At 54.9% G+C, this 57671-nt stretch carries 52 protein-coding genes and 1 riboswitch (1 of these 53 running past the window's edge); of the genes, 28 read left to right on the forward strand and 24 right to left on the reverse strand.

The genetic code is table 11. The features are described from left to right. Nucleotides 1–118: 118 nt before the first annotated feature. Complete coding sequence (locus tag PVA01S_RS18655; RefSeq protein ID WP_127608834.1) at nt 119–2878, reverse strand: WIAG-tail domain; 2760 nt, start codon at nt 2876–2878, stop codon at nt 119–121. Between the two features lie 296 nt (nt 2879–3174). On the opposite strand from PVA01S_RS18655, the gene PVA01S_RS18660 reads away from it, so the two are divergent. After that, a complete protein-coding gene (locus PVA01S_RS18660; protein ID WP_054796941.1) occupies nt 3175–4401 on the forward strand; it encodes an aminopeptidase in 1227 nt (408 codons plus the stop codon). A gap of 65 nt (nt 4402–4466) precedes the next feature. On the opposite strand, the gene PVA01S_RS18665 is transcribed toward PVA01S_RS18660, so the two are convergent. Continuing rightward, nucleotides 4467–5036 carry a DNA-3-methyladenine glycosylase I gene (locus tag PVA01S_RS18665; protein ID WP_054796936.1) on the reverse strand — a complete coding sequence of 190 codons (570 nt, stop codon included), beginning with the start codon at nt 5034–5036 and terminating at the stop codon, nt 4467–4469. A 181-nt stretch (nt 5037–5217) separates the two neighbouring features. On the opposite strand from PVA01S_RS18665, the gene PVA01S_RS18670 reads away from it, so the two are divergent. The 3 genes from PVA01S_RS18670 (at nt 5218) to PVA01S_RS18680 (ending at nt 7466) form a co-directional block, all read left to right on the forward strand. After that, nucleotides 5218–5967 carry an EcsC family protein gene (locus PVA01S_RS18670; RefSeq protein ID WP_127608873.1) on the forward strand — a complete coding sequence of 250 codons (750 nt, stop codon included), beginning with the start codon at nt 5218–5220 and terminating at the stop codon, nt 5965–5967. Between the two features lie 212 nt (nt 5968–6179). Next, nucleotides 6180–6635, forward strand: coding sequence for a MarR family winged helix-turn-helix transcriptional regulator (locus PVA01S_RS18675; protein ID WP_054796937.1), 456 nt, complete (start codon nt 6180–6182; stop codon nt 6633–6635). A 60-nt stretch (nt 6636–6695) separates the two neighbouring features. Beyond that, the gene (locus PVA01S_RS18680; RefSeq protein WP_127608835.1) at nt 6696–7466 is read left to right on the forward strand and encodes a pirin family protein; all 771 of its coding nucleotides are present in this window, start codon (nt 6696–6698) and stop codon (nt 7464–7466) included. Between the two features lie 130 nt (nt 7467–7596). Here the strand turns inward: PVA01S_RS18680 and tenA are convergent, their stop codons facing one another. From tenA to PVA01S_RS18700, 4 genes are read right to left on the reverse strand one after another with little or no spacing between them, the layout of a single operon-like run. Then, nucleotides 7597–8262: a thiaminase II gene (tenA, locus tag PVA01S_RS18685; RefSeq protein WP_054798334.1), complete on the reverse strand. Its 666-nt coding sequence runs from the start codon at nt 8260–8262 to the stop codon at nt 7597–7599. 56 nt (nt 8263–8318) lie between these two features. Beyond that, nucleotides 8319–9113, reverse strand: coding sequence for an energy-coupling factor transporter transmembrane component T family protein (locus PVA01S_RS18690; protein WP_127608836.1), 795 nt, complete (start codon nt 9111–9113; stop codon nt 8319–8321). Between the two features lie 6 nt (nt 9114–9119). Next, on the reverse strand, nt 9120–10655 hold the full coding sequence (locus tag PVA01S_RS18695) for an ABC transporter ATP-binding protein (protein WP_127608837.1): 1536 nt from the start codon (nt 10653–10655) through the stop codon (nt 9120–9122). A 3-nt stretch (nt 10656–10658) separates the two neighbouring features. Beyond that, entirely contained in the window at nt 10659–11243 is a 585-nt protein-coding gene (locus PVA01S_RS18700) for an ECF transporter S component (protein WP_127608838.1), read from the reverse strand. A gap of 138 nt (nt 11244–11381) precedes the next feature. After that, nucleotides 11382–11487: riboswitch (TPP riboswitch) on the reverse strand. A gap of 259 nt (nt 11488–11746) precedes the next feature. Here PVA01S_RS18700 and PVA01S_RS18705 point away from each other — a divergent pair. The 5 genes from PVA01S_RS18705 (at nt 11747) to PVA01S_RS18725 (ending at nt 16857) form a co-directional block, all read left to right on the forward strand. Continuing rightward, nucleotides 11747–11959 carry a hypothetical protein gene (locus PVA01S_RS18705; RefSeq protein WP_054798337.1) on the forward strand — a complete coding sequence of 71 codons (213 nt, stop codon included), beginning with the start codon at nt 11747–11749 and terminating at the stop codon, nt 11957–11959. Nucleotides 11960–12117: 158 nt separating this feature from the next. Beyond that, complete coding sequence (asd, locus tag PVA01S_RS18710; protein WP_127608839.1) at nt 12118–12918, forward strand: archaetidylserine decarboxylase; 801 nt, start codon at nt 12118–12120, stop codon at nt 12916–12918. Between the two features lie 72 nt (nt 12919–12990). Continuing rightward, entirely contained in the window at nt 12991–14250 is a 1260-nt protein-coding gene (locus tag PVA01S_RS18715) for an MFS transporter (protein ID WP_127608840.1), read from the forward strand. Nucleotides 14251–14497: 247 nt separating this feature from the next. After that, nucleotides 14498–15442 (forward strand): glutaminase A, encoded by a 945-nt coding sequence (gene glsA, locus PVA01S_RS18720; protein WP_127608841.1) that lies wholly within the window; start codon nt 14498–14500, stop codon nt 15440–15442. Nucleotides 15443–15549: 107 nt separating this feature from the next. After that, nucleotides 15550–16857: an aminotransferase class I/II-fold pyridoxal phosphate-dependent enzyme gene (locus PVA01S_RS18725; RefSeq protein WP_127608842.1), complete on the forward strand. Its 1308-nt coding sequence runs from the start codon at nt 15550–15552 to the stop codon at nt 16855–16857. A gap of 200 nt (nt 16858–17057) precedes the next feature. Here PVA01S_RS18725 and PVA01S_RS26750 read toward each other — a convergent pair whose 3' ends face one another. From PVA01S_RS26750 to PVA01S_RS18735, 3 genes are all read right to left on the reverse strand, one after another. Beyond that, on the reverse strand, nt 17058–17213 hold the full coding sequence (locus PVA01S_RS26750; RefSeq protein WP_164751890.1) for a hypothetical protein: 156 nt from the start codon (nt 17211–17213) through the stop codon (nt 17058–17060). Between the two features lie 16 nt (nt 17214–17229). Then, nucleotides 17230–18483, reverse strand: a complete 1254-nt coding sequence (gene ilvA / locus PVA01S_RS18730) for a threonine ammonia-lyase IlvA (RefSeq protein ID WP_372814393.1) — start codon at nt 18481–18483, stop codon at nt 17230–17232. 170 nt (nt 18484–18653) lie between these two features. Beyond that, on the reverse strand, nt 18654–19892 hold the full coding sequence (locus PVA01S_RS18735; protein ID WP_127608844.1) for an S-layer homology domain-containing protein: 1239 nt from the start codon (nt 19890–19892) through the stop codon (nt 18654–18656). A 188-nt stretch (nt 19893–20080) separates the two neighbouring features. Here PVA01S_RS18735 and PVA01S_RS18740 point away from each other — a divergent pair, with 188 nt between their 5' ends. The 5 genes from PVA01S_RS18740 to PVA01S_RS18760 all read left to right on the forward strand — a co-directional run bounded on the left by PVA01S_RS18740 (nt 20081) and on the right by PVA01S_RS18760 (nt 25571). After that, the gene (locus PVA01S_RS18740) at nt 20081–21709 is read left to right on the forward strand and encodes an FAD-dependent oxidoreductase (RefSeq protein ID WP_127608845.1); all 1629 of its coding nucleotides are present in this window, start codon (nt 20081–20083) and stop codon (nt 21707–21709) included. Nucleotides 21710–21866: 157 nt separating this feature from the next. Continuing rightward, nucleotides 21867–22901, forward strand: coding sequence for a transposase (locus PVA01S_RS18745; protein ID WP_127608846.1), 1035 nt, complete (start codon nt 21867–21869; stop codon nt 22899–22901). Between the two features lie 67 nt (nt 22902–22968). After that, nucleotides 22969–23460 (forward strand): hypothetical protein, encoded by a 492-nt coding sequence (locus tag PVA01S_RS18750; RefSeq protein ID WP_164751891.1) that lies wholly within the window; start codon nt 22969–22971, stop codon nt 23458–23460. 105 nt (nt 23461–23565) lie between these two features. Further along, complete coding sequence (locus PVA01S_RS18755) at nt 23566–23991, forward strand: MarR family winged helix-turn-helix transcriptional regulator (RefSeq protein ID WP_127608848.1); 426 nt, start codon at nt 23566–23568, stop codon at nt 23989–23991. Nucleotides 23992–24122: 131 nt separating this feature from the next. Further along, nucleotides 24123–25571, forward strand: a complete 1449-nt coding sequence (locus PVA01S_RS18760; RefSeq protein ID WP_164751892.1) for a DHA2 family efflux MFS transporter permease subunit — start codon at nt 24123–24125, stop codon at nt 25569–25571. A gap of 207 nt (nt 25572–25778) precedes the next feature. Here PVA01S_RS18760 and PVA01S_RS18765 read toward each other — a convergent pair whose 3' ends face one another. Beyond that, complete coding sequence (locus tag PVA01S_RS18765) at nt 25779–26318, reverse strand: hypothetical protein (RefSeq protein ID WP_127608850.1); 540 nt, start codon at nt 26316–26318, stop codon at nt 25779–25781. A gap of 177 nt (nt 26319–26495) precedes the next feature. Continuing rightward, nucleotides 26496–28073 (reverse strand): DEAD/DEAH box helicase, encoded by a 1578-nt coding sequence (locus PVA01S_RS18770; protein ID WP_127608851.1) that lies wholly within the window; start codon nt 28071–28073, stop codon nt 26496–26498. A gap of 143 nt (nt 28074–28216) precedes the next feature. Between PVA01S_RS18770 and PVA01S_RS18775 the strand changes: the two genes are divergently transcribed. Then, nucleotides 28217–28870: an MOSC domain-containing protein gene (locus tag PVA01S_RS18775; protein ID WP_127608852.1), complete on the forward strand. Its 654-nt coding sequence runs from the start codon at nt 28217–28219 to the stop codon at nt 28868–28870. Between the two features lie 7 nt (nt 28871–28877). Here PVA01S_RS18775 and PVA01S_RS18780 read toward each other — a convergent pair whose 3' ends face one another. After that, nucleotides 28878–29735, reverse strand: a complete 858-nt coding sequence (locus PVA01S_RS18780; RefSeq protein WP_127608874.1) for an alpha/beta hydrolase family protein — start codon at nt 29733–29735, stop codon at nt 28878–28880. An 86-nt stretch (nt 29736–29821) separates the two neighbouring features. Here PVA01S_RS18780 and PVA01S_RS18785 point away from each other — a divergent pair, with 86 nt between their 5' ends. Then, nucleotides 29822–30082: a DUF2573 family protein gene (locus PVA01S_RS18785; RefSeq protein ID WP_054798626.1), complete on the forward strand. Its 261-nt coding sequence runs from the start codon at nt 29822–29824 to the stop codon at nt 30080–30082. A 7-nt stretch (nt 30083–30089) separates the two neighbouring features. Here the strand turns inward: PVA01S_RS18785 and PVA01S_RS18790 are convergent, their stop codons facing one another. The 3 genes from PVA01S_RS18790 to PVA01S_RS18800 form a co-directional block, all read right to left on the reverse strand. Further along, the gene (locus PVA01S_RS18790) at nt 30090–30866 is read right to left on the reverse strand and encodes an SDR family NAD(P)-dependent oxidoreductase (protein WP_127608853.1); all 777 of its coding nucleotides are present in this window, start codon (nt 30864–30866) and stop codon (nt 30090–30092) included. Nucleotides 30867–31000: 134 nt separating this feature from the next. Continuing rightward, nucleotides 31001–31459 (reverse strand): chemotaxis protein CheX, encoded by a 459-nt coding sequence (locus PVA01S_RS18795; RefSeq protein WP_054798625.1) that lies wholly within the window; start codon nt 31457–31459, stop codon nt 31001–31003. A 331-nt stretch (nt 31460–31790) separates the two neighbouring features. Continuing rightward, the gene (locus PVA01S_RS18800) at nt 31791–32234 is read right to left on the reverse strand and encodes an NUDIX hydrolase (protein WP_127608854.1); all 444 of its coding nucleotides are present in this window, start codon (nt 32232–32234) and stop codon (nt 31791–31793) included. A gap of 897 nt (nt 32235–33131) precedes the next feature. Here PVA01S_RS18800 and PVA01S_RS18805 point away from each other — a divergent pair. After that, entirely contained in the window at nt 33132–34016 is an 885-nt protein-coding gene (locus tag PVA01S_RS18805) for a transposase (protein ID WP_127608855.1), read from the forward strand. A gap of 814 nt (nt 34017–34830) precedes the next feature. Here PVA01S_RS18805 and PVA01S_RS18810 read toward each other — a convergent pair. Beyond that, nucleotides 34831–35322, reverse strand: a complete 492-nt coding sequence (locus PVA01S_RS18810) for a cysteine dioxygenase (protein WP_054798465.1) — start codon at nt 35320–35322, stop codon at nt 34831–34833. 208 nt (nt 35323–35530) lie between these two features. Here PVA01S_RS18810 and PVA01S_RS18815 point away from each other — a divergent pair, with 208 nt between their 5' ends. The 5 genes from PVA01S_RS18815 to PVA01S_RS18835 all read left to right on the forward strand — a co-directional run bounded on the left by PVA01S_RS18815 (nt 35531) and on the right by PVA01S_RS18835 (nt 41004). Next, a complete protein-coding gene (locus PVA01S_RS18815; RefSeq protein ID WP_127608857.1) occupies nt 35531–36223 on the forward strand; it encodes a response regulator transcription factor in 693 nt (230 codons plus the stop codon). Then, nucleotides 36216–37922: a sensor histidine kinase gene (locus PVA01S_RS18820; protein ID WP_127608858.1), complete on the forward strand. Its 1707-nt coding sequence runs from the start codon at nt 36216–36218 to the stop codon at nt 37920–37922. The genes PVA01S_RS18815 and PVA01S_RS18820 overlap by 8 nt, the downstream gene beginning before the upstream one ends. 41 nt (nt 37923–37963) lie before the next feature. Continuing rightward, complete coding sequence (locus PVA01S_RS18825; protein ID WP_127608859.1) at nt 37964–38758, forward strand: HAD-IIA family hydrolase; 795 nt, start codon at nt 37964–37966, stop codon at nt 38756–38758. Nucleotides 38759–38902: 144 nt separating this feature from the next. Next, nucleotides 38903–39337 (forward strand): MarR family winged helix-turn-helix transcriptional regulator, encoded by a 435-nt coding sequence (locus tag PVA01S_RS18830; protein WP_127608860.1) that lies wholly within the window; start codon nt 38903–38905, stop codon nt 39335–39337. A 44-nt stretch (nt 39338–39381) separates the two neighbouring features. Next, nucleotides 39382–41004, forward strand: a complete 1623-nt coding sequence (locus PVA01S_RS18835; protein ID WP_174817599.1) for an MDR family MFS transporter — start codon at nt 39382–39384, stop codon at nt 41002–41004. Nucleotides 41005–41092: 88 nt separating this feature from the next. On the opposite strand, the gene PVA01S_RS18840 is transcribed toward PVA01S_RS18835, so the two are convergent. Together PVA01S_RS18840 and PVA01S_RS18845 are read right to left on the reverse strand one after the other, a co-directional pair. Continuing rightward, nucleotides 41093–41656, reverse strand: a complete 564-nt coding sequence (locus PVA01S_RS18840) for a PadR family transcriptional regulator (protein ID WP_127608862.1) — start codon at nt 41654–41656, stop codon at nt 41093–41095. A gap of 16 nt (nt 41657–41672) precedes the next feature. Next, complete coding sequence (locus PVA01S_RS18845) at nt 41673–43235, reverse strand: MDR family MFS transporter (RefSeq protein ID WP_127608863.1); 1563 nt, start codon at nt 43233–43235, stop codon at nt 41673–41675. 155 nt (nt 43236–43390) lie between these two features. Between PVA01S_RS18845 and PVA01S_RS18850 the strand changes: the two genes are divergently transcribed. Both PVA01S_RS18850 and PVA01S_RS18855 read left to right on the forward strand, forming a co-directional pair. After that, entirely contained in the window at nt 43391–44293 is a 903-nt protein-coding gene (locus PVA01S_RS18850) for a LysR family transcriptional regulator (RefSeq protein ID WP_054798468.1), read from the forward strand. Nucleotides 44294–44301: 8 nt separating this feature from the next. Beyond that, a complete protein-coding gene (locus tag PVA01S_RS18855) occupies nt 44302–45108 on the forward strand; it encodes a histidinol-phosphatase (protein ID WP_127608864.1) in 807 nt (268 codons plus the stop codon). A gap of 183 nt (nt 45109–45291) precedes the next feature. Here the strand turns inward: PVA01S_RS18855 and PVA01S_RS18860 are convergent, their stop codons facing one another. Beyond that, nucleotides 45292–45810, reverse strand: a complete 519-nt coding sequence (locus PVA01S_RS18860; RefSeq protein ID WP_127608865.1) for a hypothetical protein — start codon at nt 45808–45810, stop codon at nt 45292–45294. A 177-nt stretch (nt 45811–45987) separates the two neighbouring features. Here PVA01S_RS18860 and PVA01S_RS18865 point away from each other — a divergent pair, with 177 nt between their 5' ends. From PVA01S_RS18865 to PVA01S_RS18875, 3 genes are all read left to right on the forward strand, one after another. Further along, on the forward strand, nt 45988–49791 hold the full coding sequence (locus PVA01S_RS18865) for a response regulator (RefSeq protein ID WP_127608866.1): 3804 nt from the start codon (nt 45988–45990) through the stop codon (nt 49789–49791). A gap of 105 nt (nt 49792–49896) precedes the next feature. Next, entirely contained in the window at nt 49897–50589 is a 693-nt protein-coding gene (locus tag PVA01S_RS18870) for a response regulator transcription factor (protein WP_127608867.1), read from the forward strand. Between the two features lie 162 nt (nt 50590–50751). Beyond that, complete coding sequence (locus tag PVA01S_RS18875) at nt 50752–52302, forward strand: putative bifunctional diguanylate cyclase/phosphodiesterase (protein ID WP_127608868.1); 1551 nt, start codon at nt 50752–50754, stop codon at nt 52300–52302. Between the two features lie 156 nt (nt 52303–52458). Here the strand turns inward: PVA01S_RS18875 and cyoD are convergent, their stop codons facing one another. From cyoD to PVA01S_RS18900, 5 genes are all read right to left on the reverse strand, one after another. Next, nucleotides 52459–52815 (reverse strand): cytochrome o ubiquinol oxidase subunit IV, encoded by a 357-nt coding sequence (cyoD, locus tag PVA01S_RS18880; RefSeq protein ID WP_054798395.1) that lies wholly within the window; start codon nt 52813–52815, stop codon nt 52459–52461. A gap of 1 nt (nt 52816) precedes the next feature. Beyond that, complete coding sequence (gene cyoC / locus PVA01S_RS18885; RefSeq protein WP_054798396.1) at nt 52817–53446, reverse strand: cytochrome o ubiquinol oxidase subunit III; 630 nt, start codon at nt 53444–53446, stop codon at nt 52817–52819. Beyond that, nucleotides 53446–55425, reverse strand: coding sequence for a cbb3-type cytochrome c oxidase subunit I (locus PVA01S_RS18890; protein WP_127608869.1), 1980 nt, complete (start codon nt 55423–55425; stop codon nt 53446–53448). The genes cyoC and PVA01S_RS18890 overlap by 1 nt, the downstream gene beginning before the upstream one ends. 24 nt (nt 55426–55449) lie before the next feature. Further along, nucleotides 55450–56433, reverse strand: coding sequence for a ubiquinol oxidase subunit II (gene cyoA / locus PVA01S_RS18895; RefSeq protein WP_127608870.1), 984 nt, complete (start codon nt 56431–56433; stop codon nt 55450–55452). Nucleotides 56434–56699: 266 nt separating this feature from the next. Continuing rightward, nucleotides 56700–56960: a hypothetical protein gene (locus tag PVA01S_RS18900; protein WP_054798397.1), complete on the reverse strand. Its 261-nt coding sequence runs from the start codon at nt 56958–56960 to the stop codon at nt 56700–56702. 225 nt (nt 56961–57185) lie between these two features. Between PVA01S_RS18900 and PVA01S_RS18905 the strand changes: the two genes are divergently transcribed. Next, nucleotides 57186–57671, forward strand: the 5' portion of a protein-coding gene (locus PVA01S_RS18905; protein ID WP_230876325.1) for a decaprenyl-phosphate phosphoribosyltransferase. The gene runs 426 nt beyond the window's last position; only the first 486 of its 912 coding nucleotides appear in the window; its start codon is at nt 57186–57188; its stop codon lies off the right edge, out of view.

A 57671-nucleotide genomic window follows, 5' to 3' on the forward strand; every position in this document is an offset into this window, starting at 1 on the left:
TAACCCAGGACGGTCCTTTCTTCATGTCTCGCCGCATATGGCGAACCAGGCGTCGCCTGATCGTTCGACCTTATGCCGGCACGGCGCTTCGAAGATGCCGCGGGGGGCCAGTGCCGCCTTATTCGCTCAGGGGGCCGATCGCAATCCAGTTCACGATCCCTTGAATATCGGCCGCCGATTTCAAACGAACGAGCTCGAGGATCGCGCAATCAGCCAGCTTTTCTTTCACAACGGCAAAGGCATCCGAGTGGCTTGACGTGGCTACGAGCACGTAGTTAGCGTCAGCGAACGGTTGATCGAACGTGACAAGCAGTTCGACTTTCTCCTCTTCCGTGTACAGGTTGAACAGGCTTAATCCGAATTGCTGCACAACGGTTTGCCCCGCTATCGCTTGCACCGGACGCAGGTAGGACCGCGGGGAAGCTGCTTCGCTTTCGGTCACCATCCCGCTTTCCGGCGATAGCGCATGCAGCCGGAGCTTGTTCTCAGCCTCTTGCCGAGCGCTCTGGTCCTCTGCGACGGACTCGATCGTAAACGCTTCGGCCATCTCCGCAACCGGTTCGATGTACGAAGCATCGATGAACGTTTCCGCAGCCGAGTTCCCGGGAAGGATGACCGCTGCCTTCGTCTCCGTCTCGGCCGCTTCTAATTCGGCCTCCGGCGTTGCTTTAAGCTCCAGCTCGGCTTCAGCGGCCTCTTTAAGCTGCCTTGCCGCTTCGCTCGCCGAAAATCCGTTCAACAGCGTTTGGAGCGACGTGTCCAAATGAAGCATCGAAATCGTACCGGGGATCAAGTGGTACCCCGATAAGGTTTCCTGCATAATGTGCAGGCCGTCTATGGAATCGACGCTTACATGATCCGTCGATACCGCCCCGGCCGCCAGCTTTTCCGCCGTCACCGCACCCCTTTCAAGCGCCGAGCTGTTCACGGCGTTTGCGCTCAGCTTCTCCGACGTGACGCTGCCATCGGCCAGACGGTCGGTCGTGACGCTCCCGTCCGCCAGCTTTTGCGAGGTGACGCTGCCATCCGCCAGCCGATCCGTCGTCACCGATTCCGCGGCAAGCTGCTCTGTGCCGATCGCCCCCGGCGCCAGATGCGCGCCGCGCACCGCCCCTTCCGCCAGGTTTACGCCGGTCACCGCACCCTCCGCCAGCTTTTCCGTCGTCACCGCGCCGTCATTCAGCTTCTCGCGCGTCACCGCACCGGTAACCAGCTGCTGGGTGCGAACGGAGGCTTTGCTCAAGTGCACGTGATGAATCGCGCCCGGGGAAACGTGTTCCGCTTGCACCGCTTCCCGGCTAAGCTTCTCCGACGTGACGCTCCCTTGCCCCAGCTTCGCCGAGGTGATCGCCAAATTCGTCAGCTTATCGGTCGACACCGCCTCGCTGGAAATTTTTGAAGTCGTGACGCTGTGGTTGCCGAGATGGCCGTTCAATACCGCGCCGTCATGCAGATGCTGCGAACGCACTGCGCCGATTCCCAGCTTGTCGGACGTGACCGCGCCGTCTTTCAGCTTCTCCGTCGTGAGCGAGCTCTCCTGCACATGCTCGGTACCGACCGCCTTCGGCGCAAGCTGTCCCGCCTGCACCGCCTGATCGGCCAAATGCTGCGTATCGACCGTACCGGCCGATACATGCTCGGCCTTGACGGCCCCTCTCCCCAGCTTCCGCGAGCTGACAGCTCCTTCCGCCAGCTTCGCCTCGGTCACGGCTCCTTCCGTCAACTGCGGCGTGCCGACGCTCGACGATGCCATCTTGTCGACGGTGATAGCGCGATCGGCCAAGTGACGGCTCACGATGACGCCCGGCTCCACGTGCCTCCCTTCGATAGAGCCGTCCTGTACGTGCAAGCCTTGCACCGCGCCTTTGACCAGCTTCGCGGAAGTGACCGTGCCGTCCTTCAGATGAGCGGTATGAACCGCTTCATCAACCAAGTGAATCGCTTCGATCTGTTTCGAAGCGACGTTGACGCCGCGAATAAGACCGGATGTCAAATGCTCGTTCAAGACGGCCCTCGGCTTCAATTGTTCCGCGCCGATACTCCAAGGCGCCATTTTCTCCTCCGTCACGGAACCGTCAGCCAGCTTATCGGTGCCTATCTCGCCGTCCACCAGCTTGGCCGCCGTCACGGACAAATCGCGCAGCTTCTCAGTGGTAACCGCGCCGTCCGAAAGCTTGGAAGTGTTGACGGCGCCGTTTGCCAAATTGCCCGAGAGAATCGCGCCGCTTTTGATTTTATCCGAGGTAATCGATTGATTTTGCAGCAGCTCTCCGGTAATGGCCTCATCCGCCAAATGATACGTATGGATCGATTGTTCGGCGATTTTGATCGCATCGATCGTTTTATCGGCCAGTTTCTCGGACGTGATGCTGTTATCGAGCAGCTTGCTGCCTGTGATCGCCCGGTCCTGAATTTTATCGGTCGTTATCGAATTCGTCGCCAAATGCTCCTGCGTCACCGCACCCCAAGCCAGCTTTTGCTGGTTTATGCTGCGGTCCGCCAGCTTGGAGGTATCGACGGCGTAGTCCGCCAACGTATCCTTGCCCAGGCTGCCTCGTTTAATTTTGCTTCCGTCAATCGCATAGCGCGCAATTTTCTCCGAGGTGACGGCTTCATCAGCCAAATCGTCCGTGTATACAGAAGCTTCCGCCTCAAGAGTCACATTCGAGGTCGATGCCCGCAACGAGCTCTCATCCGACGAGGAAATATTCGGTTCTTCCTTTGTAAGATTCGCGGCGGACGTCCAGCTCATCGCATCTCCGTCGTTCTGCTTCTCCCGATCCTCATTCAACCAGCGTAATTCGTCATATAACGAATCGACCCGCTTTTGAGGGGGCTTTATTACATTGCCGGAATTCCGGCGGTTCACCTTTTTCATCCGGGATCCTCCTACTATGCCTTGTTCCTGCAGTACATCGCTGATGATGGTTAAGCAATCACTGCTAACATATGCATGCCCCTATACGGTGGTCATTCGCCCTGTGAAAAATAGGCGGTCGCGTACCAGCGCAGCGGTACGCCGGGATTCTACGCAGCGCCAGGTTCAAGCGATTCGCCTCATCCAGTTGTAATTCCGCGCTGAAATCCGCATAATGAGGGGGAACGACGGAACGTCACTTGCGGCCGTTAGCCGTCCCGTTCGAAGTTAACCAAGCGAAAGGATGATGGAAGGTGATTTCGCTGCAAACCGCCATCGAACGATATGCCGGGTTGGCTGTGCAGGTGGGCATTAACGTGCAGCCGGGCCAGACGCTGGTCGTTCACGCGCCGCTGTACAACGCCGATTTTGTTCGATTGATCGCGAAGAAAGCTTATGAGGCAGGCGCCAAACACGTGCATGTGGAATGGGACGACGACGAGCTGAAACGAATGAAATATTTGCTGGCGCCGGATGAGGCGTTTCATGAATATCCGCAGTGGAAGGCAAACGGGTACCTGGAAATGGCGGAGGCGGACGCCGCATTCTTAACGGTGTACTCGCCGACGCCCGACTTATTGAAGGACGTCAAGCCCGAGCGGCTGTCCGCTGCCAGCAAGGCGTACGGCTCGGCCATGCGCGAATACCGCGCTCTGATGCAAGCCGGTAAGATCAGCTGGGCGATTGTGTCGGCGCCTTCGCCGGGATGGGCGCAGAAAGTATTCCCGGGCTCCGGCGAGGAAGAGGCCATCCGCAAGCTGTGGGAATATCTCGTTCAGGCGGCGCGGGCCGACCGGGACGATCCGGTGCAAGCTTGGCACGACCATCTGCTGCAGTTGAAGGGGCATGCGGACCGCATGAACGCCAAGCGGTACGCGCGGTTGAAATACAAGGCTCCCGGAACCGAGTTGACGATCGATTTGCCCCCTGAGCACCAATGGGTGGCGGGAGGCATTCGCAATGCGAAAGGCACATTCTTCGTCCCTAACATTCCGACCGAAGAATTGTTCACCCTGCCGCACCGTGACCGCGTGAACGGCACCGTGGCGAGCACGAAGCCGCTGAACTGGAACGGCCAGTTGATCGACAAGTTCAGCATCACGTTCGAGAACGGCGTTGCCGTGGCCTGCACCGCGGAAACCGGGCTGGACACGCTGCAGCGTCTCATCGCGACGGATGCAGGCGCCGCACGGCTCGGCGAGGTGGCGCTCGTGCCGCAGCATTCGCCGATCGCAAGTATGAACGTGTTGTTCTACAACACGGGGCTCGACGAGAACGCTTCGTGCCACTTGGCGTTCGGCAACGCCTATCCGCTCTGCGTGCAGAACGGCACATCCATGAATCCCGAAGAGCTCGAGGGGCTCGGGGCAAACCTGAGCCTGCTGCATGTCGACTTCATGATCGGCTCGGACGAGCTCGACATCGACGGCATCACCGCAGACGGCGTGACCGAACCTGTTTTTCGCCGCGGCAATTGGGCGTAATATCCAAAAACCCTGACGACAGAAAGCTCCACCAGGGTCTTTGGCCAGATGTGCGGTAGGCTTGCTCAACCTTCCATCGATTCCTTATACCGGTAACAATCGGTCGTATGATCCATCACCATGCCGGTGGCCTGCATATACGCGTAACAGATCGTCGAGCCGACGAACGAAAAGCCGCGCTTCTTCAAATCTTTGCTCATCGCATCCGACTCCGGTGTGCTCGCCGGCACCTCGCGCAGCGACGCCCACCGGTTCCGTTTCGGCGCGCCGCCCACGAAGCGCCAGATGTACGCGTCGAAGCTGCCGAATTCCTGCTGTACCCGCAAGAACGCCTTGGCGTTCGTGACGGCGGAGCGGATTTTCAGCCGGTTCCGGATCAAGCCGGGATCGGCGAGCAGCTCCGACAGTTTCGCCTCGTCGTAATTTGCGACGACGGACGGCTCGAACCCGTCGAACGCTTCGACGTAACGGGCTCTTTTGCGCAGCACGGTGTACCAGCTTAAGCCCGCCTGCGCGCCTTCCAACACCAGCATCTCGAACAGCTTGCGATCGTCGTGAACGGGGACGCCCCATTCGTGGTCGTGATAGTTTATATATAACGGATCTTCATTCACCCATTCGCAGCGGTGTGTCATCTCTCCAACCTCCTGTATCCTCGCGGTTATTCCTACCTGTTATAGAACGTACGTTCCCGTATCATACCACAATTTCAGCCCGGAGCAAATATGCCTTTTGTTTCCGGTCCGCATACTTTTTCTTTGCCATGCGTATCAACTATGGAGAACCCAGTATACGATTCGGTAGGTGAAGATCATGATGAACGGCAAATATACCGTGTACGAGCAGCAAACCGCCAAAGCGCTGATCCGTTGGGAGAAGGAGCTGCTGAAGACGCCCGGCCTCTTCGAAAAAACGTCCAAAGCGGTGCAAACCCGGATTAACCAGGTGATTCCCGAGAAAGTGCATACGGCCATTACCGCCGCCGTCAAAGGCATCGTACGATCCGCCCTCTTCACGATGGACTATATCCCGAAGAACGAGCCGCTGGCCGCCGCTTCTCTTGCCGAACGGGATCACAAGGCGGCGGAACTGCTCGCTTTCTACAAAAAGCTGGCCGCGGCCGAGGGCGCCGGCACCGGAGCGGGCGGACTGCTGCTCGGTTTGGCCGATTTTCCGATCCTGATCGGCATTAAGATGAAGTTTCTGTTCGAGCTGGCCCACGTATACGGACATTCCACGCTCGACTACCGGGAGCGGTTGTACATCCTGCACATCTTTCAGCTCGCCTTCTCCAGCCAGGCGATCAAGCCGGCCCTGCTTCGCACGCTTGCCGAATGGCCCGAGACGTCGAAATCGCTGCCGCCGGCCGATTCCTTCGAATCGCACATCGACTGGAGGCAGCTGCAGCAAGAATACCGCGATACGATCGATTTCCGTAAAATGCTGCAGCTCGTCCCCGGCATCGGCGCCGTCGTCGGCGCCTGGGCCAATTACGGCCTGCTCGAGGAACTCGGCCAAACCGGCATGAACGTGTACCGGATGCGCTGGCTGGCTGCGCGGTCTTAGCCGGGACCGGACGCCCGGAGGAGCCGCCGCGGCGCGAATCGGAAGGCGGCGGCTCGCTTTCCCCGCCAAGCCTTCCAGCCGGGCGCTGCCTCGAGGGCAGGCAGGAAGGTTCGTTCGTGGCCGGGCTGGCTGCAGCTTGACTTTTACATGCCATTGAATTATCTTAATATTAAGATTATTGCTTCCTTCAAATTGCAGAAAGGACGATACTTATGCCGAATGAACGCGATGAATCTTTACACTTATTTGTCGTCCTCTCCCGGGCTTGCGAATGGGTCACGGCGCACGCGCATCGGGACATCCGGCGGCATGGGCTGAATCCGACGGAATACGGCGTGCTTGAGCTGCTGTACCACAAGGGACCGCAGCCGCTGCAGCAGATCGGCGAGAAAATATTGATGACCAGCGGCAACATCACCTACGTCATCGATAAGCTGGAGCAGAAACAGCTTGTCGTCCGCAAGCCTTGTCCCGAAGACCGGCGGGTCAGTTTTGCCGAGATTACGGAACGAGGGGTTGCCTTCCTGAACGATGCCTTCCCTGCGCACCAGCAGGTCGTTGCGAATGCGGTGGCCGGACTCACATCGGAAGAGAAGCGGCAAGCGATCGCGCTGCTTAAGAAGCTGGGTATCAGCGCTAAAGAAAGTTTCAAGCTCCCCGCCGACTAACGCTCCGCGTGTCCGGCCGCACACTTATCTCAATATTAAGATATTAAGGAGACGATTGTTATGCAAATCATGGTATATCCCCCAAGCATGCAGGGTACCGGCGCTTTCGACGGAGGCAAAATCACCGAGCGGAAGCCGGTCGGATTTCCCGGCGAAGGCTCGGTCGTGAAAGGAGTCGGACCGCTTTTTTACTGGTCTTGGGCATTCTCCAAGCATGAAGGGTACATCGGGCTGCATCCGCATCAAGGGTTCGAGATCATGACGTACGTCATCCAGGGCAAAGCCGAGCATGGCGATACGCTCGGCACCCGCAGCGTCGTCGGCCCCGGCGGTGCGCAGGTGATGCAAACCGGCTCGGGCGTCTCGCACGAGGAACGGTTCATCGGCCCCGATATGGAGGGCTTCCAGATTTGGTTCGAGCCTGAGCTGCGCGCTGCCATGCAGCGGAAGCCGACGTACAAGCAGTTCGAGCATGAGGAGTTCCCGATCCGCCAAGCGAACGGCGCCGTGCTCAAAACGGTGATCGGCGAAGGCTCGCCCATCGAGCTCGTCGCCGACGTGCACGTCTGGGACATCGAGCTCGAGCCGGGCGCTTCCTATACGCATACCATCCCCGGCGGACGTACGCTGACGGCGCTGGCCATTCGCGGCCAAGGCGCGTGGACGCAAGCGAACGGCTCCGATACGGCGTTCAACCACCAAGACTTCATGACGATGCGAGCCGACCAACCAACCGAAGTGACATTGAAAGCGGGCGACAACGACAAGTTGCGCATGATCTGGATCGAGGTGCCGACCCAAGTGGCGTACCCGTTATATCCGAAACGTTGATAACCGCGTCCGGCTTGAGCAAAAGGGGCAGCCCTCAAGGTCAGGAATTGACCTTCTTGAGGGGCTGCCCCTTCGCCGCTTTCCGGAAGATCTGCTTGTTCAGCTCGACCCTCTGTACCCTATCAACGATTTAATCGATCGGCCACGCTTCCTTGTCGTAAGCCATTTCCCAGAACATGTACTCGTACCGGCTGCTGATCACGAAATGGCGCTTCATCCGTTCGCGATCGGCTTCGGACGCCTGCTCCGCGAGCTCGTCAAGCCTCGCAATCTGCTCCTCCACCAGCTCACGGAACCATTCACCGCCATAAGCTGCGATCCATTCGCGGTAAATCGGTTCGTCAGGCGTGCAGGACTGCAGCCGCTCACCGATTTCGTAGTACAGCCAATAACAAGGCAGGATGGCTGCCACGATGTCGCCGAGCGAGCCGGAATAAGCCGCGCGCAGCATATGCGAGGTGTAGGCGTAGGCCGTAGGCGCCGGCTCGAACGCCGCGTGTTCTTCCTCGGTGATGCCGAGCAGCTTGGCGAACTTCTCATGCAGGGAAAGCTCCGCGCCGTAGGTGCCTTGGGCGTGAACCGCCATCCGGTTGACCGTGTACAGATCGCCGGCCTTTGCGGCACCAAGCGCCTGCACGCGGGCGAATTGCGACAAATAGTAAGCGTCGTTCAACACGTAATGGCGGAAGCAATCGAGAGGCAGCGTACCGTCGCCGATGCCGCGAACGAATGGATGTTCGAAGCTTGCGTTCCAGCTTGTATCGACCGCAGCCCGAAGTTGCTCTGAAAATTTCATAAAAAGACCAGCCTCCTCCAAATTTTCCGGTGAAATCGACTTCGCAAGACATGCGGTTAACGCACGTCTGTCATGCTAAAGTGCGGCAGCTGCGTGGCAAACACGAGCGCGGCACACCAGATGCACGCCATGAGCGCAACCAGCGCCGCATCGTTCCCCGACCAGCCGATGCGGTAATAAAACGTGCGCGCTCCGCTGCCGGAGAAGCGCTTCGCTTCCATGGCGACGGCAATTCGCTGGGCGCGGCGGATACTTTGCGCCAGCAGCGGAATCGCATACCGCTTGACCGAATCGAGCACGCCGCGCAAGCCCCGCGGCATTCGCACGCCGCGCACCAGGAAGGCCGAACGCAGCGTGCGGTATTCGGCTGCAGCAATCGGGATAAGCCGGATCGCGGCCATGAAGCTGTACGCATAGCGGGGCGGCAGCCGCAGCTGCTGCATCAAGGAATAAAACAGGAATACCGGATTCGTCGTCAACCCGAACAGCAGCCCGATCAGCGCCATGTCGATCGTTTTAAAGCCGATGTGCATGCCTCGGAAGAAGCTCTCTTCCGTAATATGCACGAGGCCATAGCGGAACCACGTCGTCTCGCCTTGACCGAAAAATACCATCGAGGTGGCGGACGAAACGAACATGATCCCGAACGGAAGCATAATCAGCATAAGCCTGCGCACCGGCTGACCGGAAGCGAGAAACAGCAGCAGCACGTACATCCATGTGACATGAATCAGTACGTTAATGTTATGCGTTAACAGCACGATCACGAAAATCACGACGGACAGCAGCAGTTTAAAACTCGGATTCACCCGGTGCAGCCACGTTTCGCGGCCTGCCTTCATCAGTGGCATGGACGTTCAACTCCTCACCTTAACCGTTTGCGGCTCAGACCCAGTGCCGGACGCTCTGCCGGTCGCTTCGTACGCAGCCGGAAGCATGTCCGCAGCCAGCTTGCCGTCCCGCACTTCCCAGACGCGGGTGGCAAACGTGCGCACGATGCCCGGATCGTGCGTCACCATCACGATCGCGATGCCTTCCGCGCGCCACGCTTCCAGCTTCTCCAGGAGCGCGAACGTGCTGGCCGCATCCTGTCCGAACGTCGGTTCGTCCAGCAGCAGCAAGGCTTGCGCCTTAACCGTGGCGGCGGCTACCGAGAGCCGGCGCTTTTGGCCGAGCGACAGCTGGTAAGGATGCTGGTTCCGCTGCGGCAGCAGTCCGAACTCGTCCAGCAGCGCCTCCGTTCTCGCGGCAACGCCGATTTCCGGTTCGCCATCCCTCCGGAAATTAAAAGCGACTTCGTCGAACACGCTGTTCGCGATGAACTGCAGCTCCGGATTTTGAAAGACGAATGCGGCCGTATCGACGACGCCAGTCAGCCCCTTCACCGCCGACCCGTTCATCCAATAACCGCCCTCTGTCGGAATGAGCTGCATCAGGGCGGACAGCAGCGTGCTTTTGCCCGCCCCGTTCTTGCCGACGACGGTCACCCATTCGCCCGGATGCAGCTCGGCCAAGTCCACCTCAATCTTCTTCGCCTTGCCGTGGTATCCGGCAAATTGACGGAGCCGGATCAAGGGCTCGCCTGTTCCGCCCGGCTTGCATGCAGCGCCGCGTTCGGCGGAAAGCTTACGCTTGCGGCTGTAGTCGTCCCATATGCCGGGGTACCAGATGCCGAAGGTCTGCAGCTCTTGTCGATGCTCGCGGAAAATACGCGAAGGCTCCCCATCCGCCAGCATCCGGCCGTCCGTGTCAAACAATACGACCCGATCGACGAAATCGACGATATCGTCAATCTTGTGCTCGACGATCAGTACGGTTTTGTTCGCCGTCACCCGTTTGACGGTTTCCCATACTTCGCGCGTGCCCTCCGGATCGAGCAGCGACGAAGGCTCGTCGAGAAACCAGACGGCCGGATCGAGCGCCAGCAGCGAGGCGATCGCCAGCCGCTGCTTCATACCGCCAGACAGCGAGGCGATCGGAAAGTGCGGATCTTCAAGCTCTAGCCCGACCTCTTCCAAATAAAAGCGGATCAGCTCCGGCATCCTCTCCCGAGGCACCTGCAAGTTTTCCAGAACAAACGCCAGCTCCTCATCCACATAGGGCATACAAAACTGGGCGTCCGGGTCTTGGAACAAATATCCCCAAGATGTCGGCCGGCTGATCCCGTCGAACTTCATCGGCACCTCGATCACGTCCGGTATCAAGCCGCTTAACACCTGCAGCAGCGTCGATTTGCCGCAGCCGCTCGGTCCGAGCAGCAGCACCTTCTCGCCGGGCCGGACATGCAGCGACAAGTCATCGAACAGCAGCGACGCGCTGCCGGGAAATTTCAAACGAAGCTGCGATACCCATAGACCCGGAGTTGTCGTTCCTGTATCGAATGCGCTCATCATGGCTTATTTACGTTCCAGGGCGTTATAATCGCTTTTGTTGACCGGACGCACCAACTGGGTCACGCCCGTCTTCTCCAGCGCGCTCACAAGCGCATAAGCGAGAGGACCGCAAATGACGAAAGCGCCGACGAAGCGGAATACGATATACAGCGTCAAGTTCCAGGTTGTCAGTTCCAGCAAATAGCCTTTGAAATAATCGAACATCACGGCGCCGAAGCCCGAAGCCATACCCGCCAGGCCGGCCGCTGCCCAAGAGAAGTTCCGGTACAGGAACGCAGCGAAAATCAGCTCTGCGCACAACCCTTGTGCAATGCCGTACGTCAAAGCTTCGACCCCGTACTGCGAACCGGCCAATAGCTCACCGGATGCAGCCGCAATTTCAGCGAGCAGCGCCACGCCGGGTTTCCGAATAATAAGGAACGCAACCGTGGCAGCGATAAACCACATTCCGTACGTGAGCTGTTCCAACTGCAAGCCTGGTACTTTAAGTACGTTGTATACGTCGCCCCACAAGCGATAAATAATAGCAAACACGACCGCAATCACGATAGTGACCAAAATATCGGTCAATTTCAAACCTTTTGACATGGACGATCCCTCTCTTCTTATAAATAATTGTCCTTACAAGACGTCCCAAGGCTCGCCTGTCTCCCCTGTGCGGATTACGCCAAAAAAGCCGCCCCCGATCGATTCGGAAGCGGCCTTGTGAGCACTATTGAACCAGCGTGCTTACGCTCTCCACTTCCCTACGCTGGTATCATCCAGATCAGGTTCAGAGGGTCTAGGATCTATTGATCCAATCTCAGCCGATGCGGCTCCCCTAGTGACATAAACATATTAACACGATTGAAATAAATGTCAATGGCTTTCCTTGCTTATCTTTTTAAAAAAATCTTTGCAGAAACGGCCTAGTCAATCGTTTTGAATTCTGTTAATATTACTTTGATTTGTCATATTCCATAATTTGGTCGATACGTTCTAAGGGGGTTTCTCGGTAGCTGGCAAAAGCGGTGGACAGAAGTCGATAAGAAAAGGCGTCAGATCATATTGGAAGCGCTATCTTTTTTTATTAACGGAAAGGAAGCGAGACCATGGAAAACATAATTCATCGTGAATTCGAAGCGGTTGAACCGGTGTTCGTCACCATCGAGATGGTGTCGCATTGTGGATATTGCACGCAGGTGCATGGCGATCCGTATTGCCGGACGCCAGTACATTGCACCAAATTTTCCGGTTCCTGCAGCCCGATTCATGTTAATTTGGCGACCTGCATGACTTGCGGTGAATACAAGAAAAGCACCTAGGCGTGAAAATCGACCGGACCGCGCAAGTAGAAGGCCCTTTCGGGGGCCTTCGTGCTTTTTTTACGGCTGTTTGCAGGTTGCTTTGTCTACGGTTCTGTGTCAAGATATCGATAGATTCAAACTACGTTAACGAAGGAAACAGGTGACGCATAAACCCCATGAAGATAACGTTTTTTCGGCTCTTAACGGAACTTTCATCGCGCAAGACCGTATCCCGCCTCACAGGAGCCTTCGCCAAATCGCGTGCCAGCCGCACGTTCATTGCGCAGTTCGCCAAGACGTACGGCATCCGAGTTGAAGATGCGGAGAAAGCGCTGCACGAATATGCGTCGTTAAACGACTTCTTCACGCGACGGTTGAAACCCGGCTTGCGTCCGGTTCACACCGCCGATAACAGCGTTGTCAGTCCGGTAGACGCTTTGATCACCGGGATGGGCGACATACGCGAAGGAACGATGCTGAGCGTCAAGGGGCAGGATTACACCGTCGAAGAGCTGCTGGCGCATAGCCCGCGGCGCATCAATTATACGAACGGCTATTTCTACGTGCTTTACTTAAGCCCGACCGACTATCATCGCATTCATGCGCCGATCTCGGGAACGATTATCGAGAAGGAGCACATCCCCGGCAAAGTGTACCCCGTCAACGATTTCGGGTTAAAGCATATGCGCCGCGTACTCAGCCGTAACGAGCGGCTTATTACGTACATGCAGCACGGTACCGGCGAAGTCGCCGTCGTCAAGGTCGGCGCGTTGAACGTCAGCTCCATCCAATACGTATCGCCGCTGCCGGAGAAATTGTCCGCCGGTGACGAGCTCGCGTATTTCGAGTTCGGCTCTACAGTCGTGCTGCTCATGGAAAGCGGCACGTACGAAGCCCGACCCGATCTCACAGTCGGCAGCAAAGTCAAAATGGGCGAGGCTCTCGGCACCTTAAAACCGGCCCAGTCCTCGCGTTAGAATGAGTCGGTACGTGCTTGCCAGCCTGCACGTACCGACTTTTATGTTCCCTCCGGGAAAGGAGCGCTTCACATGTCTTTACAAACCCGAACGGCCGCCGACGGTCCGGCTTTGCGTCAACCGCCGAAAGCCGACGTCAAGCCGACTGTCTTTCGCATTTTGCTTGCTATCAGTCTGGTTCATCTGTTTAACGACACGATTCAATCCGTCATTCCCGCCATCCTGCCGATATTGAAAGAAACGATGCAATTGAATTATACGCAATCCGGTATTATCGTCTTTGCGCTGAACATGACCGCTTCCGTCATGCAGCCCGTGGTCGGTCTGTATTCGGACCGCAAGCCGCGCCCTTATATGCTGCCGATCGGCATGGGATTTACGTTCCTCGGCGTGCTCGGTCTGGCGATCGCGCCGAACTACACGCTCGTGCTGTTGTCCGTGCTGCTGATCGGCGTCGGCTCGGCCATTTTCCATCCGGAAGGCTCGCGCGTCGCCTACATGGCCGGAGGCTCCCGGCGCGGACTCGCCCAATCGATCTTCCAAGTGGGCGGCAACTCCGGCCAATCGCTGGCTTCCGTGATGACCGCCCTCGTGTTCGCCCCGCTGGGCCAGATTGGCGCTATCTGGTTTACAGCGGTCGCAGGCATCGGCATCGCCGTGCAGCTGTTCATTTCACGCTGGTATAGCGGTTATGTAGCCGCAAATCCGCCGGCCGCCCGGAGGAACGGCGTCCGTGTGATGGATCGAAAGCGGAAGAAGCACATTCAATTTGCTGTCGTTATGCTGATCTTCCTCGTCTTTGCCCGTTCGTGGTACCATGCCGGGGTTACGATTTACTACCCGTTTTATTTAATGGAAAAGTTTTCTATCAGCTTGGAGCAAGCCCAGCTGTATATCTTTTTGTTCGCCGCCGCGGGGGCGGTCGGGACGTTCATGGGCGGTCCGCTGTCAGATAAATTCGGCCGGCGCAACGTCATCTTTTTCTCCATGTTCGGCGCCGCTCCGCTTGCACTAATTCTGCCTTACGCCGACGCCTTCTGGGCTTACGTGATTTTACTGATCAACGGCTTCATTATCTTATCCAGCTTCTCCGTCTCGGTCGTCTATGCCCAAGAACTGATTCCCGGCAAAATCGGCACGGTCTCCGGCCTGATCACAGGCCTGGCCTTCGGCCTTGGTGCGCTTGGCGCCGTTGCGCTGGGCGGTTTGATCGATAAGTATCACCTGCAAAGCGTCATGAGCTGGGTCAGCTTTTTGCCGATCATCGGGCTGCTTACGTTCTTCCTTCCGGGAGACCGGAAGCTTCAGGAATGGGCGAAGGAGGAAGCTTAAACGATCGAGCGGTCCATCCTTTGGCATGCGGATGTATGGTCCGGGCCAACAGGCCCGCTCTCTTTGCCTAGCAGGGCGGTGTGTGTCAGCGACGCTTTGAGCGGCTATCCCTTTCACTCAGGAACATGCGCGACGGGCCTACGCAATTGGTCTTTCCTTGTGTAAACCACGTCGCAGCTTCCAAAAACAGGCGTAAACGGGTATGCTAGAGAAAAACCCGGAGCAACATCCGCCAAGGAGGCTTACAATGAAAACGGAGACCGAATGGGCCGAGTTATGTGGCTTGCTGCCGTCCTGGCTGGAAGCCAGCCGGCAGCAAGCCGCATACGGAAAGCCTGCCAGCTACATCCCCGAGCTTGCACACGCCCCGGCCGATGCGCTAGGCGTAACGATTATGGCCCCCAACGGGCAGAAAATCTCTGCAGGCGAGTGCGGGCATGCATTTACGCTGCAGAGCATTTCCAAAGTATTTACGCTGCTGCTCGCTCTGATGGATCAAGGCGAAGAAGGCGTGTTCCGCAAAGTCGGCATGGAGCCGACCGGGGACGACTTCAATTCCATGCTGAAGCTGGAGCTCGTGGAACCCGGCATCCCCTTCAACCCGTTGATTAATGCGGGGGCGATCGTCATTTCCTCGTTGATTCGCGGCAGGACGCCGGAGGAGAAGACGGAACGGATCCTGACGTTCTTTCGTACGATAGCCGGCGATGCGTCGCTGACGTACAATCAAGCGGTGTACGCTTCCGAATCGGCGACCGCGCACCGGAACCGCTCCCTCGCTTATTTTCTGAAGGACAACCGCGTACTGGAGGAAGATGTTGAGGAGGTGCTGGACGTCTACTTCAAGCACTGCTCCATTGAGGTCAACTGCCATCATATTGCCCGGATGGCGCTGGTGCTCGCCTTGAACGGCAAAGAGCCCGATACGGGGTGCGAGCTCATTCCGCGGCGCTACGTGCAGATCGCCAAGTCGTTCATGATTACGTGCGGGATGTACAACGCGTCCGGAGAGTTCGCCATCCGTGTCGGGCTGCCGGCCAAGAGCGGCGTCGCCGGCGGCATCCTCGCGCTGGTGCCGGGCAAATACGGCATCGGTGTCGTAGGCCCGGCGCTGAACGATAAGGGCAACAGCGTCGCCGGGGTTCATTTGCTGCAGACGATGTCCGAAGCGTGCGATTGGAGCATTTTTTAGCAGACCGCCGTCAACACGCCCGGGAAAAACCACCGTGACGCTCCCGCGTCAAAGTGGTATAATATTGGCTAATGTACGGAAGAAAGATTTAGGAAGGAATGAAATTCATGAATTCTCTTGCCCAGAAACTGAACGAGACGATCGCTCAGGAAAATGCGCACGTCTACGAAATGCTATCCGAGCTCGGCCGGCAAATTTACTTCCCGAAAGAAGGGATCTTGAGCCAATCCGCCGAGGCGAAGGCCAAAGCAAAGAAATTCAATGCTACCATCGGAACAGCGCTGGAGAACGGTCAGCCGATGCACCTCAAGGTGATCCAAGACACGCTGTCCGCCTATCAACCGAAGGACATTTACGAATATGCCCCTCCGGCCGGGAAGCCGGAGCTGCGTGCCGCCTGGCGCGCAAAGATGATCGAGGAGAATCCGTCCCTGCAAGGCAAAGGACTCGGCAATCCGATCGTCACCAATGCGCTTACGCACGGACTCAGCATCGTCGCCGACCTGTTCGCCGGTCCCGGCGACGCCGTCATCATTCCGGATAAGAACTGGGAAAACTACGAGCTGACCTTCGGCATCCGCCGCGGCGCCGAGCTTGTGTACTATCCGCTCTATAATGCGGACCGCCGCTTCAATGCGCAAGGACTGCGCGAAGCGCTGCTGGCGCAAAAAGATAAAGGAAAAGCGATCGTCGTGCTGAACTTCCCGAACAACCCGACGGGATATACGCCTGGCGCCGAAGAAGGCCAAGCGATCGTAGCCGCGATCCGCGAAGCCGCCGAAGCCGGCATCAATGTCGTAGCCGTCACGGACGACGCGTATTTCGGATTGTTCTTCGAAGATTCCCTGCAGGAATCGCTTGCCGGGCAACTTGCCGGCCTGCATCCTCGCGTGCTGTCCGTCAAAATCGACGGCGCAACGAAGGAAGAGTATGTGTGGGGCTTCCGCGTAGGCTTCATCACCTACGCCGGTCAGAGCGATGCCATGCTGGCCGCATTGGAGCAAAAAACGATGGGCATTATCCGCGCCACTATTTCCAGCGGGCCGCACCCGTCGCAGACGTTCGTGCTGCATGCGCTGCAGTCGCCCGAGTTCAAGGCGCAAAAGCAAGAGAAGTTCGACATCATGAAGGGCCGCGCCAACCGGGTCAAAGCGCTGCTCGACAGCGGCAAGTACGGCGATGTCTGGGAATACTACCCGTTCAACTCCGGGTATTTCATGTGCCTGAAGCTGAAAACGGTCGAAGCCGAAGCGCTGCGCACGCATTTGCTTGATAAATATGCCATCGGCACGATTGCCCTCGGCGAAACCGACCTGCGCGTCGCGTTCTCCTGCATCGAAGAATCGAACCTCGACGAGTTGTTCGATTCGATTTATCAAGGTGTGCTCGACATCCAGGCCGTCACCGCCAAATAAACGTAAAAGCCAAGCTGCGACCGGCTCCGGTCCAAGCTTGGCTTTTTTTGTTCGGAGCGTGCGGATGTCTGGTAGTTGCCCACATCCGCAGTGCAGCCGGGAGCAGCCGGGAGATATGCGAAGGCCGCCCATACTCCGCTCTGACGCCCCTTCGCGCAGCGCGCTCATCCGCCTGTCCTCACGCCTTCTACGGCATTCGTCTACAGCCGCGTGCCGCGCCTTCTCCGTGCGAGCCCGTTGCGGTCGCGCGCGCCCGGCAAGGATCGGCCCGCCGGACACCAACGATCGTCCTCATCCATAAACTCCTCGTAGTCCTCCAAAAACGTGTCGGTCACCGTCTCTTGTTTTTCCTGCAATAGTCCTCACCCTCCGTCAAATCAACAAATTAAACAAGTACGGATCCTTATTGATCTCGCTGTACTGGAGACCGCGTTCGTTCATCCGTTCCAGCAGCGGACCGTAATCGTCCTTATGCTTCAATTCTATGCCGACGAGCGCCGGGCCGTTCTCCTTGCTCGTCTTCTTCGTATATTCGAAACGCGTAATATCGTCTGTCGGGCCGAGCACGAACTCGAGAAACTCCCGTAAAGCGCCCGCACGCTGCGGAAAATTAACCATGAAATAATGCTTCAGTCCTTCGTAAATAAGCGACCGTTCCTTAATTTCCTGCATCCGGTCGATGTCGTTGTTGCCGCCGCTGATGACGCAGACGACGTTGCGCCCCGCGATCTGTTCGCGGTACAAGTCCAAAGCGGCCACCGGCAGGGCGCCAGCCGGCTCCGCCACGATCGCATTCTCGTTGTACAGCTCGAGAATCGTCGTGCACACCTTGCCTTCCGGCACGACGACAATGTCGTCGACCACCTCGCGCACGATCGTGTAATTCAACTCGCCGACGCGCTTCACCGCCGTGCCGTCGACGAACTTGTCGATCTCGCCGAGCGTAACGATGCCCCCCGCATCGAGCGATTGCTTCATCGACGGCGCGCCGGTCGCTTCCACCCCGATGACGCGTGTGCCTGGGCTGATGCTCTTGACGTACGTGCCGATGCCCGCCATCAAGCCGCCGCCGCCGATGCCGCCGAAGACGAAATCGACCGGCTCGCGCATGTCCGCCATCAGCTCCATGCCGACGGTACCCTGCCCCGCCACTACCTTCGCATCGTCGAACGGATGGATGAACGCCGCCCCTTCCCGTTCCCCGTATGCGAGCGCCTCGCGCAGCGAATCGTCGAAGGTGTCTCCGATCAGCAGCACCTCCACGAACTTGCCGCCGAACAGCTTCACCTGTGAAATCTTCTGGCGCGGGGTCGTCGTCGGCATGAAGATTTTGCCCGGAATCTCGAGCGCTCTGCACGAGTATGCGACCCCTTGGGCATGGTTGCCCGCGCTGGCGCAGACGACGCCTTTGGCGAGCTGCTCGTCCGACAAGCTGCGTATGAGATTATAAGCGCCGCGAATTTTGAACGAACGCACCACCTGCAAATCTTCCCGTTTCAGGAACACATTGCAGCCGTATCTTTCCGACAGGATATAATTCTTTTGCAGTGGCGTATGATGCACCACATCCTTCAGCACATGGCTGGCCACAAGGATATCTTCCAGCTTGATCCGATTTTCGCCCATGGTTTTCATTCCCCACCCGTTATACTTAATTTCTACTATTATACACGGCCCGGACCAAAAGAAAATAATAAAAACGAAAACAGCCCTCCCCCAAGCCCGCAGACTTAGGAGGAGGACCGTTCTTTCGTTGTAAGGCTAACCTTTTTCTACTCTCTAACAATCTTTATCTATTATCGAATAATGACGGTGTGTACGAGTTGTTGTTTGCCGCGCAGCTCAACCGAACGACCGCTTGTCAGCAAGCTGACGTCACCGGAGATATACACGTCAGGCGATACGCCGTATACGGCTGTTTGAACGCTGCCGTTGACATTTTGATTAATGGAAATCGTCGCGATCGACCCTTGGGAGTTCAGGGTGTATCCGTTCAGCGTACCCGTCACCGAAAAATCAACCGTTTGCTGCGGATTGCCTTCGGCTAATTTCAAGACTTCCACGTAAATCGCTTTGCCGCCGTACGTACGGATCAGCACCTGGTCGTTCGCACGCAGTTCGCTCCAAGCGACGCGCGCGCCGTTACGGAATACGAATGCGTTCGCATCAAGCTCAACACTTACCGTTTCGTTATTGGAAGCTTTCACCTGCAGGATGTTGTTCGCAACAGGAGCGACAACCGAGCCTTTGACGGATGTATGATCCGGCAGCTGGCTGCCCGTACGGTCAAGCAAGGCCGCAAGCTCTGCACGCGTTACCGGTTGGTTCGGACGGAACGTATTGTCTTCGTAACCGTCGATCAAGTTTTTCTCAAGCGCAACGGCGATGTAACCGACCGATCCCGCTGGAATTTTGTTCGAATCTTTAAACGGGAGCTTAGCATTCATCTTGGCCTTCGCTTCGTCCTGCAGCTTGAGCGCCTTCACAAGCAGCGTCGTCGCCCACAGACGGTCCGCTTCTTTCTCCGGCTGCACCATGGTGTCGGTTTCCGTGAACAGGTCGTTCTGCAGCGCCACAGACACGTAGCCGACGGCCCAAGGATATTTCTCCTGTACCTTCTTCGCATCGCTGAAGTTCAAGTTCGCCTGCTTCGCTTCCGGCGATTCCGCTTGGTCGCGGAGACCCATCAACCGGACGGCGGCGGTAATCGCCTCGATGCGGCTGATCGTTTTGCGAGGCTGGAATGTGCCGTCTTCATAGCCTTCGAATACTTTCTTGGATGCCAGGCTCGCTATGTATCTGGCCGCCCACTCCACGTCTTTTCCTCTTAGATCGTCAAAGGTAAGTTTGATTTCAAGGTTAGCGCTCTTCGGCGTATACTTCGTCTGGATCGAGCTGCGTTCGTTGCGGTCGTTATCTTTGCGGTCTTTGTCACGGTCTTTGTCGTTACCGTGTGCAAATGCAGCCGTCGAACTTCCCAGCACCATGGCCAGCGTCAATCCCGAAACAAGCGTTTTTTTGAATGTGTTGTTCATCATCAGATCTCCTTTAACCGGGTAGAATGAATAAAAGGCTGTAAGACCTCAGAACCTTCGCGAAGTGTTCCTGGATTCACCCATAGCTTTCGCCGCTTGGAAAATGTTTGTGGGGGTGCCACTTACTGATCCGTCGCAAAAATGATAGACTTATCTCTATACCCCCCAAAGGAGCGATATGAAAACCGATGAAACGCAAAGGAACTACGCTGTCCGTCGTCCTGGCGACGGCGGCTCTCCTCATGGTCGCAGCCATTTATTTATTTACGAATACGTCTTCTCCTTCCCGGACGGAAACGCAGTCGCAGACACAGCCGACAAGCGATTCGAACAAGAACGCCGTCGTACATACGGAAAGCGCACAATCCCTGCAGACGAAAGATACGGCGCTCCCTGCGGACAAGGTTGACGTGCTCATCGTCGGCAGCGAGCTGGAGGGGCTGTACTTGGCCCGCGCTGCGGCGGACGAAGGGCTGAAAGTGAAAGTGATCGACCCGCGCGAGGCGTTCGGCGGCCAGGTGCTGCAGGGAGAGATGTTGTTTCTCGACGAAACGCGCGACGACAAGCACCGGCTGCTCGTGCAAGGACGGGCGAAAGAGCTGTTTGACGGCTTCCGGCAGGGCAAGATCCGTAAGCTGAAGGAATTCGAGCAATACTTCGAACAGCTGAGCAAAGACATTCCCGTCGAGCAGGGCGTCGTCATCGAAGGCATTGAGCTGCAGCCCGGCGAGTTTGGCCCGCAGGCGGTGAAGGCGGTCGTCTACAAATCGAAGGACGGCCAGAAGAAACGGATCGAGGCGTCCTACTGGGTAGACAACACCGACTTCGCGGCCTTGGTCGGCAAGCTGCAGGTGCCCCGGCTGCCGGGACTGGAAGCCTTTTACGGCCAGAACAACGTCGAGTATATGAGCGCCGGCCTGATGATGAAGTTCAAGAACGTCGACTGGGCGAAATTCCAGAAGCAGTTTAATGAATTAACGAAGGAAGAGCGTAATGCGAAGTACGGCTGGGGCTCGGTCGACGGCAGCTTCGCCATCAGCCTCTCGGGCATGACGAGCCGGTACAAGCCGACGAACGATCGCGTATTCTTGCGGGGATTGAACGCGGTTAACCAGCGGGACGGCGAAGTGTTGATCAACGCCTTCCTCATCTACACCGTCGATCCGTCGAACGACGCTTCCATCCGGGAGGCGATGGAGCTTGGCAAGAAAGAGATGCCGCTCATTCTCGAGCATTTCCGCAAAAATATCGTCGGCTGGGAACACGCGGAGCTGAACGGCTTCCCGAACTACCTATATATTAGAGAGTACAACCATTATGAAACGGATTACGTATTGAAGCCGTCGGACATGCTCGGCGCGAAGATGTTCTGGGACAACGTCAGCATCGCCGGATACCCGCTCGATCTGCAGGGCACCAGCGCCAATAAGTGGGGAATCGAGATGGGACGCCCGGATAAATACGGGATGCCGCTGCGCAGCTTTTTGTTGAAAGGGTTCGACAACGTCATTATGGCCGGTAAAAATGTCGGCGCTTCCGCTATCGCTTACGGCAGCGCGCGCATTCAGCCGAATACGAGCCTGGCTGCCGAATCGATCGGCGTCATCCTCGGGCAAATCCAGGGCCGTCAGAAGCTGCGCGCGGTGACAGAAGCCGATATGCCGGCGCTCCATGCCTACTTGGAAAGCAAGTACAAGATCAAGCTGACCGGCGTGACCGGCAACAACAAGCTGACCGGCTGGACGGCCGACGAGCTCGCTAAGCTCGATACCGGCGAAATCGTGTACCCCTCCTATATAAAAACAAGAAAAAAATAGCGCCGTCCGAGACGGCCTCAGCGAATCGCTCCCGAATGACTTCCGGATGAAGTCGGCCGGGAGCTTTTTTTTTTCTACGAATGACCAATCAACTAACAGGGATTTCCAATACCTTCGTCGAAGTATTATCTAGAGACTTTGATGGAGGTTTTTTCTAATGCCACTACCTAAAAATCGAATTATTCCCGAGAGAAAAATATATTATCGACCTGAGTTCGAATGCTGTTTACACTGTGGAACGAAATTGAAGAGAAGTCACACAGCCTGGAAGAAGAACATCTCCACATTAAACGGCGTTATTCAAGCTTGGAGTATGGCATACGCATGTCCAAATCCAAGTTGTGCATACCCCAAAACATACTATAAATCAGCAGAAGCAGACTCCTTGTGTATGAAACATACATCCTATGGTTTCGACGTATTGGCCCTTGTTGGACAACTACGCTTTAAGCATCACATGACGATCGGTGAAATTACTCAAGAACTGAATGAACGCGGCATATCTACTTCCGAACGCAACTCTCAAAGATTGTACGAGAGATACGTCACTTTATTACGCTCTAGTGTTACGGATCATGTGAAATCTGCTCTAATGCCAGTTGCTGAAGAACATGGTGGAATCATGATTTCCATGGACGGTGTTCAACCCGAGAAAGGCAATGAGACGCTTTACGTTGTTCGTGAAGTATTTAGTGGAACCATCCTCGTCGCAAAAAGCGTGAAGAGTAGCTCGTCAGAGGAACTGAAAGAGCTTATTCGGCCGGTCATCGATCTTGGCTTTCGCATCATCGGTATTGTCACAGATGGGCAGCAATCGATACGCCTTGCCATGGAGTCGCTCCTTCCGGAGGTACCCTACCAATACTGTCAATACCATTACTTAAAGGATATAGCGAAACCTGTCGTGGATCTCGATCGAAAGTTAAAAACAGGAATTAAGAAAAGTCTCCGCGGGATCCGTGAAATCGAAAGAAAATTAGATAAAGACGATTCACCAGAATCCGAGGTAGCTAAAGATTATTTAGCCGCGGTTCGTTCCGTGCTCCTAGAGGATGGAAATCCGCCGTTAGATTTACCTGGAGTTCGAATTTACGAAACCGCACAGACCATTCAGACATCGCTTCAAAACTGTCTGGATAAAAAAGGGGCCCTCCCTGCTTCAAGATGTTTTCAGAATATTCAACAAACTTAATGAGTTTAGCGAGCTATACAAAGAAGTTAAGCGCTGGGCGCAGCCGCTGCATCATGCAGCTAATATCTTGAATCCAGACGATGATCAAACAAGTGAATCTGTACGATTCCATTTTCAATGCCTGATGCAATGGTTAGAGCTAACATTTACAGAAGAAGCCGACCAACCGATGGTTTCTAATTTTAAGAGTTACACCAACGGATTCTGGAAAGGGCTTTTTACTTGTTATGACCACCCTCATGTTCCTCGAACCAACAATGACCACGAACGATTCTTTCGTCAAACCAAGACACGCCATCGACGTATGACGGGACTACGCAGCTGGAACGAATACATCGTTCGATCTGGAGAGTTTGTTGTATTCGTCGATGACGCACTCCGGCAACCTGATGTATTAAGCAGACTCCAAGGTGTTACCTATGAGGTTTTTCACGCTGAACGTAATCGTTGGTCAAAACGACTGGAAGAAGCCACGAAACGTCGTCGGTTTAGAAGCAACCCTGCAAAGTACCTTGAAAAAATAGAAAACAAGTATTGTGCGTTAATTGGTCTGTCGTAGTTTTTTTTCAATTGACACCCTCGAACAAAACAACTACAATAATTTAGTTAAAAGATTGAACTATTTATCCTTAAAATATTTATTGAAAGAAACGGGGTACCCTTTTTGGATCAATTACATGCATCCTCTCCAATTGAAAAATGGACTCGTTTAGTCATGCGCAAGTGGCACGCCGACATGTCCGTTCTGCTGAAACAAGGATTGCCTATCCAGCAATATTACATGCTCGAGGTGCTTCGCGACGGCCGTCAGATGAAGAGCTCCGCCATTGCCGAGTCCCTTCACGTTACGCTTCCGGCCATTACCAACCTGACACAGAAGCTCGTGTCCGGCGGTTATGTCGAACGGATATTGACGGAAGCGGACCGCCGCGTCGTATACGTACGCATTACGGAGAAAGGACTCGAAGCGCTGAAAGAGCTCGATGACGCAGCAGCCGGACTCGTCGAACGCTTCTGGTCGAGACTTGAGCCGGCGGAAGTGGACGAATTAACCCGGCTGCTCCGTAAAGCGATGCAGCCTAAAGAATAGGCCCGCCCCAACAGCCCCCATTAATTTCACCTCGAAGAAGGAGAATGAAAATGTCAACGACCGAACCGGCAACGAAGGAAACAACGAATGAGAGTCAAGGCGCGGCGGGGAATATCGCGTTTTGGCCGGTGATGATCGGCATCTTTTTCGGATCGTTCCTGGCCTTGCTCGGGATGAGTACGATCAATGTCGCCATTCCCGTCCTAATGAATGAATTTCAAACCGATCTCGGCATGGTGCAATGGACGCTAACCGGGTTCATGCTGTCGACCGGGATCATCTCGCCGATCACGGGATACTTAGGGGACCGCTTCAGCACCAAGTACTTATATGTGACCGCCCTGATCGGATTTACGTTAACGTCGGGCCTTTGCGCAACCGCCTGGAATGTCGAATCATTGATCGCTTTCCGGGTTATGCAGGGCGTGTTCAGCGGCATGGTCATGCCGGCGACGATGACCATTATTTATCAAGTCATCCCGCGCAGCAAACAGGCCTACGCCATCAGCATGTGGAGCTTGGCCGCGATGCTGGCCCCGGCGCTCGGGCCGACGCTCGCCGGCTGGCTGATTCAATCGTTCGACTGGCGCTGGTTGTTCTACATCAACCTGCCGTTCGGCGTCCTCGCTGTCGTCGTCGCTGTCAAAATGATACCTTATTACCGGCTTAATACGCCGAAATCGTTCGATTTGTACGGATTTATTACGGTGATCATCTCCAGCGCCTCGCTGCTCGTTGCCTTCAGCGAAGCGCATCGCTTCGGCTGGGCATCGTGGAAGACGCTCACGCTCATCACGGTCGGGCTGGTCAGCCTGTTCCTGTTCATCCGGCGCGAGCGCAGCACGCCGCAGCCGCTGCTGAATTTGAGCGTATTTAAGTATCCGCGTTACACGTTTACCTTGATCATCAGCTGTATCATGACCATCAGCCTATACTCCGGCACGTATTTGACGCCGGTGTTCCTGCAGAACATTCAGCACGTGTCGGCGTTCGATACCGGCCTTATCCTGCTGCCGTCTTCGCTTGCGATGGCGATTTTCATGCCGATTACGGGCAAGCTGTACACGAAAATCGGCCCGATGTGGCTGATCATCTCCGGTATCGTGCTGATGTCCGTCGGCACGGCCGCAATGGCGCAATTAAGCGTCGACATTCCGCACAGCTATATCGTGTTCTGGATGACCGTACGGAACATCGGAATCGCGCTGGCCATGATGCCTTCATCCAATGCGGGGATGGAAGTTATTCCGAGAGAATTGTCCGGACACGCTTCGTCGGCGAATAACTGGACTCGCCAAGGACTCGGTTCCTTCTCGATCGGTTTATTTACAACGATGCTCGCCTCCCGGGTAACCGTGCACGGGGAGGAGCTTGCCGCTTCCGGTGCGGTCCAAGACAAGGCGCTGCTCGGCGCACAGGCGTTCACGAACAGCGTGAACGATGTATACTGGCTGGCCACATTCATCGTGCTCGTCGGCATACCGTTCGCTTTCGTGCTCCGCAATCGCAAGAAGCCGGATAACGACGTGAACAAAACGGCGAAGGAAGCCGCCCGGCCTGCAAGAGGCGTAAGCGGCTAGACGCCTCTGCGCCGCGAAACGAAAGCGGGATTTCATGAATGATTTTGCGCTTTCCGGGCGCATCAAAGAAAATAGCGGAACTGAGGTACCTTATTTGCTGGCAGACGGCTCACAAACTGCCGTTCACTGCAAATAGCACACTCAAGTTCCGCTATTTTTTCGGTTATAATTCCATTTACAGGTATTCATGCTTCGTGGGTAGTTTCGCTAAAACCGCAGTTTTAGCTGCAGCTTCATGTCCGAGCCGTCAAACGAGACGCTGCGGATGCCGATATGCCGGGGCAAATACGAATCCAGCCGAATGTCGATCGGATCGATCTGGAACCAATCGAGGGGAAGCGACGCCTGCCGGATGTTGGTGCCGACATGCCGGATCGTCAAGACCGGCTCCTGCCAGGCAAGCTCGAAGCGAAGCTTCGCGCTTGCCGGCCAGCGCTCCTTGACGAGCAAGTTCACGTCGGCTACGAGCGTACCGTCGCGCAGCGTAAAGCGCGCCCCCGTTACGGTTGCATCAGGATGGACGCGGGGCCGCGCGGCCAGCGATTTTTTGATCAGCGAGTCGACCTCGCTTTCGCTCAAGCTCACTTCGAACTTTCGCTCCAGCAGCAGAGCCGCCAGCTTGTCGTCTAATCGCAGCGGCGCATAACTTAAATCGAGCGCTTCCGCCGGCTTGACGTACCATAGCGCGGCAGCTCCGGCCAAAGCACCGATGATGAGCACGGCGATCAACGCTTTCACAGCTTTCATCGCAGCCCCTCCCTCCTTGCTGCACGCACATTCCCCCGGCGCCGCGCTTATCCCGGCCTGCATGGGGTCGGAGGCGGCTCACCGGCCGCATTCGCAAGCCGTTATCGGGCGCCGGAGACTCGAGCCGGTCTATGCCGGTTCTCCGCACCAGCCCTTCCGGAGCGCACCCGCTTCCCGCTACTTCCGCTTATGGCTGCGCTCCGCCTTCGGCATGTCGGTGCGTTCCGGCTTCGACTTCAGCCAGCGCGGCGCGCCTTTGTTCTTGCGTTCGCGTTCGCGCTCCCGCTCCGTCTGGCGCTTGTCCGGCACCGCCGGCGCGCCCTTCTTCACCGGCCCCGGGCCCGCCGGCCCTTTCGCCTTCGGCGCTTGACGCTGGACCGGGGCGCTGGCGGTTTCGGCCCGCAGCGCTTCGCTGCGGCTGCTCATCTGCGACGCTGCGGCGCGCCCCTCACCGGCTGCCCGCACGCTTCGCTTGTCTCCGGCGGCAGCGCGTCCCGCTCCCGCAAGCTTCCCGGCGCTTTCTCGCGGCATTGCCGGACGTCCGTCCTCCGGCTTCCTGCGCTCCGCCGGGTTCCTGCTGTCAGCACCGGGTTCCCCCGCGACGGCGCCCCGCCCCGGCTTCGGATCGAACACTTTGCCGTGCGACATGATTTTACGCTGCAGATCGATGCCCAGCGACTTGGCGAATTTGTCCATAATGAAATGTTCCCGCGGCGTAACGATCGAAACCGCCGTTCCTTTACGCCCCATCCGGCCGGTACGGCCGACACGGTGCACATAATGATCCGCATCCACCGGCGGATCGAGGTTGAAGACATGCGTTACCTGAGGCAGATCAAGTCCGCGCGCAGCGACATCGGTCGCCAGCAGCAGTTGAAACCGCCCGGCGCGGAACGCCTGCATCGCTCTGGCCCGTTCCTGCTTGAAGGAATCGCCGTACAGCCCTTCGACCGATAACCCGGCATACTTCAGCTTCGCTACCGCTTCACCGATATCGTCGGTCTCGTTAATGAATACGATGGCCTGCTTCGGATTATATAGCCTCACCAAGCGCCGCAGCGTGTCGATTTTGTCCCGCTCTTCGCTGACGAAATATAAATGCTCCAGCGTTTCCGATGTCCGTTGACTCGGATTGACCCGCACATAGACCGGGTCGCGCATCCAGCGCTCGATGACGGCCTGCAGCTGCGGCGGATACGTCGCCGAGAAGAACATCATCTGCCGGTCGCGCAGCATTCCTTTGAGCAGCGCTTCGACTTCACCCATCGAGCCGAGCTCAAACACCTGATCGACCTCGTCCACCACGACCATGCGGATGCCCGACAGCTTCAGCTTCCGCAGCTTCACCAGTTCCTGCACCCGTCCAGGCGTGCCGACAACGATCTGCGGCTTCAGCTTCAGCTTATCGATCTGTCGCTCGATCGACGCCCCGCCGATCAGCTGCTGCACGCGAATACCCGTATCCTTGGTCAGCTCTTCCAGCGTCTGCACGATCTGCATGCCAAGCTCCCGCGTCGGCACCAAGACCAGCGCCTGCACTTCACGCAGCGGCGCTTCGATTCGGTGCAGAACCGGCAGCGCATAGGCAAGCGTCTTGCCCGTACCCGTTTGCGATTGGGCCACGACATCTTTGCCTTGCAATGCCGGCGGAACCGCCTCCGCCTGAATCGGAGACGGATCGGTGATCCCAAGCTCCGCTAACCGCTTCACATACGGCGGATCGATCCGTAACGCCGAAAACCCCGTTAAACTCATGTCATCATCCCTTCAGTTGCATATCGTGATCCTAGTATACCAAATTGTTCCGCGAATTTCCCCTGCCCCGTCTTGACCGAGCGCTTGTTTTTATATACCTTAGTAAAAAGAATTCATTTTATAAAGAGAGGGTTCAACCCGCTATGCGTACAAAGATCGAGATCGTATCTGTAAACGTTGGCCGTCCCGCCCCCCTTGCTTACCAGAACAAGATCGTCCCCTCCGGCATCGGAAAAACGCCGGTGTCCGTACCTCTGCAACTCTCTCTACTCAATCTTGACGGAGATGAGCAGGCGGATCTGGTTCATCACGGCGGCCGGGAAAAAGCGGTATGCGTTTATTGCGTCGAGCATTACCCGTACTGGGAGTCCTTGACAGGCACGACCCTATCCTTCGGGGCGTTCGGAGAAAATGTGACGGTAGGCGGGCTTACGGAGCTTGAAGCTTATATCGGAGATACGTTTCAATGGGGAGACGCGATCGTACAAATCAGCCAGCCCCGCCAGCCTTGCTTTAAACTGGCAGCCAAGCACGGCTGGCCGGAACTTCCGAAGCAAGTCGAAAAAACCGGATATACCGGTTATTATTTCCGTGTACTGGAAGAAGGCCGGGTGTCCGCAGACAGCAGCCTGCAGCTGCTCGAGCGTGACCCGCAAGCCGTAACAATCGACTATGCCAATCGAATCATGTATCGGGACCAAACAAATGCCGCCGCTATGGAGCGTCTGCTCCAGCTCCCCGCGCTTTCGGCAAGCTGGCAGGCTACGTTCCGCAAACGCCTAGCGAAACTGAACTAACCCTATATTATTCGCTCATCTCCTGCCGCTTGCGGGTAATCCACGTAAACACGGCATCCAGGGCCCGTTCGTCCTCCTCCTTCGGAAAACGATGCCCGAGCCCTTCGTACAGCTCCATCGCATAGTCCTTGCCGGCCGCTTCGAGCGCCAACGCAAGCTTGCGTGCCTGCTCCACGCTCACCTGGTGATCCGCGGTGCCGTGCACGATCAGCACGGGAACGTCGATCCGGTCAATCCAATATACTGGCGACCGGGCTTCGTACGCGTCCGTTTGCTTCTTCGGATGTCCGACGACCCGCTTCAGCATCCGCCGCATGTCGACTCGCTCTTCATACGTATCGAGCAGGTCGCTGACCCCGCCCCATACGACAACCGGCCCCGCACCGGGGCATTCCTTCGCAGCGAGCATCGCCATCAGCGCCCCTCGCGAGAAGCCGATCAGCGGCACCGGACCGCTCTCGACCTCGGGCAGAGACTGTACCATGGCGAGGGCGTGGCATACGTCGAAGCGATCCTCACCGGCGAAGTCTTCACGGCCTTCGCCGCCCTCATTGCCGCGGTAGAAAGGCGCAAACACGGCATACCCCCGGCGGGCCATGGAGAAAATGCGGCGCTTTCGCACCATTCCTACCTTGCGAATGCCGCCGCGGCAGTAGATGACGGCAGGCATTGGCATCCGCCCTTCGGGTACTGCCAAATATCCTTTTACCTTCAGACCTTGACTGATATATGTCAGTACGTACAATAAAATCCCTTTTGCTGCGCTCCTGAGCGGTTGTCTCTCCACCAGTGTCCCGTCCTGCTCCGATTTTACGCAAGCTCTTGAGAACTCACCGATGCTGCTATCCGAACCTATCGTTTCCATTGCCATTCGAGTTCACGCTCCATTTTGACACATCCCGCTTCGGGAGTTACACTAAAACTTATTATGACCGGAAAGGTGGGCTTTCAATGAATGCACGTTTTACAACCGAATTCGACGCGCTGCTTGAGAAATTTGCCGAGCTTCTAACCGGGGACACTTCTCCCGAGATGGTAGAGAAAATAAAAGTATGGTCGATTTACAACCATATTCATAAGACGATGCCGGCGCTCGCCAGCCATTGGAACCAGAACCATCCGGAAAGTAAAGCGGACATCCGCGCGCTGTACGAAGAAGTCCGTAACCTGAACCAGAAGCTGAAAGAAGCCAACAAACAGACGGAGGGATGACCTCCGTTTATTTTTTGTTCAACAGCTTGTAGCCGATCCGGTCAAAAAGCCGTGGGAACAGCTGATACAGCTTGACCCCCGCCGCAGCTGTGAACGGCAAATTGACCTCCGGCGTCCGCCGTTCGATAGCCTGCAGCACTCGTTCAGCCACCTGCTCAGGCTTGAGCATAAACCATTTCACGTTCTTCACGTAGCTGCCCGACGGATCGGCGATATCGAAGAACGGCGTATCGATGGGTCCCGGATTCACAGCCGTCAATGACACGCCTGATCCGACCAGCTCCTGCCGCAAGCAGTTCGTTAGCCCCAGCACCGCATGCTTGGTAGCCGAATAACCGCTTGATTTGGCCGAACCGATCTTGCCGGCCATCGAAGCGATGTTGACGATATGGCCGCTTCCCCGCTTTAGCATAGAAGGCAGCACCGCTTTCGTGCATCGGACCGTCCCCATATAGTTAACGTCCATCATATTTTCGAACTCGCGAAGCGGCGCATTGACGAAAGAGTCGAACACCCCGTAACCCGCATTGTTGATCAGGATATCGATCCTTCCGTATTCGCGCAGAATACGCCCCATTACGTCCTCCACCTGTTCGGCGGACGTCACATCCAGCGCATAGGTCCCGTGAGGACCGCGAATACGGGCTGCAGCTTCGGCCAGCTTCGTTTCCGATCGGGCAGCCAGCACCGGCACCGCCCCACGCTCGGCAAACATGTGGGCCATCAAGGCCCCAATACCGCTGGACGCTCCCGTAATGATAACGATTTTATCTTGAAAAGACATGCTTCTATCCCCCTAGTCATAGGTTAAACCGACAAAAAAGCGAAAGCGCCGCTGTCCGGGTCGGATCAGAGTATCGCCTTCGCTTAAGCTTATACATATTGCGGGTGAGATAGCAACAAAATCTTCTTTGTCTTTTACGTGATCAAAACCTGAATATCCAGCTCACCAATTCCTTCCATAATCAACGGAATCGTCAACGCCTTCTTGGCGTCGAACCCTGCGGAAGAGGCGGAATGCAGAAGCTTCGGCGGTGTAATGTCTACGCGGACGCCCTGGTTAAACAACATCGTGCTTGCATTGCCGCTGATCATATTGCCCAGCTCGGAGATTGCGCTCTTGCTCATGTCATCCAATTCCGTGATCAAGAAACCGCCCATCATCGCCGAAACGACTTTGAGAGCGACGCTCTCATGCAGCCCGAATACGATGTCACCTTGCATTTGTCCCGTCATGCCGATTTGGATCCATATGTAATTCTCAACAAACTTTACGTCCTTGATGCCAAGCTGCCCGGTGGACGGTCGAATATTGGCGACCTGTTCAATAACGATTCTAGCTGATTCCAGAAACGGATTAATTAGCTCTGCTTTCATTCGAAGACCGGTCTCCTTTTCGACAAATCCTTTGTACTCGTAGGACTTATTATTACTTCATTATACCTAATATCAAGCTCGGCGTATAGGCATATTCCTGTGATATACTTCACAAGAATAACGAATTTCCTAAACTTCTCCTATAAAGCCATCGGCAAACATGGATCCTTCGTCCCCAAAACGCGATTTTTCGCCAACAATCGCCCCTCACCCCGCAGCAGTTCCATCCCGGCTACAACGACATCGATAAACCCGCTGATGCTGAAGTAACAGCCCTGAAGCTCATATGCCATCCAACGCGGGTTGCACATCGTTCCTGCTTGCCGTACCCTTATATATCCCAGCCGAAACTGTCATACACAACGCCTTCCCTGATCCTGGAAATCGCCTGACGAACGTGCGGAATCGTAGCGTCAGGAAGTATCTCAAGCGGAAACCATGCCATCTCCGAGCATTTCTCCGGCTCGTTGTTGAACGGTTCTCCTTCCCATGCGTTGACGCGTAGAAAAAAATCGACCCACTCCCCCGAGTCCGACATCCGGTGCATCACAAGCACAACCTCCAAATTGTCCGGATGAAGCCGAATACCGATTTCCTCCTCCGCTTCCCGGATCGCTGCCTGTTTCACTTCTTCACCGCCATCCAGTTTCCCCGCCACCAGACTGAACTTTCCGTCCTCATAGCCCGTATTGGTTCGCCGCAGCATCAGGAGCTTCCCTTCGCGTACAAACAGCAAATAAACGGCGCCGTATATATGAAACCATGGTTTATCCATTCATCCCACCTGCTTTGCTCATCATATTCCTGAAACACAGCTGCCATCGCTTTAGATCCCGTCCAGGTTCCAAGACAACAAGCCGCCCGTTTTCCCCATCGTGTTGGCTGCTCCTATCGCAAACATCGTCGCGCCATACGACGCCTACTGGAGTAACACTTCTCACCCTGGCCTCATCCTTCTTCCATTGTATGCATTCAACAAAATCCGCACACAGGAAGTTGAATTGGATAATAATAATAACATTAGTAGATCTGTTTACCGTTCATTGTTTCCTGAACCTCTGCCTGGTTTACGTCCCGTTCTTTTGTCTCTTTACCCCATTTCACGGTCCGTATCCTCTTGCCTCGTTTGTCCCTCATTCATTAGTCGCACGGCCCCCCTTCTTCACCCTGAGTTCTCCATCCTGACTTCTTCATACTCAACCTTCATACTCAACCTTCATACTCAATTCTTAGTCCAGACTTCCTCTCCCTTTCCCCCACCTGCTGGCCCTCTATCGTTGTTTTCCCCCACTTCTTCAACCTCCTGCTCCTCCATCTCGCTTGCCCCTGCATTTTTCAATCCCCTACTACTCCATCTCGCTCGACCCTGATTTTCTCAACCTCCTACTTCTCCACCTCGCTTGCCCCTGCATATGTTCTCAACCCCCTACTTCTCCACCTTGCTTGCCCCTGCATGTTCTCAACCTCCAGCTCCTCCACCATGTCATTACCCCAACTAGTCTTCGGTTACTATCCCCTTTACTCAGGCAAACTATAGGACGACGTACTTAAAGAAGCTAGCCTAGAAGAGGCTACATGTTAATTAAAATAGAACTTGAAATAAGAACAAATGTTTGATATTATTAACAATAAGAACATTTGTTCCCTATTTTGTAAATAAGGAGCCTTGTTTATGGACCTTACCATGATGACGCCGCCTTTCAATTTTCCGACGGAAACAGCTTGCTTCGAAACTTTATTTCAGGCAAAATGGCCTAATGGCTTCATTTGTTCACGCTGCGGGCATCGTCACGCTTACCAGATTCATACTCGCAGACTTCCTCTATATGAATGTCACGCCTGTCGCTACCAAAACTCTCTTATTGCCGGTACTGTCATGGAAGGCAGCCGAACCGATATACGCAAATGGCTGCACGCCATATTTCTCATTTCTCGTACGGATTCCGGTATTAACGCAAAGCATCTCAGTAAAATCATCCGCGTTACCTACAAAACCGCTTGGCTTATGCTCCAAAAACTTCGTCATGCCATGAGTCAAGCGATCGATAGCGATCTTCTCTCAGGAATTGTACGAGTGAATATCGCTCATTACGGACGCCCCCATTGTCCGATCATAGTGCCCCACCCTCAAAGACAACCTCTGTTTATCGCTGCAACCATGAAAGAAACGGGAGAGCCTTGCCGCTTCAAGATAAAGCATCTTTCCGAAGAATACTTAAACGATGGACTGGTTCGTCGCACCGGCACGCAACTATTCACTGAGCAGCATGTGGATCAGACGGCTAATGTCGATATAGAATATATAACTGCGCGTTTTAGTCCTCGCCGATTTCATCGTTTACTCGCCGTGGCTGCAGATGCAGGCCGCTGGATTAACCTTACCTTCCATGGAATCGGGCCTAAGCACCTCCAAACTTATATGGACGAATACTGCTACCGCCTTAATCTTACACTGCGTGATACACCAATTTTCCACAATATGCTACGCCTTTCCGCCACTACCGCTGCTGTACCTTATTCTGTAATTATTCAAAAATTGGCCTGTTCTTACTACTAAGTATCGGCAGTTGTCATCATTCATCACAGTTGTTTTTGACGTGCTGTTTTGTCATGCCCTGCACCTGCTTCCCATTTCAAGCAGTACTCGTCATATCTGCTTCTACTGCGGCTTATTTCGGATTTACGTACTTCTTCTTTCCTTACTTTGGTTTTATTTCTTCTGTTCTTTGATTCAAGTCTGCTCTCATAAGCTTGCTTGCTTCTGACTTACTTACTTCAATTTTACTTACTTCTGTTTGATTACTTCTGTTTGATTACTTCTGTTTGATTACTTCTGTTTGCTCATTCTTGTTTGCTCATTCTTGTTTGCTTACTCTTTACTTCCTACTCCTGTTTACTTAATTTCTGTTACTTACTACTTCAACTTTGTATTCTTCAGTTCTTTCACGCAGCTCCGCTTTCTTCAATCTGCTTTCTTCAGTCTGTTTTTTCTTCGGTCTTACTCTCTTCAGACCGTTTTCTTCAGCCTGTTTCCAGTCTGTTTTCTTCAGATTGCTTTCTTCGGTCTTACTCTCTTCAGACCGTTTTCTTTAGGCTTGCTTACTTTAGTTGCGCGGTTGAATTGAATAAGGCTTCTTCAATTTTCCTGAGACAACGGGATAACATTCAAAAGGGTCGCTGAGTTATGACCCTGACTCTGACTCTGGCTCTGGCTCTGGCTCTGACCCTGACTCTGGCTCTGACTTTGGCCCTGAACCCAACTCCATATTGGCGGCTCAATCCAGTTCTCCATGCCCCCTTCCCATCCCAATATATGGAAATAAAAAACAAAAAAACCGTTCCCTTCATCTTACAGGAACGGTATATTGGTTTTAAATAACGAAGTCAAGAGCGTCCTCGTAAGCATAGTACGTGTGAGTGCCGGCGAGAGCCGGGGCATAGACGTGGAGGGAAACGGTTCTAAGGGGACCGTTATTTTTCATTTGATGAATTTGCCCTCGTGGTGCATGAAAATATTCATCAGCCGTAAGAGCCGTCTGCTTCTTAAGCTGCGGGAAGCCGTAAGCATCAAGCCCGTAAATACAATTGGACAGGGTCCCCTCCAGGACAAGCGCACAGCCGATCGACCTGCCGTGGTCGTGTATCCAAGTTTGCGCGCCCGGCGGCAGATGGACTAGTACAATTTCCGCGGCATTGCTGCGGAAGAGACAAGTTCGGCCGTAAGGAAGTCCTTTCGGCTCCGTCACATCATCTTTGAACACTTCGGCTGTCAGTCCCTGCTCTGCGATCCATTGCTGCAAAATGCGCGGGGACGGTTTCCTTATGGAATCGAGCGTTTGCTCGAGTGTTTCGATCCCTTTCATGCTCATTTCTCCTCCGTGATTCAATTTTATTTATGAATTTGATCAATTTTCCTTATACTTATGTATGCTGTCGCGCCCATTGGGGTGATGACTTATTAAGAATGTTTTAAGAATTCAGCTCTGCCTTTGTTAAGATTTTGCAGCTATACTGTATTCAGCAACAAGACGCCTACAAGATATGTCATCATGTGAAGGAGGTCGGCCGGTTATGACGCAGCCCACGATTCTATTGGTGGATGACGAAAAAGAAATCATCGACCTGCTCGAAATATATTTAAAGAACGAAGGTTTCCATCTGCTTCGCGCAGGCAGCGGGACTGAGGCTCTCCAATTGCTCGAAAAAGAAGATGTCGATCTGATCGTGCTCGACATCATGATGCCGAAGATGGACGGAATCCAAACGTGCATGAAAATCCGCGAGCAAAGAAACATGCCGATCATCATGCTTTCCGCCAAAAGCCAGGACATGGACAAAATTTTGGGACTCAGCACAGGAGCCGATGATTATGTCACGAAACCGTTCAACCCGCTGGAGCTAATCGCCCGCATCAAGTCGCAGCTTCGCCGTTATACGCGGCTGAATGTCTCGCTTCCGAATAAGGAGTTTGAACTGGAAATCGACGATCTCACGATTAATACATCGACGCACGAGGTCAGGCTGGACGGTCGGGAAATTAAATTGACCCCTCGGGAGTTTGCGATTTTGGAGCTGCTTGCCCGTCATCGCGGAAAAGTGTGGAGCATCGAAAAAATTTACGAGGCTGTTTGGAGAGAAGCGTATTTGAATTCGGATAACACGGTAATGGTCCATATCCGCAAAATACGAGAGAAAATCGAGGATAATCCTCGGAAACCAAGGTTCATCAAAACGGTTTGGGGAGTTGGATATAAAGTTGAGTAAGTCATTGAAAGTTAAAAAACCTCGGAAGCCTATGCTTGAGCGCTTTCCCTTCACATGGTTTCCGTTTACGCTGCTGCGGGCATTTATCTACTTCATTATCGATATGTACCATCTGGCTCGCAATCATGTGGAACGAAGCGTTCGTCTTCAACTGGTCTTGACATTTTCCGCTTGCTTTGGGGCCGCTCTTCTGTTCTACGGAATAAGCTCGGCCTTATTCGGACAGATCAATAAAGGAACGGTCATCGATTATACGATGGGCATCGAACGCATTGATAACGAAGCCCGGAACCTGGTTCGAATTCTGGAACCGCCTTCTTATGAAGACGAAATAGAAGCTGAAGAACCGGTTGCTCCCTCGGAAGTGGCCGTTGAAAGGATACCGGAGCCGGGAATCGTTCAACACCATGCGACCGAACCGGGCAGCCCCGGTCATCCGCCCGATACGCAAATGGAAGACGATCCGAACAAGCGGCGGCAGGACGATTACGAAAACCGGCTGCGCTCGTTCACTTCCACCGTCAAACGACTGGCAGCTAATGAGAAGTTTAAAATTGTAGTTACCGATCTTTACGGGAAAGTCGTTTTCCGCAGTGAAAACGCCCCTGAGATGTATGTGGACGTACACAGCGTCATTCGCAATGCGATGGATACCCGAAACGATTTCCGGGATTCGCGTACGGAATTTTCCAGCTTCTATCCGGTTACGTATAACAATCAAAAATCTTACTTGGTCGTGACAGGCATCCCGCAGCCGCATATTAGCTATGTGAAAGGTCAAAGTCCGATTTCGATGCTTAGCGCGTTGGGCGTCTTTATCTTCCTGTTCTACTTTATGACGCAGCGCAAAATGCGTTATTTGGAAGAACTTGCCGGAGGCTTGCGGATCATCTCTACCGGAAATTTAGACCACAGGGTGGTCGAGCGTTCACGCGACGAGCTCGGCTCCTTAGCCCGGGATATGAATCAAATGGTCAGCGAGCTGCAGCTCAAGATGGAGGAAGAGCGCCGGGCCGAACGATTGAAGAACGAGCTTGTCACGAATGTATCCCACGACCTTCGTACGCCTTTAACGCTCATTATGGGGTATTTGCGGCTGCTGCATGACAAGAACTATGAATCGCCGGAGCAAGCGGCAGGTTACGTCTCGATCGCCTACAGCAAAGCGGAAAAGCTGAAGGGGCTGATCGACGATCTGTTCGAGTACACGAAGCTCTCGAATCAAGACGTGCCTCTCCATAAGCGCGGAGTCGTGCTTAATGAAGTGCTGGAACAACTGCTGGAAGAGTATGTGACGCTTAGCGAAGAAGAAAAGTTGACGCTAATCCGAAGCATCCCGCAAGACAAGCTCATCGTTCAAGTCGATGTGGATAAAATCATCCGTGTCTTCGATAATTTATTGAGCAACGCGATCAAATACAGCCCGAAACCGGGCGTCATTTCGGTGGGGCTCGCCCAAGACAAACAACATGCCGTCGTTCGCATCAGCAATAAGGCGGATGCTTTGACACGGGAGGAGCTGGAGCTGTTGTTCGACCGGTTCTATCGCATCGATCCCGCCCGCGGCTCAACCACAGGCGGCTCCGGACTCGGCCTTGCGATCGCCAAAAGCATCGTCGAATCGCATAACGGCCAAATTTGGGCCGAGTCGGACGACGGAGACATACATTTTTATGTTAAACTGAAGCTGGTATCCTAAGGATACCGGCTTTTTACATCATGGAGAGGATGATCGCCATCATGCCCGGGTTTTTACTCGATTTGGACGGAACGTTATATCACGGCAACCGGCCGATTCCTTACGCCGCCGAATTTGTAAATTATTTGAGGGAGCGACGCTATCCGTTTTTATTTCTAACGAATAATTCTTCACGTACGCCGGATGAGGTGGCGGCGCATTTGGAGAAGACCGGAATCTCGGCGAATCCCTCGGAGGTGCTGACCTCTTCGCAGGCGGCGGCTTTATATCTGCGCAGATTGCCGCTGGCTAACAACCGGGTGCTGTGCATCGGGGAGCAGGGCTTGAGACTTGCGCTGACAGATGCCGGTTACGAGCTGGCCGAGCCCCACGATGAGGCGGGCACCGTATCGGCTGTCGTCCAAGGCATTGACCGTGCCTTCGATTACAACAAATTAAGGGCGGCGACCTCTCAGCTGCGCCGCGGCGCCATTTCGGTGTTGACCAATCCCGACCATCTGCTGCCCTGGAACGGCGAGCTAACACCGGGCGCAGGCTCCATTGCCGCATCGATCGAGCGGGCTTCCGGCATCGCCCCCGTCGTGATCGGCAAGCCGTCAAGCATCGTCATGCAAATTGCGGTGGACAAGCTGCGGCTTCCCGCTTCGGATATTTGGACAGTCGGCGATAACTTGGCGACGGACATCAGCGGCGGCGCAGCCATCGGCAGCCGGACGGCGCTCGTTCTGACCGGGCTTGTGACGGCGGTAACGGCCGCGGATGATATGAGCCGCAGCGGTGTAACGCCGGACGTCATATGCAATCATTTAATGGAACTGGCCGAGGCGATCGGGTAAACGATCGCCTCTTTTTTTTGGTTTGACTTTTAGAAAAGTCGCTGTTATTATTTAAACTACTTAATTATTTTGTACTCAACTATTAAGTAATAAAAAATTAAATCAATGAATTAAAAGTGTCCATTTGAAGGAGGTGACATTGCGATGGAAACATCCCGCGAGGCTCAAATCGAACGGTTCCAGCGAGCGTTCTTTACCTTGTTCAAAAAGCTTGGTCCTGAACTTGGTTTACCTGACCATATTACGCTAACCGGACCGCAGACCATGATGCTTTACACGATCAGCCAAATGGGCCCCTGTCCCGCCGGCAAGCTCGCCGGCAAGATGGAGGTTACCCCCAGCGCGATTACTGTCATGATCGACCGGCTCGTCCAGAACGGATTCGTGGAACGGAAGCATGACGAACTGGACCGAAGAATTGTGCTGCTTCAAGCCACGGATAAAGGCAAGGAAGTACTGAAAGAGCTGAACAAGCTGCGAACCGCGGCTATCCACACCTACTTGTCTCATGTAGAGGCGGATGAATTGGAATTATTTTTGACCACATTCGAAAAAATTGTTAAAAAAATCGAAGAATAACGGGCGTTTTCATAATGAAATACTACCTAGAGGAGGAGCCAACTATGGAGGTAAAACTAAATGCGGAGGATACAACGACAAAACACCGCGGCCTGCTGATCTCAGGGCTTATTATCGCGATGCTGTTCGGCGCCTTGGAAGGGACGATCGTCGGCACAGCCATGCCGCGTATCGTCGGGGAGCTCGGCGGACTTAGCCTGATGACTTGGCTGACGACCGCTTATATGCTGACTTCTACGACGATCGTTCCGATCGCAGGGAAGCTCGCCGACTTGTTAGGACGGAAATCGGTGTACGTATCTGGCCTCATCATTTTTATGGTCGGTTCCGCGCTTTGCGGAATGTCGCAGACGATCGAGCAGCTGATCTTCTTCCGTGCGCTGCAAGGGCTGGGCGGCGGGATTATGATGCCGATGGCAATGATTATTATCGGGGACATTTTTACAGGTGAGCAACGGGCCAAATGGCAAGGGGTATTCGGCGCCATCTTCGGTCTTGCTTCCGTTATCGGGCCGCAGGTCGGCGGCTGGATCGTGGACTCGCTGAACTGGCATTGGGTGTTCTACATTAACTTGCCGGTCGGGATTATCGCGACGATTCTGATTTCACTAGGGTTAAAAGGTGTCAAAGCGGAAGGTCCTGTTCGGTTCGACGTTGCGGGTATGGCTACGATGATCATCGGGGTTGTTTCGCTGCTGCTTGCTTTGACGTTCGGAGGAACGGAGTTCGCATGGACATCCTGGCCTATTATCGGCATGTTCGTGCTATCGGCTATCTCTTTAACGGCCTTTGTATGGATTGAATCGAAAACAAGCGAGCCGATCCTGCCTGTACGTTTATTCAAAAATAGGACGTTCACGGTCGTCAACGGCATCGGTTTCTTTATGAGCATCGGGATGTTCGGCGCGATTATGTTCGTTCCGCTGTTCATGCAGGGCATCGTCGGCATTAGCGCTTCCGCTTCGGGAACCGTCATGACGCCTTTGATGGTTACGATGATCATCGCCAGCGTGATCGGCGGTCAAATCGTGTACAAAATCGGTCCGAAGCTGCAAATGAGCATCGGGATGATCATTATGGCCATCGGCTTTCTGCTGTTGACCACCATGAGCATCGATACGAGCAAGCTTGCCGCCAGCGGCATCATGATGGTGATCGGGCTCGGCATGGGACTGGTGATGCCGCTCTTGACGTTAATATTGCAAGAAAGCTTTCCGAAATCCGAGCTGGGCGTCGTGACGAGTTCCAGCCAGTTTTTCCGCCAGATCGGCGGTACGTTCGGGATGACCATTCTGGGCGTAGTAATGAACAATCGTTCGGATACGCTGCTGTCCGAAAACCTGGTGCCCGTGCTGAAACAGCTTCCTCAGCAGGGCGGCGCGATGGTCGAGAAAATTACGGCCTCCATTCATACGAATCCGCAGGCGTTGTACTCGGCGCTGTTAAGTCCGGAGACGCTGAGCCAATTTCCGCAAGAGCTTATTCATACGATTGTTCCGATCGTGAAATCAGCGCTTGTCGATTCGCTGCACGCCGTGTTTTGGTTCGGGCTGATGTTCGTGCTGCTGGGCGCTCTGCTGACGCCGATGCTCGGCAAAATCAAGCTGGTCAAACAGCCGCGCAAAAAACGCGGCAAGGCGGTTTCAAGCGATGTTGCAACCGAGTAACTGACAAAGGCTATGAAAAACTCCCGCAATCACTGAATAAACAGTGCTTGCGGGAGTTTTATTTATGCGCGGGCGGCGGCTTTACCTGTTAATCCTCGATCGGCTTGCCGTATTCCTTGAGACGGTCGTTCAACGCGTCTTCGGCCAGACGCTCCAGCCAACGCAGCTCAATCTCCGCATGCTCCAAGCGCCCCTTCATCATATGCAGCACGGCGCGCGGCACTTGATCGATATGACTGTCGTACAGCTCTCGCAAGGAAGCGGCGAGCTTCCGCTGTTCCTCGAGCTTACCCTGCAGCAAGTCGTGGATCCGCTTCGGGTCGCCGTGCTTGGCAAAGGCCAACGCCGCATACATCGGATGATACACAGCTTTGTTCTCGGCGAACTGCTTGTCGAGCAGCTCTTGGAATAGCCGTCTCCCCGATTCCGTAATGCGGTACACGGTGCGGTCCGGCCGGCCCGCGCTATGCTTGATCGTCTCGATGGCCATCACATAGTCCGCCTTAGCCAGCGTGTCAATCGCGTAATACAGCGAGCCTTCCTGCATTTTGATATAATGCAGCATTCCGCGCTCTTTCATCTTTTGTCGCATTTGATAGGGATGGCTGTCGTTTTCCATCAGCAGCCCCAAGATGACGAGCTTCATGGACATCGATGGTCCACCCGCCTTACAGATGACCGTGCTGTACGGTCGATTCTTCGCCTTCGCCCGCTCCGCCCGGCTTCTGCTGGCCGCGCTGCCCAAGCTCCATCTTGGCTTTGCCCATCAATAAGACGAACATCAGTCCTAACGCTGCGACCAAGATCGAGACCTGGAACACGAACGCAATCGAATCGGCAAGCCCGATAATCAATTTGTCCATGATTTCCTTCGGCACCGCTTGCCGGAACTGTTCACTGAGCAGCACTTGCGGATCGGCAGGCGTCTGTGCGGAAGCGTTGTCCGGCATGAGCTCGACGATCCGGTTCTTCAGCGCATACGACTGGATCGTACCAAGTACGGTCACGCCGACGGCCGAGCCGATCGAACGGAAGAACGACACCAGCGACGTAACGACGCCGCGGTATTGGAAGCTGACGCTTTGCACGGACGAAATCGAAATCACCGGGAACTGTGTTCCGATTCCGAGTCCGAGAACGATCATGTACATCGTCACCAGCCATCTCGGCGTATCGACCGCCACCGTGCCGAGCAGTACGGTGGCGACGAGCAGCAAACCGGCGGAGAACAGCATGATGCTGCGAAACGACGCGTTACCGAGAAAACGTCCGCTGAATGCGCTGCTGGCAACCACACCGAGCATCATCGGGGTTAACACGAGTCCTGCGCTTGTCGCCGAGCCTTGAAACACCCCTTGAACGAACAAAGGAATATACGTTGCAGCCGATATCATCAGCGCCCCGTAGAAAAAGCTGATCCCCATGCTCGCCGTAAACAATCGGGACCGGAACAGCGGAAACGGAATGATCGGCGCGGAAGCGGCACGTTCGATAAAATAGAATCCCACGAATAAAACGGCCGCCGCCACGAACAGGCCGATAATGACCGGCGAATTCCACGCGTAATCCTTGCCCCCGAGCTCGAGGCCGAGCATGAGAGCGATGATCGAAGCTGCGAAGACGAGCGTGCCGAGCCAGTCGACCTTGAGGTTCTTGTTTTTCGGCAATACCGGGTGATAGAACAGGGATATGAGGATCAATGAGACAACTCCGAGCGGCAGATTGATATAGAAAATCCACTGCCAATTGACATAATCGGTGAAATAGGCGCCCGCAAGCGGTCCCAGCACGCTGGAAATACCGAAGACAGCGCCGAACAGCCCCTGCGCCTTCCCGCGCTTCTCCGGAGGGAAAATATCGAAGACGATTGTGAACGTAAGCGGCATCAACGCACCGCCTCCGATCCCTTGAATCGCGCGGTAAATAATGAGCTGCAGCATCGATTCGGACGTGCCGCACAGCGCGGAACCGATCATAAAGACGATCAGCCCGAGCAGGAAAAACAGCTTGCGTCCGTACATATCGCCGAGCTTGCCGAATATCGGCATCGATACGACGTTGGCGATCAAGTACGCCGAGAATACCCAAACGAACTGATCCAATCCCCCAAGCTCGCCCAGGATGGTCGGCATGGCCGTAGATATGATTGTTTGGTCAAGCGCAGCCAGCAGCAGTGCCAGCATCAGGCCTGTCACTGTCCACGGAATGTTCGATTTTTTAGTTGCTTCCATCTCAACAGGTCACCTACTTCTTAAATATTTAACTCTAAAGCAATTATACTCAAATTTGAATATATGGCAACTTTCTTCATCGTTTGCCCTTCCCTCTCAAGTAGCATATAATGAAGTGTGACTCACACGTTCACACCTTGGAGAGGGGGTACAACGTGAACCTCAACCAATTGGAAACGTTAATTACGATTTCGAAAACGATGAGTTTCCGCAAGGCCGGTGAAATCTTAAACTTGACGCAGCCGGCCGTGTCCGCCCAAATCAAGAGTTTGGAGGACGAATTCAAAACGGTACTGATTGACCGGAACCAACCGGTCACGCTAACCGATAGCGGTCGCGTGTTTCTCGAGCATGCCATAATGATCCTGCAGACGGTTGAGGATCTGAAGCAGCGGCTCGAAGATTTGAACCAAACGCCGCAGGGCCATATTCATCTGGGCACGACAACTTCAATCGCGATGCAAATTTTGCCGCGGGTTCTCTCTTATTTTCAAGACCAATTTCCGCTGATCAAAACGACGATCCATTCCATGTCAACTTCGCAAATTATGCAAAGCGTCGAGAACGGAACGATCGATATCGGCATCACGTATTTGTTCGACAAGCATCCGTCCCTTGAAAGCTCGGTGCTTTATTATGACACCTTCGAGCTGACGGTAGCCCCGGATCACCCACTGGCCCGGTACGCCCATGTGCCGATCGAACGCCTTCACGATTTGTCGCTCATCATGCTGTCCCCCGAAACGGCCGGCCGCCGATTCGTCGATCAAGTGTTCAAGGAACTGAACATCACGCCTCAGATCGTGATGGAGCTGTCCAGCAGCGAAGAAGTGAAACGGATGGTCGAGCTGAATCTCGGCGCGGCGATTATCTCGAAGCTATCGATTCAAAACGAGCTGCGGCTCGGTACGCTTAAAATGGTGAAAGTGAACGAACTGGAAATCAGTCATCCCGTCGGCGTCGTCTACAAGTCCGGGCGTTATTTAAGCTCGGCATTACATCAGTTTTTGCAGGACTTGAAAGGTATGCAGGAAACTCAATTCATCGGTTCGGAGTGAGACAAAAGATGAAATTCGATTTACATACCCACCACGAGCGCTGCGGCCATGCGACGGGCACGATACGCGATTACATCGAAGCGGGTATCGCCCACGGACTTCAGGTAATCGGCATCAGCGATCACTCTCCTTATTTCGCCAGCGACGAAGATCGGGCGCAGCCCGGCATTGCGATGGCCAAAAGCGAGTTCAAGCGTTACGTTGACGAAGTGTTGAAGCTGAAAGCGGAATATGCCGGGCGCATCGATGTGCTGCTCGGCGTGGAGTCGGACTTCTTCCCGGAGCACGCTGATGTGTACCGCGACGTTTATAAGCTGTACCCGTTCGATTACATCATTGGATCCGTCCATTTGTCGGGCGGGGTGAGCATCTTTAACAAGAAGCGCTGGAACGGCTTGTCCGATCGGCAAAAAGTCGAGCAAAAAGAGCTGTACTATGATCTGATCGAGCAATCGGCCCGCAGCGGGATGTTCCATATTCTCGGGCATATCGACGCGATGCGCGGGTTTTATCCGGCGTTCTCGGACATCAAGACGGAAGCGGTGGACCGGACGCTCAAGACGATCGGCGAATGCGGCATTGCGATCGAAATCAACACATCTGGCAAAACGAAGGCGTGCGGAGGCTGGTACCCGATCGACGCCATTCTCGAGCGGGCCCTGCACTATGGCGTGCAAGTCACCTTCGGTTCGGACGCGCACGTTCCGAGTCGCGTCGGGGACGACTGGAACGAAGTCGCCGCGCGGCTGAAGGAGATCGGCTACCGCGAATGGGTGTACTACAAGGAGCAGCGGCCGCAAGTCGTGCCCTTGTAAGAGAAGCTCCTGATCGGAGCCCTTCCGTGGAAGATACTTTCTGATATCTTAAGCAAACCTGCGCACAACTCAAATAGCGGGACTGTGACGAGCACAGTCCCGCTATTTTTCATGATGCCGCAATGCATACGCGAAATACCGCCCTCTGCTTCCCGCAAGGCGGCACGGCCGGCATGAGCCGGGCTACCGGCGAGCCGAACCGCCGGGCCGGCGGCCAGGCGGCGCAGACGACCGCTTCACGGAGGGCTTGCTTGCCTGAGGGCGGCGAAGCGACGCCGTTTTCACCGATCCCCCGCCCAGCCCGCCGAAGCCGCCAAAGCCGCCGATCAGCTTGAACACCGGGCCGATTTGCTTCATGATGGTGATCACCTTCTGCACCTTACCCATCGTGGAAATGATGCCGTCCAGCCCGCCTACGCGGTTAAAGAGCGACATGAAGCCGAAACCCGACTCGCCGCCCGCAGCGGCACCCAGACCGCCTGTCGCCGCTCCGCCGGCAAACGGATTAAACAACCCTTGAACTTCCGCCGTGTTAAGCTGCGGCTGCGGATTCGCGATCCGCGGCTTACGCACATTCCCTGGACGACCGCCCTTTCCCGTCGCTGCCGATGCGCTTGCCGCCTGCTTCCGGCGGCCTGAACCGGGGGCGGCCTTTGGCTTTTGGCTCCCTGAGCGGGGGGCAGCCTTTGGCTTCTGGCTCATACGATGTTCACCCTTCCTTCTCCTGATTTCTCGGACACTCCGATTCATCTATACACCCTAGCTTATGACCATTCCGTCGCACAGGTTTGTACCTTCACCCAATCCTATAAAATGGGTTATGATTAGATGAAGCCGTTGGATTAGATGGACTCATTCTGCGAGCGGGAGGCCTGACCGATGAGGATGACGTTGGAAACGAAAATGATGGCGATCCTCTTCCTGGTGACAACCCTGACACTAGGCATTGTCGGATTCACCCATTACCAACTCTCCAAAAATAAGCTGTACCAGCAATTGGAGGAGCAAACGCTCGACACGCTGAGCAATGCCGCCGACAACTTGGACGCCTACCTGAGAGTGCGCACGGCCGAGGCCGAAATCATCAGCCGGACGACGGTGATCCGAAGCGGCACCCTGCCGGAGAAGCTCGCTTATTTGGCTAAAGAGCTGGAGCAAGGGCTGGAGCGCCATTACTTGTCCATCGGCATTGCCGATCTGCAGGGCAACCTGACGCTGTCGGACGGCGAACAGGGCAGCCTTGCCCACACAGCCGCTTTCGCAACCGCGCTGCAAGGAAAATCCGCTGTCTCCGACCCGTATATCGGGCAAATGACGAATACTTCCGTCATCTCTATTCTCGTTCCCGTCTTTAACGAGGAACGGCATGTGACCGGTGTGCTCAGCGTCGCGCTGGACGCCCGGAGCGTGTTCTCGTCGCAGCTGAATTTGGACGATCCGGCTAAACAGCGGCGCATCATCGTCGTCAACATGGAGTCGACCGTGCTCTACAATACGGACTCTTCCAAAAATTTCGTCTTGAATTACCGGCGCGATTTTCCCGCATTTACGGATCAGTACGATATCGTCTCGGAGCAAGACCGGGGCTCGATCCAGACGGTAATCAGCTTCGGTCCGTCCAAGTCTTTCTTTGTGAGAATGCCGCTGACGAACTGGATCGTCCTGCTCTCGGTCGGCTTATCCAACTTCGAAGCACCGCTTCGCTCGCTCTTGTATACAACGCTCCTGATTATCGCGGCGGCCGAGCTGTGTCTTTTCCTCATCATCCGTCTCACCGTCAACCGTTTCATTATCAGGCGGCTGAAGCCGATCCTGAAAGCGACCGAATCGGTAGCGGACGGCAACTTTTACACGAGCCCTCTGGATCATTCATCCAGCGACGAGCTCGGGCAATTGTCGCAGTCGGTCAATGGCATGATTCAAAATTTGCGCAGCTTGTTCGAGCCGTTCGAAGCGTTTATTCGTGAGAACAAATATGCCATGATCGTGACGGACGCCGCATATAAGATCACGTACTTTAACCGGCAAGCCGAACAATTGCTCGGGTACTCGGCCATCGACGTCATTCATAAGAAAACGCCGCACATTTGGCTGGACCCTCAACAGCTGGCGGAGCGGGCGGCCTTGTATGCGCAGGAGCTCCAGGAGCCTATTCCGGCGGACTGTACCGCCTTTTTCATAAAAGCAGCGCGCAAAATGACGATGGATACCGAGTGGTTATGGCTGCATCGGGTTGGAGCGCGCATTCCCGTTAACGTCAACGTCAGCACGATGATCGGTGCGAAAGGCAAGGTGAAAGGCTTCGTCCTCATTGCCCAAGATATTCGAGGATATAAGGAAACGCTCGAGTCGAGAAATCGGCTGCTTAACATTATGGAGAACGCCCACGATTTTATCGCTTCGTTCGATAAGCGCGGGGACATGTTCTACATCAATCAGGCGGGACTGCAATTACTCGGTATTGAGAAGCTGGATGAGGATACGTGCAATATCGGCAACTACTTGGTCGGCGAGATGGCGTTCCGCTTATCGAAAGGCGTGAGGAACGCCGAGGAACGCGGGTTCTGGGAGGAGGAGATCGAATTCCGGACCGCCCGCGGGGAGCGAATCGTGACCTCGCAAACGCTGGTCGCCCACACCTCGACCGACGGTCGGGAAACGTACTATTCGACGATCGTCCGCGACATCCGCGAGCAGAAGCGCATTCAGCGGGCCATACTCGAAGCCAAGGAAGAAGCGGACGAAGCGAACCGCTCCAAGAGCTTGTTCCTCGCGCGCATGAGCCATGAAATCCGCACCCCGCTGAACGGGATCATGGGGCTGTCGCATCTGATGCAGCGCTCGGAATTGTCGGACATTCAAGCCGATTACATGCACAAAATCGTCGCCTCCTCCCAGTCGCTGCTCGGCATCATCAACGACATTCTTGATTTTTCCAAAATCGAAGCGGACAAGCTCGACATCGAGCGCATCTCCTTCTCCCTGGGCGGCATCGTCAAGCGGTTAAACGGCACGCTTAGCGTGCTCATCGGCCATAAGCCGGTAGAGCTCGTAGCCGATATCGGGCACGAGGTGCCTGACGAGCTGGCAGGTGATCCGCTCCGGCTCGAGCAAGTGTTATTGAACCTGCTCAGCAATGCGGTGAAATTTACCTCGCAAGGCCAGATCGAATTCGGCATTAGCCTCCATCGCGCCAACGCCGCGTCCATCTGGCTCGACTTTAGCGTCAAGGATACGGGTGTCGGCATGAACGCAGCGCAGCTGGAGCACCTGTTCGAGCCGTTCGTCCAAGCGGACGGCTCGACGAGCCGCAAGTACGGCGGCACCGGTCTGGGCCTCGTCATCGCCAAAAGCCTGATCGAGCGCATGGGCGGCGAGCTTCGGGTCCGCAGCCTCGAAGGCCAGGGCAGCGAGTTCGGCTTCAGGCTGCCTTTCCCGGTCATCCCCGGGCAAGGGGCGGAAGCCGGGAAGTTCCCGTATCAGGCGCTGGTTGCGAAGGATCATCCGGCGACGTGCCGCTTATGGCAGGGGGCGCTCGCTTCAATCACCGGCGAAGCTTACGGCGTGCTTACATGGAAAGATGCGCTGCGCCGGATCGTCGAAGCCCCGCCGGATATCGCCTTTCTCGACATGGAATCGGCGGATATGTACGGGGAGGAAACGTGGTTCGAGCTGAAACGGGAGGCAGATCGCCAAGGTGTCCTGACGGTGGCGTGTACGACCCTGGCCGGTCGAGACGCCCTGCTTCTTGTCCCCGAACAACTGCGGCCCGATTGGATCATGGTCAAGCCGTTCAGTCGGTACGAGCTCGCCGACGTCCTGTCCGTCGTACGGGACAAGCGGCGGCAGACGGCACCCGAGGCCGCACAGCTCGAGCAAGTGTACGGCGAGACTCAAGCGGGGCACATTCTGCTGGTGGAGGACAACCGTATCAACCAGACGGTCGCCCGGGAAATTCTGGTCTCGCACGGGCTGCAGGTTACGGTAGCGGGCGACGGCTTTGAAGCGCTGCAGCGGTTGGAAGAGGCCCGCTTCGATCTCGTGCTGATGGATCTGCATATGCCAGGGCTCGACGGCATCGAAACGACGAAGCGCATTCGTACAGATGCCGCCTTCGTCCGCCTGCCGATCATCGCCTTGACGGCCGACGCTACGAAGGAACAGCGGGAAGCGTGCTTGAAGGCTGAGATGAATGAGGTGCTGACGAAGCCGGTTCAGCCCGAGAAGCTGATCCGCACCGTGGCGCAATGGCTGCCTTCGGCCCAACCGCTGACGGCGGCGTCCAAGGAAATCACGGACGCAGACTTATCCGATGCCGGCACGGGAGGATGGTCCTTCGAAGGGCCGCTCGACACGAAACGCGCACTCGCCTTTTTGGGAGGACGTGAACAGATGTATATCCAATTATTGGACGCTTTTTTGCTGGAATATGGCAGGATCGGGGACAAGCTATCGCTGACGGACCCTGCGGACCGCCACGATGCGCATCGGATCGTTCACTCGCTGCGCGGAGCCGCGGGCAATTTGGGGGCAAAGGACGTGTTCCTCACTGCGGGAGCACTTGAAGAAGCGCTACAAACAGGGATCGGCGCGCTGCCGGAATTGACCGTTCGTTTAAAAGATCAGCTCGAACAACTGACACAAGCAATTCGAGAGCTGCCTTTTCGACAAAAGGATACATAGACTAACGGCCTTCACCCCTATATAATTTATACGAATATGCCAAAAGTGTTTGGTAAGTGTTAGCGTCTCTAACATTTGATCGTTTAAAGGCGGGTGGCCGATAGCGTGTACAAGGTACTTATCATAGAAGATGATAATATTATTGGAGAAATGCTCAGACTGTATTTGACCGAGGAGCGCTTCATCGTATTTCGCGCAGAAACCGGCAAGGACGGCATGATGGCGCTCGGCACCTTTAAACCGGATATCCTTCTTCTGGATTTAATGCTGCCGGACGCGGAAGGAGTCGGCCTATGCGCCACGTTCCGGGATTTGACGACGGCGCCGATTATCGTCGTCTCCATGAAGACGAACGTGACCGACCGCATACAGGCCCTTACGGCCGGCGCCGACGATTATCTCTGCAAGCCCTTCAGCATGCAGGAGCTGAAAGCCCGTATCGATGCGGTTTTGCGCCGCTCCCTGGTCGCGCCGGCATTGCCTGAAGCCGTCGAAACGGATCGCGATCCGGGCGACGAGATTCAACTGGATGCCGACCGGCGAATGCTCATCGTGCGCGGGAACTACGTAGAGATTACCTACTCCGAATACGAAATTATGAAGCTGTTCTGCCACAATCCCGGCAAAGTATTTTCCCGGGAAGAATTAATCAACGCCGCCCGCGGCTACGATTCGTTCGTGAACGACCGGGCGATCGACGTGCATGTGACCAATTTGCGCAGAAAAATCGAGTACCGTCCGAAGGAGCCCGTTCATATTAAAACTGTCTGGGGCGTCGGATATAAGTTTATTCCATAGCCATAGCCCGCTCCCCCGCGGTAACAAGCCGACTTCCGTTTAAGCGGAATGTCGGCTTATTGTCGATAAATTAACAGGCGCTTAACGATTATTCCCAAACTTTCCAAATACATTCACCTTATACTGGAAAAAGTTAAGGTTTACTGGGAGGATAGGATCACCGTGATCGGAGATATCGCTAGGCATGTATGGCACAGTGTGCTTGATGTAGGGTTATTTCTTGTTTGGACAAACCGGTGGAATCAGGCTGCGGCGCGAAGCGCGGCCATACGCCGCTTGATGGCCGCAGGCTTGCTCTGGGGACTTGCCGACCTCTTGTCCTTCGTTATTGCTTTCCCCGGGCAGCAAGCCGGTATCCGGGAATGGAGTCTTTACCTGCTGCTCTCCTTGTCGCTTCATGCCGCCGCCTTATTAGTTGGCGCTTATGCACTCGACTTTCCGTTAACGCGCAGCCGACGGCCCTACTGGAGGCCCTGCCTGACCAAGCACCGCTGTATGATGGAGCAGTTGAACCGGCTCGTGAATAAAGAAATTCCTTTTACCGTCGTTCTTTTCCAGATTCACAACCTGCAGGATATGAAGAAACGGTATGGTCCTGACGTTTGCCAAAGCTTACTCGATACGATGTCGGCCCGTATTCAGGGAAGGCTTCAGGCCGATTGGCGCATGAGCTTATCCGAAGACAATCTGTTTTGGATTTGCGTGGAGGGCGGAACGCGTGAGGAGCTTATCGAATGGAAATTTATAACCAAGTGCGAGCTGGTCAAGCCTTGGATGGTCCGATCCAAACACTTCTACGCCGAGGTTGCGTCCTCTCTCGTCACCTATCGGGGCGACGAGGAAGGGTTGGCAGCGCTGGTGGAACGTGCGCTAGGCTCGTTACGCCTTCCCCACCCGGAGCATTTGGGCGTGACTGTTCAGCCTGACCCGGAAGCGGCTCGGCGCGCCGAATTGACCGAGCACCTGCGCGACGCCTTGAAGCTGGGACAATTCAGCGTACATTACCAGCCGCAATTCGATATTCGCAGCGGCCGGGTGCGCGGCTTCGAAGCGCTGCTGCGCTGGCGCCATCCGGAGCACGGCTTCATCTCGCCCGCCGAATTTATTCCGCTGACCGAGGCGTCCGGCCTGATCGTACCGCTCGGCATGTGGGTGCTGCGCCAAGCGTGTGAGACGGGCACTTCCTTGCTCGGCGTGTTCCCGGATGCCGTCATGTCCGTGAACGTGTCCGCCGTCCAGATTAACGACCCGGACTTTCCCGAATGCGTGAAGGAGATCGCCCGTTCCGCCGGGCTGCCGCCCCACCGTCTCGAGCTGGAAGTGACCGAAACGGCGCTGATAGCTTCGCTTGAATATGCGCAGCGGCAGCTAATGCGATTAAGCCAGGCCGGCATTATACTCGCGCTTGATGATTTCGGGGTCGGTTACTCCTCGTTGAACTACTTGAAAAAGCTGCCCTTCCATGTGGTGAAAATCGACAAGAGCTTCACGAACGATCTCACCACCCCGAAGGAAGCGAAAGTGACCGAAGCGATCATTCAGCTTGTCAAACATCTCGACTACCGTGTCGTGGCCGAAGGAGTGGAAACCTTCGATCAGTTGAACCGGCTGAAAGAGATGGACTGCGACGTCGCTCAAGGCTTCCTGCTGAGCAGGCCGCTTGCGCCGGAGCAGCTGCCGGCATTTATCGCTAAACACCTCGTCCACCCGTAACCGGCCTCCGGGGTTGTGTTCCCCTTTCCAGCCTAAGAGGTCCGGGCCTTCATGTCAGCGGCTTTTCGCCTTCGTGAGACTTGCTTCAGCGCCTCGCTTCCCAAAAACAAAAAGACCCTTACGACGCGCGTAAGGGTCTACAAGTATGAGCTGCGCTTAATGCGCCACCGCGTTATACGTCATGATCCAGATCGAGCCCGCCACGATGGTCAGCAGGATGATCAAACCGAGAATGAGCGCCATGATGTTCCAACGGGCATTCTCTCCTTCCTTCAGATGCATAAAGAACAGCAGCTGAACGGCGAATTGCAGCACCGCCATGACGAGAATCAATAAGATCGTGCCGGTCTGGCTCATCATTTTGTTCATCACGACCACGAGCGGAATGACCGTCAGCACAATCGAAAGCAGAAATCCAATGACGTAGGACTTCAGGGAACCGTGCGAGCCGTTGTGTGAGCCGTGTTGCTCGTGTCCGTGTCCGTGCGAAGAAGCCGCGTTTATACGCTCCATCCTACATCACCCCCATCAAATAAACGACCGTGAACACGAAAATCCAGACGACGTCGAGAAAATGCCAGTACAGGCTGATTACTTCGACCTTGCGTTTGGTGACCGGCGTAATGCCTCTGCGGCGAAGCTGAAGCATGAGGCCGACCATCCAGACGAGCCCGAGCGAGACGTGCATACCGTGCGTCCCGACCAGGGCGTAGAAGCTCGACAGGAACGCGCTGGTGCTGATTGTCGCTCCTTCGTGCACCATATGCACGAATTCCGACACCTCCAGCGTAATGAAGGCAGCGCCCAGCAGCGCGGTTACCCCCAGCCAGCCGATCAGCTGGTTTTTCTTGCCTTGATGCATCGCGAGCACGGCGAGACCGCTCGTGAAGCTGCTCGTAAGCAGGATGAACGTCTCGGCGATGATACCGGGCATGAGGAACAGTTCTTCCGGCGTCGGTCCGCCGTTCGTATTGGCACGAAGAACGACATACGTAGCAAACAAGGTGCCGAATAAGATACAGTCGGTAATGAGGAAAAGCCAAAACCCAAACGTTTTGAGCGACTCTTGGTCGTGATGGCCGTCGTCGTGCGCATGATCGTGCGAGTCATGCCCATGTCCGTTGTGAACTGCCGTGTGCGCCATTAGACTTTCGCCTCCCTTAACGTTCTTTCCGTCCGTTCGATTTCGTCGACCGGGATATAATAATCAGTATCATAGGTGAACGAGCGTACCAGCATGCAAATGGCGACGCCGACCAGCGCTGGAATCGTCAGCCACATCCAATCCCAGACGAAGCCGAATCCGGCAAAAAACCAGAACGCCGACATGATGAACGGAATGCCGGAGTTTTTCGGCATGTGGATCGGTTCGTACTTCGGCTTAACCGTATCCGAAGGGTTGATTCCGTTCGCGCGCTGCTGCTTCGTTTCCCACCAATCGTCAAGCTTGCCCGCCTGAGGCACGACTGCGAAGTTATACACCGGCGCCGGAGAAGGAATCGACCATTCGAGCGTCCGGCCGTCCCACGGGTCTCCAGTCGTATCGCGTCTGTTCTGCTTGATGCTGTAGGCGATCTGCCATACTTGGAAGATGAAGCCGATCCCCATCAGGAACCCGCCGATCGTCGACACCATATTGAGCGGGCCCCAGCCCATGTCGAAGTCGTACGTGTACATCCGACGCGTCATGCCCATCAGACCGAGAATGTACTGCGGCATGAAGCAGACGTAGAAGCCGATGTTCCACAGCCAGAACGCCCATTTGCCGAGATGCTCGTTCAGCTGGAAGCCGAACATCTTCGGCCACCAGTAGTACAGGCCGGCAAAGTAACCGAACGCCACGCCCCCGATCAGCACTTGATGGAAGTGAGCGATCAGGAAATAGCTGTTGTGGAACTGGAAGTCGGCCGGTGCGACCGACAGCAGCACCCCGGTCATCCCCCCGACTACGAAGCATGGGATAAAGGCGATCGTCCATAGCATCGGCGTCGGGAAGGAGAGCCTTCCCCTATACATCGTAAACAGCCAGTTGAATATTTTGACACCGGTCGGTATCGCGATCGCCATCGTCGTTAAGGCGAAGAATGCATTGACGTCAGCGCCCGAACCCATCGTGAAGAAGTGATGCGCCCAGGTAAAGAACGACATCACGCTAATGCTGAACATGGCAAAAACCATGGATTTGTAGCCGAACAGCTTCTTCTTGGAGAACGTCGCCACAATCTCGGAGAAAATCCCGAATGCGGGCAAAACGACGATGTACACTTCCGGGTGACCCCACATCCAGATGAGGTTGATATACATCATCGGGTTACCGCCGCCGTCAAGCGTGAAGAAATGCGCTCCGACGAAACGGTCCAGAAATAACAACGCGAGCGTAACCGTCAAGATCGGGAAGGCGAAAATGATGATGACGCAGCTGGAAAAAACAGACCAGGTGAACATCGGCATTTTCATCAATTTCATGCCTGGCGCGCGCATCTTCAGGATCGTTACGATAAAGTTGATCCCCGTCGCCAAGCTACCGATACCGGAAATTTGAATGCCCCAAATATAAAAGTTTTGCCCGACGCCCGGACTAAACTGCAGGCCGGACAGCGGCGGATACGCGAGCCAGCCCGCATCCGGCGAGCCGCCGATAATGAAGGAGACGTTGAACAGCATCGCGCCCCAGAAAAACATCCAGAAGCTCAGCGAGTTCAAGAACGGATAGGCGACATCGCGCGCCCCGATTTGCAGCGGAACGACGATGTTGAACAGCCCGAACATGAGCGGCATGGCCATGAACAAAATCATAATGACGCCGTGCGTCGTGAAAATTTGGTTATAGTGCTCCGCATGCAGAAACTCGGCGTTCGGCACCGCGAGCTGCAGCCGCATCAACAGGGCGTCCACTCCGCCGCGGAACAGCATAAGAATGGCACAAATAATATACATGATGCCGATCCGTTTATGATCGACGCTCGTCAGCCATTCGCGCCACAGCCAGCCCCACTTTTTGAAGTACGTGAGCACGAACACGATAGCGACCATCGTAAGTCCGATACTGACCTGAGCGCCGAGGATGAGCGGATCGCCGGTTACGAAAAACTCGGAAGCAAATTGCTTGATCTTATCCAGCATGAGCGAACCTTCCTCTCGTCTAAATTAATGCCCCGCATGTTCGTGTGTCGTAGACGACTGCGGATTCGGCTTTGTTTCTATGACCGGCTGCGCCTTGGGAGCCTCGTTCTGTGCCGGTGCCCCGTGACCTCCGTGCGCTCCATGACCTTGGCCGTTAACCGCGTATTTCGTTACGATATGCCCGAATAAGCCTTCCGGGAACGAAGCATAATATTGCGGGTTGGATTTGCCTGGCTTGGCCAGCTCTTCATAGCCTTCCATCGATAACACCGGAGACGTGCGTTTCACGCTGCCGACCCACATCTTGAATTCTTCTTCCGACGTCGCTTTCACATCAAAGGTCATATCGGCAAAATGCTCGCCGCTGAAATTAGCGCCCGATCCGTAGTAAGTTCCCGGATGGTCCGCTTGCAGAAACAACGTCATCGCCATGCCTGACATCGTATACATCTGCCCCCCCAGCTGAGGAATCCAGAACGAGTTCATTGGCGCATCCGAGGTTAGCTCGAATTTAATCGGCACATCCTCGGGAATTTGCAAATAGTTCACCGTTGCAATGCCTTGCTCCGGATACATGAACAACCATTTCCAGTCCAGCGATGTCGCTTGAATCGTAATCGGCTTCTTCTCCGATGCGATCGGCTTCGAAGGTTCGAGCTCATACGTATACCGAACCGTTACGACGCCGAGCACGATGATAACCAGAATGGGAATGCCCCACCATACCGCCTCCATAACCGTACTATGCGCCCAGTCTGGCCGATAGGTCGCTTTCGTCCCCGGCTTATCGCGGTACCTCCATACGATATAAGCGGTCAGAGCCAGCACCGGCACCAGAATGATCGCGCACAATATCATTGAAAACCAAATCAAATCTTTCTGACTTTCACCAATCGGCCCTTTTGGGTCCATCACGATGATTTGTTCCGCGCACCCCGACAATAGCAGGACCATGCCTACGATTAAGAACGGGAATGCGAGCCGAACAGCCCTTTTCGGTTTTGCCATGACGATCCTCCTATCCTCGTTCAACCCACGATGAAAACTTTGTGATTTACTTCACTTATCTATAACTATAACTTAACAGATTTCCGCGGTTATTGAATCAGGGTTAACAAATACGTCAAGCAATCGCCTTGATCCTGTAAAATAAATGTCACCGGTTCGACATTGACGGTAACCTGTCTTTATGAGAATGGATACACGCAAAAAGGCCAATCCAGTCTGCTCGACAAGATTGGCCTTGCTTCTGTTTTAGCAAAATATCGTTGGTTTTATTCCGTTCTTGAGGCTGCGCGCGAATGCACCAAGTGGATCGCTGTGCGGATGACGTAAATATGAACGCTGCCGACCATAAAGCCGATGCCGACCATCAGGGAAGGATTCCGATCGCTGAAATGATGCAAGTTAAGCAAACTGAGTACAAAGCCGATACCGAGTAGGACCCAAGCCGCCACCGTCATCATCGTGACTAGACGACCCACATCCCGCCCACTGTGATTTACCTCGTTAGCCGATGCCGTTCTCGTCGTCATGCTAATCACTCCAATCTGAGATGAAAGTGTTTTCTTTTCCTTAGTATACCACATTTTTCGCAATTTGTTCAAAATTTTTTCACGCTTTGGACAAAGAAAGGACAAGGAAAGGACAAATTTGCAGACGCATCCGTATAATTCATTTGCATTTTTGGAAAAATAGTTGGGGTAAAAAGAGAAGCAAGGTTCAGTTTACACCTATGCTTGGAAAAGGGAGCAAAAATCATGACAGACAGCATGTTGTATCACGCCAGAAATCACCGCAGCTTCATGGAGACCTCCAAACTGTTATTTATGCAGCTTCGTCCGAAGCAATGGACGAAGAACATGCTCGTCTTTGCAGCTTTTACTTTTTCCATCGACAAAATGCACCCCGGCGCTGTTATCCATAGTCTTACCGCGTTTATCTTGTTTTCATTCGTATCCGGCTGCGTTTACATTTTGAACGATTATATGGATCGGGAAGCCGATCGCCAGCATCCTGACAAACGCCATCGTCCCATGGCCTCCGGCCGATTGAATCCGCAGCTCGCCGTTGCCTTCGGCTTCGTGCTGTTCGTCTGCTCCATGGCCGCGGCTGTACGGGAACATCCGCTGTTCGCCTTGCTGCTCTTCATTTATTTTGCTCTCAACGTTGCCTACTCGCTTGCCTTGAAGCAAGTCGTGATCATCGACATTATGATTATTGCAGCAGGGTTCGTACTGCGCGCA

Origin of the sequence: Paenibacillus validus NBRC 15382 (assembly GCF_004000985.1) — a bacterium.
Taxonomy (GTDB): domain Bacteria; phylum Bacillota; class Bacilli; order Paenibacillales; family NBRC-103111; genus Paenibacillus_G; species Paenibacillus_G validus.

Excerpts from the sequence above, each read along its gene's own strand:
- PVA01S_RS18695 (WP_127608837.1), bottom strand. The coding sequence starts at position 10,655 with ATGATGAGCGCATTCGATACAGGAACGACAACTCCGGGTCTATGGGTA.
- PVA01S_RS18655 (WP_127608834.1), bottom strand. The coding sequence starts at position 2,878 with ATGAAAAAGGTGAACCGCCGGAATTCCGGCAATGTAATAAAGCCCCCT.
- PVA01S_RS18845 (WP_127608863.1), bottom strand. The coding sequence starts at position 43,235 with ATGGAAGCAACTAAAAAATCGAACATTCCGTGGACAGTGACAGGCCTG.
- PVA01S_RS18790 (WP_127608853.1), bottom strand. The coding sequence starts at position 30,866 with ATGTCTTTTCAAGATAAAATCGTTATCATTACGGGAGCGTCCAGCGGT.
- PVA01S_RS18825 (WP_127608859.1), top strand. The coding sequence starts at position 37,964 with ATGCCCGGGTTTTTACTCGATTTGGACGGAACGTTATATCACGGCAAC.
- PVA01S_RS18835 (WP_174817599.1), top strand. The coding sequence starts at position 39,382 with ATGGAGGTAAAACTAAATGCGGAGGATACAACGACAAAACACCGCGGC.
- PVA01S_RS18665 (WP_054796936.1), bottom strand. The coding sequence starts at position 5,036 with ATGACACACCGCTGCGAATGGGTGAATGAAGATCCGTTATATATAAAC.
- PVA01S_RS18715 (WP_127608840.1), top strand. The coding sequence starts at position 12,991 with ATGTCTTTACAAACCCGAACGGCCGCCGACGGTCCGGCTTTGCGTCAA.
- PVA01S_RS18700 (WP_127608838.1), bottom strand. The coding sequence starts at position 11,243 with ATGTCAAAAGGTTTGAAATTGACCGATATTTTGGTCACTATCGTGATT.
- PVA01S_RS18775 (WP_127608852.1), top strand. The coding sequence starts at position 28,217 with ATGCGTACAAAGATCGAGATCGTATCTGTAAACGTTGGCCGTCCCGCC.
- tenA (WP_054798334.1), bottom strand. The coding sequence starts at position 8,262 with ATGAAATTTTCAGAGCAACTTCGGGCTGCGGTCGATACAAGCTGGAAC.
- PVA01S_RS18770 (WP_127608851.1), bottom strand. The coding sequence starts at position 28,073 with ATGAGTTTAACGGGGTTTTCGGCGTTACGGATCGATCCGCCGTATGTG.
- PVA01S_RS18675 (WP_054796937.1), top strand. The coding sequence starts at position 6,180 with ATGCCGAATGAACGCGATGAATCTTTACACTTATTTGTCGTCCTCTCC.
- PVA01S_RS18800 (WP_127608854.1), bottom strand. The coding sequence starts at position 32,234 with ATGGATAAACCATGGTTTCATATATACGGCGCCGTTTATTTGCTGTTT.
- PVA01S_RS18865 (WP_127608866.1), top strand. The coding sequence starts at position 45,988 with ATGAGGATGACGTTGGAAACGAAAATGATGGCGATCCTCTTCCTGGTG.
- PVA01S_RS18785 (WP_054798626.1), top strand. The coding sequence starts at position 29,822 with ATGAATGCACGTTTTACAACCGAATTCGACGCGCTGCTTGAGAAATTT.
- PVA01S_RS18900 (WP_054798397.1), bottom strand. The coding sequence starts at position 56,960 with ATGACGACGAGAACGGCATCGGCTAACGAGGTAAATCACAGTGGGCGG.
- PVA01S_RS18855 (WP_127608864.1), top strand. The coding sequence starts at position 44,302 with ATGAAATTCGATTTACATACCCACCACGAGCGCTGCGGCCATGCGACG.
- cyoD (WP_054798395.1), bottom strand. The coding sequence starts at position 52,815 with ATGGAGCGTATAAACGCGGCTTCTTCGCACGGACACGGACACGAGCAA.
- PVA01S_RS18725 (WP_127608842.1), top strand. The coding sequence starts at position 15,550 with ATGAATTCTCTTGCCCAGAAACTGAACGAGACGATCGCTCAGGAAAAT.
- PVA01S_RS18680 (WP_127608835.1), top strand. The coding sequence starts at position 6,696 with ATGCAAATCATGGTATATCCCCCAAGCATGCAGGGTACCGGCGCTTTC.
- PVA01S_RS18690 (WP_127608836.1), bottom strand. The coding sequence starts at position 9,113 with ATGCCACTGATGAAGGCAGGCCGCGAAACGTGGCTGCACCGGGTGAAT.
- PVA01S_RS18805 (WP_127608855.1), top strand. The coding sequence starts at position 33,132 with ATGGACCTTACCATGATGACGCCGCCTTTCAATTTTCCGACGGAAACA.
- PVA01S_RS18780 (WP_127608874.1), bottom strand. The coding sequence starts at position 29,735 with ATGGAAACGATAGGTTCGGATAGCAGCATCGGTGAGTTCTCAAGAGCT.
- PVA01S_RS18765 (WP_127608850.1), bottom strand. The coding sequence starts at position 26,318 with ATGAAAGCTGTGAAAGCGTTGATCGCCGTGCTCATCATCGGTGCTTTG.
- PVA01S_RS18795 (WP_054798625.1), bottom strand. The coding sequence starts at position 31,459 with ATGAAAGCAGAGCTAATTAATCCGTTTCTGGAATCAGCTAGAATCGTT.
- PVA01S_RS18670 (WP_127608873.1), top strand. The coding sequence starts at position 5,218 with ATGAACGGCAAATATACCGTGTACGAGCAGCAAACCGCCAAAGCGCTG.
- cyoC (WP_054798396.1), bottom strand. The coding sequence starts at position 53,446 with ATGGCGCACACGGCAGTTCACAACGGACATGGGCATGACTCGCACGAT.
- cyoA (WP_127608870.1), bottom strand. The coding sequence starts at position 56,433 with ATGGCAAAACCGAAAAGGGCTGTTCGGCTCGCATTCCCGTTCTTAATC.
- PVA01S_RS18890 (WP_127608869.1), bottom strand. The coding sequence starts at position 55,425 with ATGCTGGATAAGATCAAGCAATTTGCTTCCGAGTTTTTCGTAACCGGC.
- PVA01S_RS18740 (WP_127608845.1), top strand. The coding sequence starts at position 20,081 with ATGAAACGCAAAGGAACTACGCTGTCCGTCGTCCTGGCGACGGCGGCT.
- PVA01S_RS18815 (WP_127608857.1), top strand. The coding sequence starts at position 35,531 with ATGACGCAGCCCACGATTCTATTGGTGGATGACGAAAAAGAAATCATC.
- PVA01S_RS18810 (WP_054798465.1), bottom strand. The coding sequence starts at position 35,322 with ATGAAAGGGATCGAAACACTCGAGCAAACGCTCGATTCCATAAGGAAA.
- PVA01S_RS18705 (WP_054798337.1), top strand. The coding sequence starts at position 11,747 with ATGGAAAACATAATTCATCGTGAATTCGAAGCGGTTGAACCGGTGTTC.
- glsA (WP_127608841.1), top strand. The coding sequence starts at position 14,498 with ATGAAAACGGAGACCGAATGGGCCGAGTTATGTGGCTTGCTGCCGTCC.
- asd (WP_127608839.1), top strand. The coding sequence starts at position 12,118 with ATGAAGATAACGTTTTTTCGGCTCTTAACGGAACTTTCATCGCGCAAG.
- PVA01S_RS18860 (WP_127608865.1), bottom strand. The coding sequence starts at position 45,810 with ATGAGCCAGAAGCCAAAGGCTGCCCCCCGCTCAGGGAGCCAAAAGCCA.
- PVA01S_RS18760 (WP_164751892.1), top strand. The coding sequence starts at position 24,123 with ATGATCGGCATCTTTTTCGGATCGTTCCTGGCCTTGCTCGGGATGAGT.
- PVA01S_RS18840 (WP_127608862.1), bottom strand. The coding sequence starts at position 41,656 with ATGTCCATGAAGCTCGTCATCTTGGGGCTGCTGATGGAAAACGACAGC.
- ilvA (WP_372814393.1), bottom strand. The coding sequence starts at position 18,483 with ATGGGCGAAAATCGGATCAAGCTGGAAGATATCCTTGTGGCCAGCCAT.
- PVA01S_RS18830 (WP_127608860.1), top strand. The coding sequence starts at position 38,903 with ATGGAAACATCCCGCGAGGCTCAAATCGAACGGTTCCAGCGAGCGTTC.
- PVA01S_RS18745 (WP_127608846.1), top strand. The coding sequence starts at position 21,867 with ATGCCACTACCTAAAAATCGAATTATTCCCGAGAGAAAAATATATTAT.
- PVA01S_RS18735 (WP_127608844.1), bottom strand. The coding sequence starts at position 19,892 with ATGAACAACACATTCAAAAAAACGCTTGTTTCGGGATTGACGCTGGCC.